This is a genomic window from Trebonia kvetii, assembly GCF_007827045.1.
GTDB lineage: Bacteria > Actinomycetota > Actinomycetes > Streptosporangiales > Streptosporangiaceae > Trebonia > Trebonia kvetii.
This window is the reverse complement of record NZ_RPFW01000004.1, coordinates 1034380-1092050: the sequence shown is the minus strand read 5'-3', so window position 1 is coordinate 1092050 and position 57671 is coordinate 1034380. Positions and strand designations below refer to the sequence as shown.

Here is a 57671-nt window from a genome sequence, read left to right as displayed (position 1 = left end):
CCGACCGTGACTGCACAGCCGGCGGGCACCGTGGATCGCGTGATTCCCAGCGAAGGAAGGGGACGCTGCGATGCTTGGAAGCCAGACGCCGCTGCTCGATCCGGTCAGTGCCGCGTGGAACACCGTCGCGCGGTTCGACGACTACCCAAGCGCGCAGCGCGCGGTCGACCAGCTCTCCGACGACGGCTTCCCCGTCGAAAAGCTCGACATTGTCGGATCTGACGTGCGGCTCGTGGAACGGGTGACGGGCCGCCTCACCACGGGGCGCGCTACCGGCGCGGGCGCGCTGAGCGGGCTGTGGGCGGGCCTGCTGCTCGGCATCCTGCTCGGGCTGTTCACCTCGGGACATTCCTTCCTCGCGGCCGCCGCGACTGGCGCCGCGCTGGGCACGCTCTGGGGAGCCGTCTTCGGTTACGTGACGCACGCGCGGACCAGGGGCCAGCGCGACTTCAGCTCGCAGCGGCAACTGGTCGCCACCAGGTATGACCTGATCGCGCGCGGCGGCACCGTCGAGGCGGCCAAGTCCATGCTGGCGGCGGCGGGCCTGCTGCCGCAGACCGAGGCGGCCAGCTGACGGCCCCGGCCTGGGCCTGGGCCGCGTTCGCCGCCTTCGTGGTGGCGATGCTGGTCCTCGACCTGTTCGTGCTGCACCGCCGGGCCCGAGCGGTGTCGCTGCGCGAAGCCTTCGTGTGGAGCGCGGTGTGGATCGCGGCGGGGCTCGGATTCGGGGGGCTGGTGTGGGCCTGGGCGGGCGGGGGTGCCGCCCAGGCCTACCTGGCCGGGTACCTGATCGAGAAAAGCCTCTCTGTCGACAACATCTTCCTGTTCGCCGCCATCTTCTCCGCGTTCGTCATCCCCGCTCGCTACCAGCACCGGGTGCTGATGTACGGCATCATCGGCGCGCTTGTCATGCGGGCCGCGTTCATCGCCGCGGGCATCACGCTGCTTGACGCGATCCACCCGGTCATCTACGTGTTCGGCGCGGTGCTTATCGTCGCGGCGATCAACATGCTGCGCGGCGGGGCTCATGCCGTGCCGTCGCCGGAGAGCTCGCGCGTGCTGCGGCTGCTGCGGCGGGTGCTGCCGGTCACCGACCAGATCGTCGGCCAGCGGTTCGTGGTGCGCACCGACTCCCGCCTGGTCGCCACGCCGCTGCTCGTCGCACTGGTGGTGGTGGAGTTCACCGACGTCATCTTCGCCGTCGACTCGATCCCCGCGGTGCTCGCGGTGACCACCGATCCGTTCGTGGTCTACACATCGAATGTGTTCGCCCTGCTCGGGATGCGGGCGCTGTATTTCCTGCTGGCCGGCGCGGCCGCGCGGCTGCGCTACCTGCGGCCAGGGCTGGCCGTGATCCTGTTCGCGGTGGCGGTGAAGCTGCTGCTCGCGGACGTGGTTTCGTTCCCGGCGTGGTCGGCGCCGGCGTTCATCACGCTGGTGCTCACGGTGGTGGGGGTGGCGTCCGCGCGCGACGGGCGCCGAGAGCCGCGCTCCGCGACGGCGCCCGAAAATCACGCGTCTGACTTGGTTGGCTGATTGCCCAGCGGGACGGCCATCGAAGACCCGATGCTAGGAATGTGACCACTTCAGAGTTGGCCGCGTCGGGGATGGCCGGGGCCGCACTAAGTTGCCCGGCGTTCACAGATGCCGTCAAACTTGCCGCGTGGGTCGGCCCCAGCCGTGAGCTCACCACCAGCGGCGTGCTGCGCCCAGCGATCGCTGTCCAGGCGTGCCAGGTGCTCGGCATTCCGCTGGCTTCCGGCAAGCTGCGCAGCGCGATGGACGTCCCAGAATTGCAGCTTGCGTGGGAGGCGGCGCTGGCCGCTGACCTGGTCCTGGTGGTGTCGAACCGGGCCAGCACCGCCCCTATCGCGGCCGAGATCGCGGCGGTGGCTGCCGACGCCGAGCAACTTGATACAGGGCTTGCCGACCAGGTGGTACTCGCCTGGCTGCGTGCCGTGGGCGGACAGTTCGGGTTCCCGAACGATGTCTGCGGGCAGTGCCTGACAATGCTGGTCGAGCTAGGCAAGGCGGACGGCCCGGTCGAGATCGCCGTGGCCGTGCTCGGCGAGTCCGCCGACGACCCGAACCGCACGGGAACGTACGTCTGTCCGGACTGCGGGCAGCCGCACGAGTGGTCGCTGCCCGACGTCCCCGGCCTCGACGTCACCGTCGCGTTGCGCGACGAAGACCTGGTCGAGCACGCCCTCACCACCATTGACGTCTTGACAGACTTTGGCGCCGTCTCCACTGGCCCGGGTCAGGCGCCAGAAGGCACGGTGGCGCTGACCGCGCTGGGCCGGCTGTTCGCCGGGTGGGCGCTTGAGTCGATCTCCCCGGCGGCGGACGAGGCTGCCGGGGAACTGGTGGGGATCGTCGCTGACTACCCGCCCCCGGTCGCGCTCGCCGCGTCAGCCCGGTGGCTGGCGGCCCGCACGCCGCCGACCGCAGCCCGTGAGCTGCTGGGCTTCGCCGAAAGCGCCGATGTCCCGCTGGTGCGGACGGTCGCCCTCACGCTCGCCAGGCAGCTCGGCTCCGAGGCGCTTCCAGCCTGGCGGGAGTACGCAGTCCGCGCCGGCTTCGGCGCCTACGCCCGGCAGCACCTGGCGTCCCAAGGTGAGGACGTCGAGTCAGACGGCCGGGACGAGGCGTGGCTGCTTGTGGACTCCATCGTGGCGGCCAGCGGCGAGCTCCCCTGGCTGGCCGAGCTGACGTTCGCTGGCGTCTTCCGCGCGATGGGCGGCGAGGCCACCCCGGAACTGCTCGCCGACCTGAAGTCCTGCGGACATCCGAACGCGGCCCAGGTGGCAGACCTATTCGCACCCGAACCAAGGACTGCGGCGGTGCCCCGCAGCCCGGCCGGCGTCCCGGCGAGGCGCGGTCCCACTGCCGCCAACGGCAAGCTGTGCCAGCTCCTGATCACGATGCGCTACGTGGACGACCCGCCGGTCTGGCGGCGGGTCGTCGTACCCGCCGGGATCACCCTCGGCGAGTTGCACTACGTGATCCAGGATGCCATGGGCTGGGAGGACTGTCACCTGCACATGTTCACCGCTGGGAAGGTCACCTACGGGGTGCCGGACGGCGACTTCATGTCTGACGACCAAGACGAGGACGCCGTGCGGCTGTCCGACCTGCTGTCCCGGAAGGGCCAGAAGCTCAGCTACACCTACGACTTCGGCGACGACTGGGACCACCTCGTCAAGCTAGAAAAGACCCTGCGGCCCGGCTCCACGGAGGCGCTCGCGGCCGGCCCGGTCCCGGTCTGCCTGGCCGGCGAAGGCGCCTGCCCGCCGGAGGACTGCGGCGGCGCGTCGGGCTACTGGAACCTGAAGGAAGCGCTCGCCAACCCAGATCACGATGATCACGAGGACATGCTGGAGTGGCTCGGCCTCGACCGCCCCGGCGATTTCAACCCTGCCGCATTCCACCTGGCCGAAGTCAACCAACGCCTGCGCGCTTAACGCTTTTGAGCCTCCCCCGAGGACCGTCGAACACCCCGGCCAGCGGCGTGCCGCAGGTCATGCACCCGCCGTCGCCGGTGAGCCGCCAGTCGCTACCGCGCTCCCACCGTCGAACCGTCCATGTCCGCCGCGCTTCCCGCTACCCTAGCGTGCTACCAGCGATTCGGGTTCTTGAACGGGCTTGACAGCGGGTAAAGCGATGTTTAGACCGCAGTGGCGGACGCTCTCTTCGCCCGTTCCCACCTGAGGGGAATCCCGATGGCGCTCTTCATGTACCAGGCCTCCTATACCGCAAAGTCACTGGCGGCCCAGCTCAAGGAGCCACAAGACCCCGTGGACGTGATCAGGCCGACGCTGGAGGAGGTGGGGGCCAAGATGCTGGTGGCTGGTTTTCCGTTCGGCGAGTACGACTTGCTCATCGTGTATGAGGCACCCGATGAGATGACCGCCGCCAGCGTCGCGATGGCCGTCGGCGCGGCGGGCGAGGTCAGGGCGGGCAAGACAACGCGACTGCTCAGCGGGCAGGAATGGCTCGATTCTCTGCGCAAGCGCAAGATCATCAAGCCCCGGAAAGCCCGCTAGCCGGGAAACGCATGGATGGCCGGCCGGGGCGTTGCGGGCTACGGTCGGCGCGTGGGTTATCTACACGGTGATGGTCCGTCGTGTCCGCCTCCGGGCGGTCGGGCCGGCGCGCTAACGCGCTGCTCATGACGCCGCCTGGGATCGCTGCCATCAAGGACTTCCCGGAGAAGATGGAGAAGAACTATGGCTGACAAAATCACCTATTACGCCATCATCGACGACTCCAGCAGCCTGGAGCACCCCGCGGGAGTCATCCGTCGGATCGAGAACGACGAGCGAGAGATCGATGAGGTGTTCTCCCGGAACCTCACGTGGGAGTTCTCCTCGCTGCTCTATTCAGCCGAGCACGGAGACCTGACCAACGACTTCACCGTGATCACCGAAGACGAAGCAACGCAGGTTATCGAGAGAATCCGCGCAGAGTCTGTCGACCCCGAGTAGCAAGGCCACTTGCGCCGGATTCGGGCCGGCTCGGCCTCGACGAGCTTGTGGGGCCTGACGGGACCGCCAATCTGGTGCTCCGCTGCCACCCGAGGAGTGTCATGACGGCGCGTCCAGGGTAAGCCGAACCCGTTCTGGACAATGACTGTCGTCTTCGCCGTGCGTTAAGGCGTCACGCCGAGCCCTGCCCGTCTCGTTAGGCGCGCCGCTACGTGGTGTTCCAGCCGGTGTCGACCCGGTGCGTGCCGCGGGTGACGTAACAGCCGTGCTCCATCGTATGACGGTCTTACCTTGGCGCCCTTGGCGGGCGCACCGGCGGGGCATATACAGCGCCTGACCGCTCTTCGGCCCCGGACGGAAGGACGCTGAGAATGCCTTTGCCCTGGTCAACCGAGCTGGCAGGCCGCATTGAAGAGCACGTGATCAGCAGCGACCTGCTGCGCGGCAACCCGCTTGGCGACCCGTATGAACGGCCGCTGCTCGTCTACACGCCACCCGGCTACGACGATGCGCCGGACCGGCGCTACCCGTCGGTGTACGTGATCCAGGGGTATACCGGGCATGTGGCGATGTGGCGAGGACGATCGCCGTTCCGGCAGCCGTTCCCCGAGACCGCCGACGCCATGTTCGCCCGCGCGGAGGCACCGCCCGCGATCGTCGCGTACGTGGACGCGTGGACCGCCTATTGCGGAAGCCAGTTCGTCGACTCGCCTGGCACGGGAACTACCACTCCTACCTGTGCGACGAAGTGGTCCCTTGGGTGGACGCCAGGTACCGGGCGATCCCCGATGCGGCACACCGGGCGATCGCGGGCAAGTCGAGCGGCGGCTTCGGCGCGATGATCACGCCGATACTCCGGCCCGACCTGTTCGGTGCGCTGGCCACGCACGCCGGCGACGCCTACTACGAGTACGCCTATGTGCCTGAGTTCCCCCAGGTGGTACGAAACCTGCGTAACTACGGTGGAGACATCTTCCGCTGATGGGACGACTTCCGGTCACGGGTCGCGTTCACTAAGCCCGAGGACTCGAACCTGCTGGGGACGCTCGGCGTCGCGGCGTGCTTTTCCGCCCGGCCGGACGGCACGCCGGAACTGCCGATCGATCCCGAGACGGGCGTGCTGCGGCCGGATGTGTGGCAACGGTGGCTCGACTGGGACCCGGTGCGCATGGTTCCCAGGTACGCGGACGCGCTGCGGTCCCTGCGGGGCATTTGGATCGACGCAGGGAACAAGGACGACTTCTACCTGGATGTCGGCGCGTCGGCGTTCCGCGCTGCCCTCGCGGCGGCCGGGGTTGCCGACGAGGCGATCCACTACGAAATCTTCGACGGCACGCACGCCGCCATCGACTACCGGTATCCGCTGTCGCTTGCCTGGCTCTGCCAGCGAATGACACCGTTACCGGGCGGATGGTCGGCCGTGAGTCCGAGGGTCAAGATCCGCCGGCCAGGACATCCTTGTCGGCGTCCTGCCAGCCGACCGGGGTGCCCCTGTCGACGAGCGCGGCGAAACCGCCGGGGACCGCGCTGGGGTCGTTGTCCAGGATGGTCACCGTGTAGAGCCGCTCCGTCGACGAGGTGTTCTCGATCCGGTGGACCGACCCAGGGGGCAGCACGAGCACATCGCCCGCCCGCAGGTCGGCGGCATGCCCGTCGCTGTGCGCGCGGCCGGTCCCGCGCAGCACGACGAAGATCTCGGTGGAGTCCGGGTGTGAGTTCGGCGGCTGGCTGCCGCCCGGATCCCACACCTCGTAGAAGACGCTGATGCCGGTGCCGTCCGCGGGGCGGACCAGGGTAGCGAGCCGGACGGTGTCCGCCGGCGAGATAAGCCTGGGGACGACGTCCTCGAGATGCCGGACGATGGGCGGTTCACCGCTCACGGGTATGCTCTCCTGTTCCTGCCGATTCTCCCGCTACCGGAGTCGGGACTGCGCCGAGCGCGCCGAGCACTGAGTCGGTCTGCGTGGTGAAGCCGAAGCATTGGCGGGTGTTGTAGATCGTCGCTTCGTGGCAGTAGCTGGGCGAGGTGGTGGCCGACGCGTCGGTGAGCAGCACTACGTCGTAGCCGGCGCAGGCCGCGTCGATCAGCGTGGCATACACGCACTGGTCGGAGTTGACCCCGGCGAACAGCAGTGTGTCGGCCCGCAGGTTGCGCAGGACGCTGTCGAGTTCGGTGTCCCAGAACCCGCTCATCCGGTACTTGTCGACCTGAATGTCACCGGGCTCAGCGCGCAGCGGCGCGGTCAGCGCGGCACCCCAGCTGTCCTTGGTCAGCACGGCGGCCCCGCTGGACGGCAGCACATGCCCGATGCCCGCGCCCGTCCCTTCGGGGTCGTACACGTGCGTGACACCGGGCGGCAGGTTGGCCTGGTCCGGGCGGTTGCCCCAGTTCAGCCAGATCACCGGGACGCCGGCCGCGCGTGACGCGCGGGCAGCGGCGTCGCTGCGGCTGACCGCGGTGGCGAGCGCGGACACGTCCACGCCGATGGAGGCTAGCCAGCCGTTCGGCGCGCAGAAATCGTTTTGCAGGTCGACGATGATCAGTGCGGTGCGGGACAGGTCGACCGTGATGTCGCGCGGCGCGGCGGCGAGTGTCGCCGGACGCGACCCGGCCGGGCGGCGCAGGTCGATCGGACCGCCATCGGCTGGTATCGTCCAGCGATTGGGATGTGACGGTAGCGAGCCGCGGGGTGCATGGGTTACCTCGCTCACGGTGTCCTTTCTGGTGCGGCCGCCAGCCGGGCGGCCGCCGACAGCAGGGGCAGGTCGGTGCCGGGCGCGCCGATCAGGCACAGGCCCACGGGCGCGTCGTGGCCGGTCAGCGGCAGGCTGATGGCGGGCGCGCCGGCGATCGGTGACAGGCAGCTGATGCGCAGGGTGCGGCCGCGGACGTCGTCGATCTCGGCCGGGCCTGCGGTCCGCAGCGGGGCCGGACCCGGCACCGTGGGCAGGACCAGGATCGCTCCGTCGAGCCATTCCCGCAGCTGCTCTCTGGCGGCCGCGACGGTCGCGCGGGCGGCGGCGGCCTCCTCGCCGGTGACCGCGGCGGCCGCCGCGAACCTGGCGGCGACATCCGCGCCCAGGCTGCCGGGGTGCGCCTCGATCCAGCTGCCGTGGGTGGCCCAGGCCTCGTATGCCTGCACGGTGCGGAACGCGGCGAACCACTCGTCGAGTGTCGCCGCCGTGAGCGCGGCCTGCCGGGAGGGCGGCAGCGTCCCGGCCGCCTCGAACGCGGCGACGCGCCCCGCGAACAGGTCGCGGGTGAGCGGTTCGGCCAGCCGCTCGGCCAGCGGAAGACGGAGCACGCGGGCGGGACCGGGCGGCGTGCCACCCCGCGCCGGGAGCAGGGCGGCGGCGACCGCGGCACTGGTCGCGACGTCGCGGGTGAGCCAGCCGACGGTGTCGTAGGACGGGGCGAGCGGCAGCACGCCGTCTGACGGCACGGCCCCGTGCGTGGGGCGGAAGCCGACGAGCCCCTGGTAGGCGGCGGGCACCCGGATGGACCCAGCCGTATCGGTGCCGAGGCCGACCTGGGCCTGGCCGAGGGCGACGGCCGCGGCCGGGCCGCTCGACGAGCCGCCGCCGAGCCGGGCCGGGGCGGCCGGGTTCGGGGCGGTGCCGTAGTGCGAGTTCGACCCGGCGATACTGTAGGCGAACTCGTCGGTCTGCGCGATGCCCGTCAGGTGCGCGCCGGCCCGGCGCAGCGCAGTGACCACCGGCGCCGAGGCGGGCCGCGCTGACTGCCCGGCCAGGTAGGCAGGAACGCCGCCGCCGGTGGGGTGCCCTTCGACCGCGATCAGGTCCTTGACCGCGACGCCGATGCCGTCAAGCGGGCCGCTGCCCAAGGGCGGCAGGAGCGGTATCCCGGCCACCCGCCAGACAGCGGGATCGACGGGCGCCTGCGGCACGGCACCTGGAGCGGGCGCCGACCTGGCCGGCAGGCTGACGTGCGCGGCGGCGACCCGCCAGCCGTCGGCGGTGTGCTGCCATAGCTGGGTTTGCAGCCCGGTGGCTGCGCCGTCCGCCGTCCTCGCCATGATGAGCACGGCGTCTGGTGCGAGCACACGGACCTGAAGCTCGGCGACCTTCCTGGTGGGGATGACGGCCCGGCCGGAGCGGAACCCGGCGATCGCCTCGTGCCCGACGAGCAGGACGCGCCCGTCGCCGCGCACCGTGTCAGGCCCAGGCATGAACAGCGCGTCAAGGACGTCCCGGTCGTTGGCGAGCAACGCCGCGTCGTAGCGCCAGAACGCGTCGAGCACGCCGTCGGGCACCGGGCCCGGGCAGTGCACCGGCACTCCAGGCGCTGGCATACCGTTCGCTGTCACCAGGACCAGCCTCCTGAGCCGGGGAAGTCGGCGCGCCTGATCCGGGCGTGCACGCCCTTTACCAGGTCTACCACCTGCGAGATGTCGAAATCGGCCGCCGCGCTCAGGTACGCGTAGCCCAGCGCGGGGTCCATGCCGAACGACGCGCGCAGCAGTTCCACGGCGTTGGCGGCGCACCGTTCTACCGCGATGTCCAGGTCGGCGTCGAGACCAGTCGGGACCAGGTACTGCGGAGTCGTCACAACCGGGCCTGCGACCTCACCGAACCGTGCCTTGCCCGCTGCCGCCTCAACCAGGCCGAGGGTCAGCGTCGCAGTCAGCGGCGCCTCGAGCGCGGTGAGCGCGATCTCGCCGTTGCCCTGGGCGTAGTGCGGGTCCCCAACGTAGAACCCCGCGTCGGGGACCTCGACCGGCAGGTACAGCACGCTGCCGGGGACCAGCAGCGAGATGTCGAGGTTGCCGCCGAATTCCCCTGGCGCGATCGAGCCGCGGCGGACCGCGCCGCGCGGCGTCACACCCATGATCCCGAGGAACGGCGCCAGCGGGAAGCGCGCCACCGGCCGGTCACCGGCTCCCCGGTCCGCGGCGGGTGGGCGCAGCGGCAGGTAGCCGTGCCTGTCGTCGACACGGCAGAAGACGCTGGTGACGGATGCTCCGCCGGGCGGGAACCGGCCGGGCAGCGCGCCCCGGCCGTGCCGGCTGGAGATGACCCCGTAGTCCGCGCGGCGGACCAGCGCGTCCACCCGGACGGCGAGCCAGTCACCGGGCCGCGCGCCCCGCACGGCGATGGGTCCGGTGACCACGTGCGGGCCCGCACCCGGAAGGTGGTCGGCGTTGGCGGCGATGTCGATCGCGTCCGTGAGCACGTCGGCGGCGGCGACGCCGTGGCGGCCGAAGAATGCGACAGGGTCGCGGCCCTGGTCTTCGAGTATGCCCTCGTGGCTGACCGTGTCGATGGTGACCTGCGTGCCGGCCTCGACGCTGAGCACGGGCGCGTCGGCCTCGCTCGGCAGCCTGCCCCAGAGTGTGGTCGCGGGGCTCGCCGTCAGGTGCGGCGGGGTCATCGGGCCGCCCCAGCGGGCAGCGCGACGCCGCCGAACATGAAAACCCCGACCCGCACGCGCCCTCGCCTTCGCCGATGTTGACCTGATCAACATGATGGGGATGGCGCGTCACGGTTGTGTCAGGCGGGTGTTACCGTGCGGCTAATTGGGCGGTTCACCGTGGCTGTCCGTGGCCGGCGGGCGGTTCTGCTGGACGACGACCAGCCGCACGTCCTCGTCGCTCAGGCTGCGCCAGCGGTGCCGGAGACCGCCGGGGTAGTAGACGCCGTCCCCGGCTGACGCCGTGTGGAACCCGCCCTCGATGTCCACTTCGATCAGCCCCTGAACGACGTAAACGAACTCCTCGCCGTCATGGCGGTAGTACTCGTCGAATTCGCGCGGCGCGCCATTGAATTCCACCGGCAGCATCGCGCGCTCGCCGCGTACCAGCGGCCGGACGTAGCCGCCAGGCGAGTCGACGGGCGCGACCAGATCGGACGCACGCCGGACGACGCTCACCGGCTCGGTGTCCGGGGCCGCGGGCAGCTCGGTGTCGGCCATGAGCGCCTGCGCGGTGGTGCCGAGTGTGGCGGCGATCGCCGTCAGCGACCGCATGCTCGGCCGGGCCAGGCCGCGCTCGAGCTGGCTCAGGAACGGATGGGACAGCCCCGCGCTTGCGGCGACCTCCACCAGGGTCATCCCGAGCCGGCGGCGCCTCGCCCGGATCGCCCCGCCAAGGCGCAGCTCTTCGGTGTAGCTGGTCACGTACCACCGCCTCCGTCGGGGATCACCTTATCCGGCCCATACCAGCGGAGGCAGCCAGCGTCCATGCCGCCGTATGGCGGGTTTACCTGGCCGCCGGCGGCCGCAGCACGGTGAACTCCGCGAACTCGTGGCGCAGCGCGGGCCGCAGCAGCAGGTCGGTGCCCGGCCTGCCGGCGCTCGTCCCCGCCACGATCGCCTCGAAGGCATCGGCGGCCGCCGTGAGGAAGGCGGGACCGGCGCGGTAGCGGAGGGTGTGGGCCGGGTGGATCGCGCTCAGCTGGCCGGCCAGTTGGTCCGCGAGCTCGCGCAGCGTGGCCGCGAACACCTCGATCTCGGTATCCGGCGTATGCGCCCAGAAGTCGCCGGTGATCAGGGTGTCGCCTGCGAACAGCAGGCCGGCCCGCTCGTCGAGCAGGCAGATGGAGTCTGGCGAGTGCCCCGGGGTGTGCAGCACCGTGAGGTCCCGGCCGCCAAGGCCGATCCGCTCGCCGTCGGCGAGCGGCCTGGGTGCAGGCCCGGCCGGCACCGCCCACTGGTCGGCTGCTTCCGGTAGCGGCCGGGGCCGGCTGGCGTCGGTGAAGAGGTGGAAGAACCGGTCGTCGGCTTCCCTAGCACGCTCGTATGCGGCCAGTTGCGCGCGGGCGACATCCAGGTACCCCGCGAGGTAGTCCCCGTCGACCGGCTGGGTCAGCGTCCCGGCCGCGAGCGGATGGGCGGCCACCTCGGTGAAGCGCCAGTTGCCGCCCCGGTGGTCGCTGTGGCTATGCGTGTTGACGGCGAGCACGGGCCGGTCCGTCAGCGCGCTGACCGCCGCGGCGATGTCCGCCATGCCAAGCCCGGTGTCCACAAGAACGGCGCGCTCCGTGCCCTCGACAAGGAAGCAGTTGACGTGGCCAGGCTCACCGACCAGCCACGTCCCCCGCTCGACCTGCTCCACCGCGAACCAGCGTGACCAGTCGTCAGGACCGCCAATGTTGATCACAGTGACATTCTTGCGGCGACTCGTTACCCAGGCGTTACTCCGGCATTGCCGGCATAGGCAACGCTCCACACAACCGATTTAGCGGGGACGAAACACCGGGCTGACGTGGGCGTGACGTGACGCCCGCACGATGTTGATGAGATCAACATCACCGGAAGGCGAGGCCGTGCGCGTTGGAGTATTCATGTTCGGCGGCGTCGAGATGCCCGATGCCGGGCTGGCCGGGACGCCACCGCTCGACCGCCGGTACGGCGACGACGCCATCGGCCACGCCCACCGCGAACTGCTCGCCTGCGGAGAACTGTCCGAACGCCTCGGCTATGACAGCTTCTGGCTTACCGAGCACCATTTCCAGCACGAGGGCTACGAGGTGGTGCCGAACGGCCTGCTGTTCTCCGCGTTCCTCGCCGCCCGCACCACCAGGCTGCGGCTCGGGACGATGTTCAACGTCGTGGGGCAGTGGCATCCGCTCCGGCTCGCCGAGGACTTCGCGATGCTGCACAACCTCAGCGGCGGGCGGGGCATTCTCGGCGTTGGCCGCGGCACGGTCCCGCGCGAGATGTTGCCGCTCACGGCCGGACGGGTCTCTGTCGGCTCCTACGACAATCCGTCGGCCGCCGACGCGGACCGGGTCAACCGCGAGGTGACCGAGGAGAGCCTTGATGTCCTGCGGCTCGCCATGGAACAGGAGACCTTCAGCTACAGCGGCAAGCACTTCTGCCTCCCGCCGCCGGGGATCCCCGACCGGGGCGGCGAGGTGTCGGAGCTGACACTGGTGCCGCGCCCCGTATACCCCTACGAGACCTGGCAGGCGATAACCAGCCCGCCGACCCTGCGCGCCGTCCCCACCCGCGGACTCGGCGGCGTCTTCTGGCTCAAGGAGCGTTACCGGCTCGCCGCCGACTGGCATGCGTTCGCCGCCACCTACCAGGCCGTGCACGGCCGACCGCTGCGGCGCGGCGAAAAGCGGATCCTGGTGCTCAACATTGGCCTCGCCGACTCCACGGAGCAGGCGGTCGCGGAGGTCGGCGACGGGCACGACGAGTTCTGGCGCTTCCTCGCGCCCTACGGCTGGGGGCGCGGCTACCTCGGGCCCGACGGGCGTCCCGCGGGCGGTGATTTCGTGCCGACGCTGGCAGACTCGATGAGCCAGGGACCATGGGCGGTTGGCACGGCGGCCGACGTGGCCGCGGCGATCGGCGAACTCGACGACCTGCTCGGCCTGACCGACCTGGTGATCTTCCCCGCCATGCCGGGCGACCCGTACACGCGCGCGAAGGAGCAGCTGACCCGCTTCGCCGAGGAAGTCTTCCCGCTACTGCCAGCAGACACCGAGGTGACCCGTTGACCAGAATCTGGACCGAGCTGAGTGGCCCTGAGCTTGGCGAGCTGAGCCCGGAGACGATCGCGATCCTGCCGATCGGATCGGCCGAACAGCACGGCCCGCACCTCCCGATCAACACCGACTTCGTCGTCGCCGACTCGCTGGCCCGCGACGTGGTGGCCGGCTACGGCGAAGGGCTCGGCCTGCTGCTGCTGCCGTCGATGTCGGTCAGCAAGTCCAACGAGCACGCCTGGTCCCCCGGCACGCTTTGGCTGTCGGCCACGACCATGCTGACAGTGCTCGACGAGATCGCGCGCTGCGTGGCCACGACCCCGGTGCGCAAGCTAGTCTTCCTCAACGGCCACGGCGGCAACAGCGCGCTGCTCCAGGTCGCGAGCAGGGACGTCCGGCTGGCGCACGGTCTGCAGACGTTCGTCATGCACCCGTCCGTCCCGCCGGATCACGGCGGCACCTCGACCGCGTTTGAGCTCGGCATGGGCATTCACGCCGGGATCGAGGAGACATCGGTGATGCTGCACCTGCGCCCGGACCTGGTCAGACTGGAGCTCGGCAAGCGCGGCGTGCCCGAGCACCTCGCGTCCTTCGAGCTGGTCGGGTTCGGCAAGCCGGTGTCGTTCGGCTGGCTGAGCAACGACTTCGGTACTGACGGGACACTCGGCGACCCGACTGGATCCACCGCCGAGCACGGCAAGGAGAAGTACGAGGCGATGATCACCACGGCCGCGCGGTCGCTTGCGGAGATCGCCCGCTTCGACCCCCGCCCGCCACGGTGAGCGCGGGGCGCTGGTGATTGATCGTGCCGATATCGTCGTCGTCGGCGGCGGCCACAACGGGCTGGCCTGCGCCGCCTACCTGGCTCGAGCCGGGCGCGACGTACTGGTGCTCGAGGCCCGCAGCGAGGTCGGCGGCTGCGCATCCACCGTGGATGCCGTCGGCGCCCGGGTGAACATCTGCAACTGCGACCACACCATGGTGCTCGCCAGCGGCATCGTCGAGGATCTCGGCCTAGCCGGGCACGGGCTGCGCTATCTCGACGTCGACCCCGTTCTGGTCGGAGTGAGCTGGGACGAGTCACCGGCCTTCGTCCAGTGGCGGTCGATCGAGCGGACCATAGACGGCCTGGCCAGGACGGGTGCGGGCAACGCCTACCGTCGCTACCTGAACGAGGCACTACCCGCCGCACGGCTGATGCTCGCAGTGCAGGGCGGCCCGGCCAGCACGGCGCTGATGGTCACCGCGGCCGCGAAGCGCCGCTTGCGCGGCGGCGCGACCCTGCTGCGCTGGGCCAGGCGCAGCCTGCTCGACGTGCTTGTCGGCTTCGGCTTCCCGCCATGGCTGATCTCCTACGCCGCCACCACCGGGCCGGCCGTCTGGGGGCTGCCGCCTGACGCCCCCGGCACCGGTCTGGCGGCGCTCGGGTTCGCCACCAGGCACCTGGTCGGCGTCGGCCGCCCGGTCGGCGGCAGCGGCGCGCTGCCCACGGCGCTGGCCGCCTGCGTGCGCGGGCACGGCGGCCAGATCGTCACCGGAGTCCGGGTGAACGGCGTAGCGGTCCGCGATGGGCGCGTCCGCGGGGTCCGGCGAGCCATGGGCGGTCTTCACCGAGTACCTGCGCCGGATCGTGGCCGCGAACACCCACGGGCTGACCGTCCGCCTGGCAGGCACGTTCACCCCCAGCGCCGAGCAGTTTGAAGTCGCCGAGCGGATGCGCGCGCTCAGCACGGGGCTGTTCGAACGTGTCCGCGCCTCAGGCGAACTGCGCCCCGATGTCACCTACCTCGACATCGACTACCTACTCGAGTTCCTCGCCAGCGTCCGGCTCGGCGACGCCACGCGCAGTGCGGAACTGCGCCAGCGCCACCTCGCCGTCATCATCGACGGACTGCACGCCAGTCAGCCAACCCCGATACCCGGGCACCCCCCAACCTGGGAAGAGCAGACCGCGCGCTGGATCAACCGGTAACCCGACCGGCCGTTAATAGGCGGGCAGCCAGCGCGCGGTGATCAGATCCGTCCACATGCGGCGGATCGCCAGGGAATTGCGGTCGGCGCGGGCGTGGGCGTTCAGGTGAGGTGCGAGGGGGAACGGGACGGGCAGCGATTCGAGCATGTCGCGGTCTTCGTTCTCCACCGCAACGTCGAAGGCCAGGATGTCGGCGGCCGGCCGGTCCGCCTCGGCGTCGGTCCGCAGCACGATCTGGGCCAGCGAGCAGTGCGTGTCGTCCACGGGCGTGATCGCCTTGACCATCACGTGCCGCAGGCCGTCGGGATAGGTGATGTGGATGTGGCCGAAGAACGGCGCGTAGACCTTCGACACGGTGGTCCGCACCGTGGCACCGCTCTCCCCCGGCCTGGCATCGACGGGGACCTCCCCCGACGTCTTGATCCCGTACGGCTCGCGGGTGACCTCGGTGTCGGTCAGCTCGGGGCGGTCCGGGTTGCCGAAGGTACCCCGGTGCACGAACGCGACATGGCCCGGATCGAAGTTGTTCTCAAGCAGGTGCATCGCCGTGCAGGCAAACGGGTACTCGTACTCTGGCACCACCCGCCAGCCGGGCGCGCCATATTCCGGCACCGGCGGGATGTCCGCGATCGGGTCGTCGTCCAGGCACACCCACACCATGCCGTACCGCTCTTGCGCGGCGACCATCGTCAGGCCGCTCTTCGTCGGATGGGGGGAATCGGGAAACTGCGGGATCCGCTTAGTCCGCCCGGCGGCGTCCCATTCCCACCCGTGGTAGGCGCAGACCAGGTGGCAGTTCGCGATCCAGCCCTTCGACAGCGGCGCGTCGCGGTGCGCGCAAAGATCAAGAGCGGCACTTACGGAACGGTTGGGTGCCGCGCGCCACAGCACAAGCTTCGTCCCGAGGACGGTGCGGGCGACGGGCTCGGTGGTGACATCGACCGAGAAGCACGCCGCGTACCAGAACCGGCGCAGCATGGGATGCTCCGAGATCACCAGGTGGTCCGGCCCGCTGTGGGTGGTCAACCGCGCAGGGGTCTCCCGGACGATCACAACAGCTTGCCTGGGTTGAGGAGACCATCAGGGTCGAACTTGCGCGCGGCCTCGCGGACGCCGTCCAGGCGCAGGTGGTGCAGCACCCAGGTGTGCGGGTCGTCCACGTAGACCTCCACGTCGGCCAGCTCCTTCATCTGCCGGTAGAGCACGTCCGGGCCGTCGTAGCGCAGGAAGAGCATCGATACCCAGTCGCGGCCGTGCGCGGTGCGGAATCCCTCCAGGTGGATCAGCGACTCCGGCACGAGGTCGGCCACCTCGCCGCGTCGGCGCGTGAGGCCGGGGCCCATGCACTGCAGGTGGGTCAGCTCGGGCCGTAGCTTGCGCACCCGGTAGGTCGTGTGGTTGTAGGACATCGACGCGATCAGCGCCGCTCCCTTGGGGCGCACGGCGTCGACGCGGCCGCCGTGGCGCTCGACGATGACGGTCGCGGCCGGCACGCTCTCGACGGTGACGATGCCGCGGACGCTGGCACGGTCAGCGGGCATGGCGGGATCGACCGGACGGTAGGTCGCGACGATTCCGGCCTCGTCCAGGGAGAGCAGGCGCGGCGTGGGTTGCAGGTCGAACAGCGCTTCGCCGGCCGCGACCGCGCTCGCGGTGTCGGGGAAGGACGCGAACAGCCCGGTCCAGGTTCTGGCTGGGCGCAGCTCCACGGTGGCCTCCGCGATCACGCCGCTGACGCCGAACGCGTGTGCCATCGCGGTGTTATCAGGGAACGGCACCTCGACCGGCGTCGCGTCGTCGGTGCACGGGACGACGAGCAGCGAGCGCAGGTACCCGTCCCAGATGGCGCCGTTGGCGATCGAGCCGGTGCCGCCTGATCCGCCGGCGATGAAACCGCCGATCGTGGAACCCACCGTGGAGGGAAGGATCGACAGCTCCTGGCCCTTGGCGCGGGCGGCCTTCTCCATCATGACGAACGACGCCCCCGCCTCCGCGGTGATCTCGCCGTCGCCGACGCCGATCACGCGGTTCGCCTGGCTGGTGTCGATCACCAGACCGCCGTGCAGGGGAATGCCCTGGCCGTAGTTGCCTGTGCCCTGCCCGCGCACGGTAACGGGGACGCGGTGCCGGTGCGCCGCGCCGACCGCGGCGGCGATTCCCGCCGCGTCGCGCGGCCGCGCGACGACGTCGGCGACGCCGCCAGGCAGCATCGGCTCGAGCACCGGGCTCATGTGCGCCCAGTCGGTGCTCGCAGACAGCCGCGCAAGCTCGTCCTCAAGCACGGCCTTCGGGCCGAGCGCCGCCCTGAGATCTGCCTTGAGCGACTCCATGGTGTCGGAGGGGATCGGGGTTACTTCGGGCAGCTTGGCCCGGTCGAAGCCGGGGAGCGCGCGCTCCCCGGCCCCGCCGGGGCCTCGTGCCAGAGCGGGATCTGGCACGGTGGCTACTTCAGGCTTATCGAGGGGTCGATGAACTCGTTGGTGACGATGTCGGATGGCTTCAGGCCCTTGAGGGTCTGCTTGCCCGCCTTCGCGTAGATCGGCGTGAGGATGCCGATCAGCTGCTGCACGCGTGCGTCCTGGAACGCGCCGAGGGTGCCGTCGGGGGCGTTGCCGACGATGCCGAGCTTCTTCATGGTCGCGACGGCGTAGTCCGCGGTGCCTTGGGTGTACGTCCAGCCGTTGTTGTACGCAGTGACGAGCTGGAGGATCAGCTTCTCCACCGGTGCCGGGTTCGCCATGTAGTCCACGATGGCCTGCTGCATGATCGGCACGAGCTTCTTCAGGCACGGGGTGAGCGACGCGAGGTCGCCCTTCCGCACCCCGATCTGCTGCTGGTAGAAGTTGAAGCCGGCGTCCGCGATCAGCTCGTACTTCAGCGGCTTGTCCCAGGAGCGGACGTCATGCGACCAGATGTACGGCTCGGCGGTGGCGAAGCCTTGTACGGCGTCCTGGCCGCCGGACGCGACGAACACCGTGGGTGTCCCGTCGTAGGACCCGTTGACCTGGCTCTTCTTCAGGATGCCGTTGCCGGTCAAGTAGTCCATATACGAGGCACCCTGGAAGTACAGCACTGGGGTGCTTGTCTTGCCGATGTCCGCGATCGTCTTCCAGGCCGGGTGCGCCGCCGGCGACCACTGGATGATCTGCGGGCTGATCTCAAGGCCCGCCATCACCGCGACGGTGGGCTGCGTCGCCGACAGCGAGATCTGCTCGTCCGTTCCGAGGTACCCGAGGGTGATCGAGGAGTCCTTGTACATCTGCGACGTCACCGTCTGATAGCCGATCGCCGGGCCGCCGGCCCGGATCTGGATCTTTACCCCCGTGTCAATGCCGCCGTGCGCGACCAGTTCGCCGGTCACCGACTTGGCACCGGAGTTGATCGTCGGGTTGGCGCCGACAAGCTCGTACTGGCCGCCGTGCTCCGCCTCGGGGTTCCAGTCGGTCTGCAGGACGATCGTGGCCGGGCAGCCCGCGGCCTTCAGGTTGTCCGCGGCCGGGATGCCGGCGGCGGATGAGGTGCTCGACGCCGAGGCCGTGCTTGCCGGAGTGGTGCCGCCGCTGCTGCTGCTAGAGCAGGCCGCGGCCGTGAGCGCCAAGGCGGTGCCAACCGTCGCGGCAACGGCGATCCGCGCGGATCTACTGTGGGTCGTTAGCAAGGTGTTTCTCCACTTTGGTTGAGGCCGCACGCGGCCGGGGTGCGACTAAGGCAGGTCAGCGGATCCGGCCACGCTGCCGGCGAATGTGTCGCGGGTTGGCGGGTCAGCGGGAGCCTGGCAGATACCAGCGGCCGACCACCCGCCGCGAGAGCCAGCCGAAGAAGACGAACACGACGATGCCGAGCAGGCTCGCGGTGAGCACGTTCGCCCAGAGCTGCTCCCCCTCGGTCAGCGATGTGTAGACGGACATGTTGGTGCCGAGACCGGCCTGCCCCTGCTTGAAGAAGAACTCGCCGACGATCGCGCCGATGACCGCCAGGCCCGCCGACACCCGGAACCCGGCGAACATGGCAGGCAGTGCCGCGGGGAACTGGAGCTTCCATAGCCTGGTCCACCGTCCGGCCTTGTGCAGGGTGAAGAGGTCGTGCATGCTCCGTTCCGCCGACTTGAGGCCGAACAGGGTGTTCGACACGATCGGGAAGAACGCGATGATGACCGCGACGATGATGCGGGGGGTCAGCGCGAAGCCGAAGAAGAAGCTCAGCATCGGGGTGAGCGCCAGGATCGGCACCGTCTGGAGCACGACCGCCCACGGGTACAGGGCGTTCTCTACCCACTTGGCCTGGCTCATCGCGATCGCGGCGCCGACGCCGAGGACGATGGAGATCACCAGGCCGATGACCGTGACCTCCGCCGTCCACCGTAGCGCGCTCATCAGCGCGGTGAAGTTTGACCAGGTGAAGAAGCCGACCTCAAGCACCCGGTGCGGCGGCGGGAGCATGAACCGCTGGTACTGGTTGAGCGCGAGCTCGGAGACCAGGTACCACAGGCCGATGATCACCCCGGCGACAGCGGCAGGCAGGCCGAACTGGCTGACGAGCCCGCCGACGCGGCGCCCCGCGCGGGACAGCGGGGGTGGCGCCGGGGCAGTCGCCACCACCCGTTCGGTACCTGCCTTGTTTTCTGGTTTTTCGATCTGGGTGCTTGTCTCGGTCTCCGCGGTGCTCATCACTCGGCCCTCAGGTGCCTGGAAACCTCGCCGCACAGGCCGGCGAACTCCGGGGTGTAGCGAAGCTCGGGAATGCGGGGATAGTCGAAGGGGACGGGGATGTCGGCGAGCACCCGGCCGGGCCGCCCGCTCATCACCACCACGCGGGTGGACAGGAACACCGCCTCCGCCACCGAGTGGGTGATGAAGAGCGCCGCGAACTGGCGTAGCTCGAACATGCGCAGCAGCTCGTCGTTCAGCCGCTCGCGGGTGATCTCGTCAAGCGCGCCGAACGGCTCGTCGAACAGGAACACGTCCGGGTCGAGGACGAGCGACCTGGCCAGCGATGCCCGCATCCGCATCCCGCCGGACAGCTGGTGCGGCAGGTGCTTCTCGAAGCCGGTCAGGCCGACCAGTTCGATCGCGTCCTTGATCCTGCGGCCGCGTTCGGCCCTGTCCAGCTTCTCCAGCTCGGCGAGCAGGCCGACGTTCTGCGCGACCGTGCGCCACGGCAGCAGGGTGGCGTCCTGGAACACGTAGCCGAGCTGTTTGGCGCCGACGTCGACGGTTCCCTCGCTCACGTCGTCGAGGCCGCTGGCGATGCGCAGCAGCGTGCTCTTGCCGCACCCGGACGGCCCGACCACCGCGACAAACTCGCCGGGCGGCACCTCCAGGTTGGCGTTGGCGAGCGCCGTCGTGCCGCCGGAGAATCTCTTCGTGACGCCGGAGAAGCGCAGCGCCGGCGCGCTCGTGGCCGTCGTCATGGGGCGGCTCCTTCCATCGTGGTTGACATCGCGGGATGTGGGCGGACGCGGTCCGCGTCGCAGGCGGCCGGCGCGGCGATCTCGGTGCGGACGGTGGTCAGGGCGACGATCGTGCCCGCCCGCCAGACGGTCCGCTGCGCGCTCGCCGCGCCCAGGGCTTCAAGCGCGTCAACGGCGGGCAGCGCGACCAGATCGGCGCGGCAGCCTGGGGCGATTAGGACCGGCGGCAGGCCAAGCGCTTGGCGCGGTGCCGCCGTGACGGCATCGAGGGCGTCCTCGGGACTCAGGTGGCCGCAGGTCACCATCAGCGCGGCGACCTCGAGCGCGTCGCCACGGCCGACCGGGTGGAACGGGTCGCGCAGGTTGTCGCCGCCCGCCGCGACGGTCGCGCCCGCCTCCCGGAGCGGGCGCACGGCGGTGAGGCCGCGCGGCGTGGCCACCGGGTGGTCGCGGCCCTGCAGGAACAGGTTGGTCTGCGGCAGCGCGACCACAGCGATCCGCGCCTGCGCCACCTGCTCGGCCACCTGCTGCTGCGTTTTCGCGTCCTGGACCGCCAGGCTCACGCAGTGGCTGGCGGTCACCTGGTAGGGGAAGCCGGTTCTCAGCACCAGGTCGGCCATTGTCTTGAGGGTGAGCAGCCGCGGGTTGAGCGTCTCGTCGGTGTGCAGGTCCATCGGCACGCCCGCCTCGCCCGCCGCGTCCAGGCAGATGCCTACCGCACGGTCGGGCTCGGGGTCGAGGTGCGGGCAGCCGCCCGCGACGTCGGCACCCTCGCGCAGCGCCTGCCGCAGGTCCCGCCCGGCCTGCCCGGCAAGCGGGTTCGCCACCAGCGCCACTACCTGCACGTCGGCGAGGTCACGCCAGCGCTCGCGCACCTCGATCAACGCGGCGAGCGCCCGCATCCCCATCGGGCCGCCGACGTTCACGTGGGTGCGGATGCTTGTCGTGCCCAGCGCGAGCTGGGTGCGGATCGCCGCCTCGGCTCGCGCCACGATGTCCTCGTGTGTCAGCGTGTCGGCGATGTCCTGCATCGCCGCGATCGCCCCGAGCAGGTCCCCGGTGCGATTCGGCGCGCGCGAGGCGGTCAGCGCCTTGTCCAGGTGTGCGTGCGGCTCGACGAACGACGGCATGAGCACCTGACCAGACAGGTCAACCTCGCCCGCGGCGAGTGTTCCCGTCGCCGGCGTGACCTGCGCGATGCGGCCACCGGTGAGCTCGACATCGACCAGTTCCCCCGCGGCGGTACGCGCGGACCGCAGCCAGCTCATGAGGACACCTCGCTGGCGCTCGGAGTCCGCATTCGCGGATGCACTGTACCTGCCGATTCGCTCGCAAGCTCGCTCATGAGACTCCCCCGGCCGGCCGCGGCCGACTTGCCGCCGGCGCGCCGAGCACGCGGCGGCCGACCTCGGCCATCGCCCGTGTCACGGCGAGTTCCTGCCCCGGTCCGGCTCCCGCGGACAGGTTCACACCGTCCACGCCGGGCACCGCCAGGACGGCTTCCGCGAAGTGAACGGCCGCCGTCACGCCGGATTCTGCGGGGTCGGGCGCGCTCATGATCGCGTCGAGGTATCCGGGCGGCAGGCGATCCGCGGCGAAGGAGGCGACGACTTCGGCGGCACCCGCGCTCGTCACGACGGGAACGCAGCAGAGCACGAGGCCACTGAAGCCCGCCTCGCGTAGCGCGGCGACCGCTTCGGCGAGCGGGCCCGCGCCGCCGCAGTGGTCCACGAACACGACGTCAGCCCCGGCGTCGATCTTGGCTAGCAGCCTGGCGAGGCGCTTGCCAGCGGGCGGTGCCGCCGGCGCGTGCGCCACCGAGCACAGGGGCCGGGCAGGCAGTGCCAGGCTCATGCTGGCCAGCTCGACGAGCTCGATGCTGTCAAGGTCGAAGACGGCGGCCGCGTCGGGGCGGTGTCCGGTACCAGGATGATCGCCCGTCACGCAGTGCACTCCAGCCACTCCAGCGTCCGCGCACGCGGCGATCTCGCCTTCGATCGCGACCCGGTTCCTGTCCCGGCAGTTGATGCCCGCCCACGCGGCGACTCCCTCGCCGGCCAGCAGCCGTGCCCGGTAAGACGGCGGGAACTGCACCCGGGCGCCCGGGTGGTCGCCGGTCAGGCACGCGTCGGCGAAGCCGACGATCTCGGCCGCGCACGCGCGCACGCCGTCCGCCGACAACGCGGGCGCGACCAGGTCGGCGACCACGACCGGCCTTGTCGCCGCGGTGGCGAGGAAGCCCGCCGCAGCGGGCGAGCGCGGCCAGGCCCCGGCGACGTCGGGGATCGCCGCACCGGGGTCAGGCGCGGGAATGAGCACGTCGGCGTACGGCCAGTCGCGATCTGGCACATCCAGGTAGGAGCACCGGCCCACGCCTGGCACCTCACATGCCCCGTCCGCGCGGACTCCGGCGCACGGGCCGTGCGACATGTGCTTGGGGCACGCCGCGGCGGCGACGGCCCAGGCATCGCTCGCGACCACCCGAATGTTCGTCACACCAACACTGTGCGGCTCCACGGTCGACACGGCGTTTCGCGGCGATGAATGCTGCGTTTCGGGCCAGCCGGGTCGGGCAAGACAACGCGGCTGCTCAGCGGGCACCGCCGACCGCAGCGTCCTGGGGTTCCAGGACCGGCGAGCGGTCTCCTGCCGTGACGCCCGCATTTGCGGTCCAGGGCACGAATCTTCGCCCGCCGCCCTTAGCAGTCGTATCTGGTGGCGGTGGTCACGTGGGTCCGGCCGGAGGGCAGCGTCCAGCGGGTGAGACCCGGAACCGGCTGCTCGACCCGCCAGTCCGGGGCCTGCTTGGCGCGGTGGTGGGTCCTGCACCGGGGAGCGAGGTTGCACTGCTCGGTTGGACCGTCGGGCCAGGGCAGCGTCTGGTCAAGGTCGGCACAGACCGCCTGCGCCTGGCAGCCCGGGGCGTCGCAGGTGGCGCTGCGCGCGCGGACCAGGTGCTTCAGCCTACGGCTCGGGGCGTACTGGTCCTCGGCTTGGGCGTGGTCGCAGGCGTCGCTGGCGATGAGGGTGAAGGTGGGGCTGAGACGGCGGAGAAGTGCGGCGAGCCGGGCGGGCGGCGGCTGCGGTTCCAGGTCGCTGAGCAGCCGGGGATGCTGGCCGCGGGCGCAGGCGTGGGCGAGCGCGGTGCCGTCTGTGGCGGTGAGCGTGACGCACCAGCGGGTGCGCGGGTGGCTGGCCGCGGCGCTGACCGTGGTGCGGGTCTCGTCGGCCTCAAGCAGGCTCCAGGCGCCGGCCATGGCCGGGACGTTGGACCAGCCGAGCAGGGTGCCGGCCGGCACGATCAGGTTGATGAGCGCGGGCATGGGCTGCGGCACGCGGCCCGGCGCCGACGGCGGATCCGCAGGGCGGGCGGAGCCGGCAGGCGCGTCGGCGGAATCGTCCCCGTCGATGTCCTCGGGGTCGTCGCATCCGCCGCCCCACCCGGGCCAGCCATCGGGGTCGGGCGCATCGGCCGACTCGGGCGGCGCGGAATCTCGGGCGGTGAGCCGGTCGAGCGGGTCGCGTCCTTGGGTGAGGTCGGCGAGGGCGAGCACGCGCAGCGTGCCGAGCGGCCCGGGCAGGCCGCCGGCTCGGAGTTTCATGGCGAGGGCGTCGATGTGCGCCTTGGACGCCATCACGTCGGCGGTGTCCATCTCCCGGCCGGACAGCGACGCGTTGCCCGACGGCTCGCGGCGCGCCTCGACGCGCTGCCCCGTTCTCTTCGCGCGTTCGCTGCGGGCCCTGACCGCCTCGGGAGCGAGCTTCATCTCCATGGCGGCGGCCTTGCGGGCCAGCTGGTCCGCGCGCAGGTCCGGCGCGTCGGCGGCGAGGATCTCCTCCGCCCGGGCGGCGTCGGCCTCGCAGAGCTCGCGGGTGTACAGCGCGATCCAGCCTGCCCGGTCCTCGTCGATCTGGCCCGCCGCCATCCCGGCCAGGGTCTGCGGCAGGCGGCTGGTCAGGTCGAGCGCGTCGTCGATCCGCCGGCCCGCCTCGGCCCGGGTGGTGACCAGCTCCATCGCCAGTTCCTCACCGGGGAACCCGCCCGGCGCGCAGCCGGCCGGCACGCCGCGGTTGAGCGCGTCCTGGAACGCATCGCGGCGGCGGCGGCCGTACTCGGCGGTGACAAGCACCTGCTTGTACTGCTCACGGGCGATTTGCCGGCGGGTCGCCTGGAGCACCCCGATCAGCTCGCTGTCCGCGAGACGGCCGAGATCGCGCACCGCTTGGTCGGTGAGCCCGGCCAGCAAGGCACCTGGCGGCAGCACGTCCGCCTCTTCACCCTGATCGAAGGACGGCAGGGTCGGCCACGCGGATTCCGCCTCATCCTGTTCCCCCGCCCAGATCATAGGTTCGGGATCACGGCCGGCGGCGCTCTCGCGGTCCAGCCACGCCACGTACTCGGCCCACTCCGGATCTGGATCAGGCAGGACGGCGGGCGGCCACTCGAGGCGCGATGGCGGGCGCTCGTTCATGTGTCGTCCCTCCTTCCGAAGCCTATGACACCCAAATCTAGGTACACGAACATCGTAGCGAGTAGGACCGACATTCCACCGTGCCGCGGCGAGGGCGCGCCATCCCATCCATGGCCATGACAGACAGGACCAGACTGAACCGGACGCAGACGCATCCGTTGCCAATGGCGATAGCCGAGTTTGGCAATCACGATCAGTCCCTTACGGCCGAGACAGAAGGTCTGGCGGTGAGCAGTGTCCGTTGACCGGGACGACCCCGGCCTGCCCGCCCCCCGCGCCGGGCATCCCGGACGTCAAGTCCGGCACCTCGAGCGCAGCGCTGGCGGCGAAGCCGACACACCGGAAGGGGCCGAGGTCTGGGCGCGGCAGGCAAGGTCACCGGCGGCTCGTGAGCGGGGAGCCGATGTCGTGGGTGCGCACGGGTTGCGAGAGCAACAACTCGCCGAAAGCACTGCGTTATGCGGCGGGCTGGCACTGTTCCCCGTGCTGCTCAAGCGCGGGCGGTGGCGAGGTGCTTGGCGCGGTCGGCGAGGCGGTCGGGGAGGGTGGTGAGCAGGGCGATGAGGAACCGTGCGGCCCCTGGGACGACGTAGCGCGGGCGCGGGTTCGGGTGCTCGGCAGCGGCGACGATGGCGGCGGCAACCTGGCCGGGGGCGATGCCCTTGGCGATCTGGGCGGCCAGGTAGCGGTCACCGCGCGCGATCATTTCTGTGTAGGCGGCCGGGACTTCCGCGGCCGTGGCCGACTGGGCGTCCGCGGCCTCGCCCAGGCTGGTAGTCACGAAGCCAGGCTCGATGATGACGACCTTGACGCCGAAGTCGGCCACTTCCTGACGCAGCGCGTCAGAGATCGCCTCGACGGCGTACTTGGTGGCGCCGTACACGCCCATGCCTGCGAATGTGGTGCGGCCCACCAGCGAGCTTATGTTCACGATCAGGCCGGAACCGCGCTCGCGCATAGCGGGCAGCACCGTCCGGGTCATGGCGAGCACGCCGAACACGTTGGTGTCGAACTGGCGCTTGACGTCGGCGTCGGAGAGGGTCTCGACCGGCCCGGCGAGGGCGAACCCGGCGTTGTTGACGAGCACGTCGACGCCCGCGCCGCCGGTGGCCGCCACTATCGTGGCCCAGGCTTGCCTGATGGCGGCGGCGTCCGTCACGTCGAGGCTGACCGCCGTGATGTTCGGCGTGCCGGCGGCCAGGTCGGCGAGGGCCTCCACGCGCCTGGCGCCCGCGAACACCTGATGGCCGCGACGGGCGAATTCGGCCGCGGCCGCACGTCCGATTCCCGAGCTCGCTCCGGTTACGAAAACTTTGAGCCGTGCCGTCTGCCGTCTCGCGCCTGCCATGTTGTCCCCCTGCCACCGCGCGGTGCCGCTCTCCGGACGCTTCCCGGAAACAGATCGGTTTCCTAACTACGGTACACCGATCTGTTTCCTGGTGCCAGGGTGGGAAGTAGGGTAGGTGCGCTGATGCGACTGTGCCCGATGCGACCGGGCCTGGGACGGCTGGCATGACACCCCGGGAGCGGGTGATCGACGCTGCGGCCGACCTGTTCTACCGGCAAGGTGTCGGCACGGTCGGTGTCGACCTGGCGACCAGCTGCGCTCCGCAGACGCGGTGCTGTTGGCGGTCCCGCTCTACAACTTCGGTGTCCCGCAGCACGTCAAGGCATGGATCGATGTGGTCATTGCGGGTGCCAAGTCCGCCGATGAGACGCTGCTCGCCGGCAAGCCCGTCGTCCTCGTCGTGGCCCGCGGCGGCGCGTACGGCCCTGGCACCCCGCGCGAGGGCTGGGACCACTCCATCGACTACCAAAGCCGCATCCTGGCCGACGTCTGGGGTGGCGAGCTCACCGTCATCGAGCGCGAGTTCACCCTGGTTGGCGTCAACCCGGCCCTTGACCAGTTCAAGGATATCGCCGCTACCTTCAAGGACGCCGCCCACGCCGCGGCCGCCGAGGCGGGCAAGGCCCTGGGATAGGCCGCGGACTTCTTTCCTACCGTTCCCGCTTGAGTACCTCTCCGAGGCTCGTTATGAAAGAGCGGCGTCTCGCCGCGCTGATGGCGCGTGCTTTGTCGGTGGCATGCGGCACCATGGACACGTGGCTGGCGACGTCCCCCCATCGGCGCGCGGCCGGGAGAAGCCGCACAGCAAGATTCCCGGCGAGGCGCAGCCGTTCACGCATCTCAGCGTCCCCAACGCCGATCAGTACCGGCACCTGCTCCTGACGTTCGCGCGGGCGAAGGAGCGCTTCATCGTGCACCTGCGTCCAGAAGACGTCGCTGTGGAACTGCGGATGGATGCCGATGACCAGCTCACCGAAGCTCTAGATCAGCTAGTCCGATGGGGCAACCTGCGGGCGGACGTGGACACGAGCCGAGTCACCTCGGTGGAGGACTTCCACCGCAAGCGCTCCCTTTACCAGCTCACGCCGGCCGGGCAGGCGGCCGAGCAGGCGATCGCGTTCTACGAGGAGGCGATCGGGCGGCGCGGCCAGCTCCAGTCGGTTGCCCTGGCCGACATCGCTGGCCAGCTCCAGGCGCTGCTGGCGCTGGCCAGGGAGGGCGATCCCGACCCGGCCAAGGTCCATCTGCTGCTGCTGTCGGTGGCGGAACGGTTCTCCTCCCTGGCCGACAACGCGCAGGCGTTCATGTCGGCGCTGCGGCGCGCGATCGACTTCTCGGACGGGGACGTCGACGGCTTCATCGCGTACAAGGAACGGCTGATCGACTACATCAACCGGTTCATCGCCGACCTCGCCAACTCCGGCGCCCAGATCGCGCTGCTGCTGAGCGACCTGGAGGCTGCCGGGCACGAGCGGCTGCTCGCGGTGGCCGCCAGGCGCGAGGCCGCCGACGCGGTCCCCGAGGGTGCGGACGCAGCCGCGGCGCTGGCCAGGGCGGAAGAGCAGGCACTGGACGCGTGGCGGAACCGGTGGCGCGGCCTTGACGACTGGTTCACCTCCCGGGATACCGGGCACCAATCGCAGGCCAGGCTGCTGCGACAGGCCGCGGTGACCGCGATCAAGCAGCTCATCGACGCGGTCGGCCTGCTCAACGAGCGGCGCACCGGCCGGTCGGACCGGTCGGCTGACTTCGCCGCGCTCGCCCGGTGGTTCGCCGAGGCGCCGGACGACGCGGCGGCGCACCAGCTGTGGCGGGCGGCGTTCGGGCTGTCCCCCGCGAGGCACCTGTCGGTCACCAGTGACACCGCCGATGAGTGGGCGGCCCTGCCCGCAGGGACGCCGTGGGGTGATGCGCCGCCGATCCGGATCTCACCGCAGCTGCACAAGACCGGCGCGTACGAGCGGCGCGGCAAGCCCAGCCAGGTGCGGGACCGTTCCGCGGAAAGGGAGCTGCTGCGCATCCGGGCGGAGCAGGAGGCCGCGCAGACCGCCGAGGCACGACGGCGGCTGCGCACCAGCGGGCCGACCCTGCTGTCTGACCTGGATGTGCTCGACCCGAGGGTGTTCCGCCTCTTTCTCGGCCTGCTCGGCGACGCGCTCGCGGCCCGGGCGCCAGGCGACACCGAAGTAAAGACCGTCACAAGCGACGGCAGCCTTGAGGTGCGGCTGTGCCTGGTCCCCGACGGCGGCGCGGTAGCGATCAACACCGAGGACGGCGTGCTCACCGGCCCCGAGCACGTCATCGAGATCACGGACCTGGTGCCATGATCCCCGCCGAGGAGCAGGCGCAGCGCCGGGCCGCGCTGCGTGCCCTGCTCGCCAGACCGCTGCTCATCGCCCCCGACGACGCCGAGTCGTTGATGCTTGTCCGTAGGCACCTGACTGCCCTGTCCGACTGGCTGCGCAGGGAGACCGGCTGGCGGCTTGTCGCAGACGCGGAAACGGCCCGGCTGTTCAAGACCGCACCGCTGACGGACGACGCCACCCACCCCGCTCGCGGGCACAACAAAGAGCCGTTCAGCCGTCGCCGCTACGTCACCCTTTGCCTCGCGCTATCCGCGCTCGCCCGCGCCGACGCGCAGACCACGCTCGGCAGCCTTGCCGACGACGTGCTCACCGCCGCCGCCGAACCCAGCCTCGCGGCCACCGGGTTCACGCTGACGCTAGAGAACAGGAGCGATCGCACCGACCTCGTGGCGGTGGTCCGGCTACTGCTCGGCTGGGGCGTGCTCAGCCGGGTCGCCGGAGACGAGGACGCGTACCTGTCAGCCGGCACCGACGTCCTGTACGACGTGCGGCGGCCGGTGCTCGGCGTGCTGCTGACCGGCAGCCGCGGCCCGTCCACCATCACCGCGAGCGGTTTCCAGGCGCGGCTCGCGGAGCTGACCGCCGAGCCGGTCGCCGAGACCGACGAGCTGCGCAACCAGGCGCTGCGCAGAATCCTCACCCGCCGGCTGCTCGATGACCCGGTCCTCTACTACGACGAGCTCACCGACGACGAGCGTGCCTACCTGGTCGCCCAGCGGCATAACATCACTGGGCGGATCGCCGAGGCCACCGGGCTGCTGCCGGAACTGCGCGCCGAGGGCATCGCCATGGTGGACCCGGACGACGAGCTCACCGACGTGCGGATGCCCGAGCAGCGGACCGACGGTCACGTCACGCTGCTGGTCGCCGAATACCTGGCGGGCCGGGCACGGGCACCGCGGGCCGAGCTGCTGGCGTTCGTCCGGCGGACAGCGCAGGCGCACGCGGGCTACTGGCGCAAGGGCGTCACCGAGCCCGGCGCGGAAGTCGAGCTGCTCGATGTCGCGCTTGACAAGCTCACCGCCCTGCGCCTAGTCGACATCGACATCGAGGTCACCCGAGACGGCACCGGCACCGTGATCCGCGGCCGCCCGGCCATCGCCCGGTTCGCGCTCGCCGACCCCACCATCCGCGAGCCCGGCTCTCCCGCCGCGAGCCACACCAGAACGCGCCAGACACGAAAGGCGACGGCCGATGCTGCCAGCACCATCTTCTGAGCGGTGGAAGCCGCTGCGGGCGGGCCTTGTCGACATGTTCTACTACGACCAGGAGGAATTCTGGTTCCACGACGGCCGCCTGCTGCTGCGCGGCAACAACGGAACAGGCAAGTCCAAGGTGCTCGCCCTTACCCTTCCGTTCCTGCTCGACGGCGAACTCGCGCCGCACCGGGTGGAGCCGGACGGCGACCGGCAGAAGCGGATGGAGTGGAACCTGCTGCTCGGCGGCAAGCACCCTAGCCCGGAACGTCTCGGATACACCTGGCTAGAGTTCGGCCGCCGGGCCGCCGACGGAACTCAGGAGTTCTGCACGATCGGCTGCGGGCTGAAGGCCGTCGCCGGGCGGGGCATCGCCCGGCACTGGTTCTTCGTCACCACCCAGCGTCCCGGCGCGGAGCTGCGGCTGCTGCCCGACAGCCGTGTCCCGCTCACCAGGGAGAAGCTGCGCGAGGAGATCGGCTCGCACGGATTCGTTTACGACCGGGCGGCCGACTACCGGCGGGCGGTCGACGAGCACCTGTTCGGCCTCGGCGAGCACCGCTATGAGGCCCTGGTCAACCTACTGATCCAGCTGCGCCAGCCGCAGCTGTCGAAAAAGCCAGACGAGAAGCTGCTGTCCCGGGCGCTCACCGAGGCGCTGCCGCCGCTCAGCCCCGGCCTGGTGACCACCGTCGCCGAGGCGTTCCGCGGTCTCGATGAGGAGCGCGACGCGCTGCGCTCTCTCGCCGAGGCGCAGCAGGCGGCGGCCGACTTCCTCGGCCACTACCGTCGGTACGCGCGGGTCGCGGCCAAGCGCAAGGCCTCCGGCCCGAGGGCGACGCAGAGCCACTACGAACAGCTCGGCAGAGACCTCGCCGCCGCCGAGGAGGCCTTCACGGCCGCCAGACAGCAGCTGGCCGAGGCGCAGGACGAACTCCTGGCGCTTGAGGAGCAGCGCGCTGAACTGGAAGCGCGAGGCGACGCGCTGCAGGCCGATCCCGCGATGCGGGACGCGGAACGGCTCGAGCAGCTGCGTGAGGACGCCGACCGCAGGGAGAAATCGGCGCAGGACCGGGAGGAACACCGGGACCGGCTGGCCAGCCAGGTACGGAAGTACGCCGACCGGGCGACTCAAACGGCGCATCAGGCCGGGACCGGGCGCGACAAGCTCGCCAGGGCGCTGGGCGAGGCCGCGACCGCGTCGGCTGACGCGTTCTGCGCCAACCAGCACCGGACGGCCGTCGTCGCGCTCGATCCCGCAGACTTGGACGTCGTCTCGGCGGGCGGGGCGCACCATGCGGCCGGCGCCTACCTGGATGCCGCCGAGGCACCGGCGGCCGACATGCTCGCCCAGACCAGGCGTGCTGCCCTGGCCATCGCCGACCGGCAGGAACAGGCGGTCACGCGGCTTGGCACGCTGCTCGGGGAGTCCGCGGAATGCGAGCGGAGGCTCCAGGCAGCGCAGGCTGACGAGGGCAGGCTGTCGGCTGAGGTCCAGGCCGCGGCCGACCGGGTCACGGCCGCGGATGAAGCAGCAGCGGAACGGATGCGGCTGCTTCTTGACGCCTACCGCTCCTACCTGAACGGGCTGGCGGAACTGCGGATAGCCGACCCCGACGAGCTGATGGACGCGCTTGAGGGCTGGGGGCTGACCGGGGAGGGCGCGAACCCGGCGGCCGCGATCATCGACGACGCCGCCCGCGCCGCCGGCGCGGAGCTCGGCCGGCTCGCCGGTCAGCTCAGCGGCAGCCGGTCGGCTCACGTCAGGCAGGCAGGAGAGCTGGCCGACGAGATCGGCCGACTGCGCCTTGGCGGCCACGACGCCCCGCAGGCTCCGCACACGCGGGCCGCCGGCGTGCGCGACGGCCGGGCCGGGGCACCGCTGTGGAAGGTGACCGACTTCGTGCCTGGCCTGTCCGACGACGAGCACGCCGGGCTGGAGGCGGCGCTTGAGGCGGCGGGGATCCTCGACGCGTGGGTGACGCCGGAGGGCAACCTCGTCGACGGGGACGTGATCGTGGTGTCCGGGCTTGCCCCGGCAGCCGGGGCGTCATGCGCCGGCCTGCTCGTGCCCGCGATTGATCCGGACGACCCCCAGGCGGGAGTGCTACGGGACGAGTCGGTGGCATCCGTTCTGAGTGCTATCGGACGCGGGCCAGGGACCGCCGACACCGTTGGGACCTGGGTGACCACGGACGGGCGCTGGTCCAACGGGATGCTGCGCGGCGCCTGGCACAAGGACCGGGCCCGCTACATCGGCGAGGGGGCCCGGGAGGCCGCGCGGCGGGCGCGGATCGAGTCCCTTGAGCGGGAGCTTGGCACCGAGCGCGCCGCGATCGACGCGATCGACGCGGAGCTGGCCGGCCTCGCGGCGCGGCAGGAACTGCTCGCCGCGGAGCACCGGACGGTGCCACCGGACGGCAAGGTTCGCGAGGCGCACACCGGGGCCGCAGTGGAGCGCCGCGGGCTTGCCCGCGCGCGGGAGGACCACGCGTCGGCCGGGGCCGTGCGTGAGCGGCGGCAGCGGGAGCTGACGGACGCCCGGTCGCGCGCCGAGGAATTCGCCCAGGATGTCGCCCTGCCCGTGGACCCGGACGAGCTGGCCGGCGTGCGGGCGGGGGTTGGGGCGTACCGGGTGGCGCTCGCCGGGCTCTGGCCGGCCGCCGAGGCGGCGCGCGCCGCGATCCGCGCCGCGGCCGACGCGGAGTCCGAGCTCGCAGAAGGCCGGCAGCTGCTCGTGGAGGCGAGCGAGCGAGCCGCCGAGGCACGGGAGGGGGCCGGAGCGGCGGCGACGACATACCAGGAGCTGCTTGCCACCGTCGGCACGGCGGTCGAGGAACTGCAGCGCCGGCTCGCCGAGGTGACCGGCGGTCTCGGCAGGAACACGGCGGCCCAGCGGTCCGCCCGCGACCGGGAACGTGACGCAATCGGGGCGAGCGGCAAGGCGGACGGGGAACGCGGCCGACTGCGGACGGACGTCGAGGAGGCGGCACGCCAGCGGGACGACGCGGTCCGCGAGTTCCAGGCGTTCGCCGCCACCGGGCTGCTGCGGGTCGCGGTGACCTCGGTGGAGGTCCCCGACGTGGAACAGCCATGGGCGGCGACGCCGACCGTGATCCTCGCCCGCGCGGTGAACGCCGAACTCGATTCCGTGGACGACGGGGACGTTCCATGGGACCGGATCCAGAAGCGGGTCACCGAGGAGCACAAGCTGCTCGCGGACGCGATGGCCAGGCACGGGCACTCGGCGGGGCTGACGCTGAGCGAGGGCGTCATCGTGATCGACGTGCTGTTCCAGGGCCGCAGCCACGACCTGCCCGGGCTTGCCGAGGCGCTGGCGGCGGAGGTGGCGCAGCGAACCGCGCTGCTGTCCGCGCGTGAGCGGGAGATCCTGGAGAATCACCTGCTCAACGAGGTGGCGGGAACGCTGCACGAGCTGATCTCCGCGGCCGAGGCCGAGGTCAGGCAGATGAACGACGAACTACAGGCGCGGCCGACGTCGACGGGCATGAGGCTGCGGCTGATCTGGCAGCAGGCAAGGAACGCTCCCGAGGGACTCGACCGGGTCAGGCTCAAGCTCCGGCAGACGATCGACGCGTGGTCCGCCGCCGACCGGGCTCTGGTGGGCGCGTTCCTGCAGCAGCGGATCGCGGCCGAGCACGCGGACAATCCGGCGGCCGGCTGGGCCGAGGCGCTGACGTCGGCGCTTGACTACCGGGGCTGGCATGAGTTCGTGATCCAGCGCTATCAGGACGGGCAGTGGCGGCCCGCCACCGGCCCCGCATCCGGTGGCGAGCGCGCGCTCGTGGTGTCGGTTCCGCTGTTCGCGGCGGCCTCGTCGCACTACAAGTCGGCAGGGAACCCGTACGCACCGCGGCTGATCGCGCTCGACGAGGCGTTCGCCGGCGTCGATGACGACTCGCGCGCGAAGTGCCTGGGCCTGCTCGCCACCTTCGACATGGACGTGGTCATGACCAGCGAGCGGGAGTGGGGCTGCTACCCGCAGGTGCCCGGTCTTGGCATCTGCCAGCTTGCCCGGCAGGAAGGCATCGACGCGGTCCTGGTCACGCCGTGGCGGTGGGATGGGCGGGAACGGCGCAGGGCCGAGCGGGCTCTAGCGTGACTGACAGTGCGACCGGCGCCACGGAGGCCGACGCCAGGCTGCACCGGCTGCTCGGCGGCGATGACGTCGCGTGGCTGGTCCGGCGGGCGCGGGACCGGCTGGAGACCGGACGCTCACTGAGCGGGACTGTGACCCTCGCCGATGCGACCGCCAGGCAGCGGCGGGCGGTGGAGCGGCTGACCGGCAGGCCGGCCCGTTCCGGCGTGTCCTTGTCGGTGTCGCTGCCGGAGCTGGACCGCATCGTGCGGGAGAGCGGGGCCGCAGCCGACGGCCTTGCCGAGGCCGTGACGCGCCTGACCGGTCCGCTGCGGGACCTCAACCGCGACCGCGCGGATACCGCGGCCGCCTGGGCGGCCGCGGTCGGGCCGCTAGACGACGCCGTGGCGGGCAGGGCCGAGCTGGCGGCGTGGCGGGTGTGGCTCGATACGACCGGCACGGTCCGCCGGCTGGCATCATCACCCGATGTGGCACTGGCGCTGCTTGAGCAGGTGGCGGCGGTGCTGCGGCGGCTGCCGTCGCGCGGCACGCCCATCGGCAGGCTCGCCGCCGAATGCTGCGGCGACGCGCACGCCCTCGACGACGGCCGTCCGGTAGGAACGCTCGCCCTGTCGGCGTCCCGCGCGCTGGCTGGCCGGCCGTTCGCGGGCGACGGCGGCGCCGACTCCCGTCGCGCGGCATGGGCAGCCGTGGGCGTCCACTGTGACGACCTCTCGTCGCTTGTGCTCTGCCATGGTTTGGCCGGTGACGGCCGCACCGCCCTCGGCAGGGTCCTCGCGCTGCAGCGGGAGGCCGGGCAGCCGGCCGTGCTCACGCTCAGGCAGCTGCGCTGCCATGACGAGCCGCTGCGCGCGGCGGGACCGGTGCGGGTCTGCGAGAACCCGGTGGTGGTCGCCGCCGCCGCCGACGAGCTCGGCGCCAGTTGCCAGCCGCTGCTGTGCGTCGGGGGCCAGCCGTCGGCGGCCGGGTGGCGGCTGCTTGACCTGCTGGCGGCGGGCGGCGCGGAGTTTCGCTATCACGGTGACTTCGACTGGGGCGGCATCCGGATCGCCGAGGCGGTGCGGACGCGGATCAGCGGCCGAGGAGCTCGCTGGCACTCCTGGCATTACGACCGAGACGCCTATGAAGCCCTCGCGGCCGCGCTGACGACCGCACATCCACTTGCGCGACTCCCCCAGTCGCCCGGCGAGCCAGTCGGGACACCATGGGATCCGGCCTTGGCCACCGCCATGGCGCGGCACGGCGTTCGCATCGAAGAGGAGCTCACCCTGGACACTCTGCTAGCGGACCTAGCAGAGTTACGAGGGAATCGATGGCGGCGGCGACCTGACGCGGCGAGGCGATCATCGGCGTCACGGAGGTGATCCCGTGACGCATGCCGAACAGGTCACCACGATCACTGTCGACTGGGACGACCCCGGCGGCCTACCGTGCCAGGACCGCCAAGCTGATGCTCCGTCGCGACCACCGAGGAGCGTCATGACGGCGCGTCCAGGGTCAGCCGAACCCGTTCGGGATGATGACTGTTGTCTTCGCGGTGCATTAAGGCGTCATGACGTTGGTCGGATGCACCTAGTTGATCCGGATCCTGTCGGCCGCCAGCTCCATGGCCAGCACCGTCCGCCAACCGCCGGCCGGGCTCCACCGCGTGACGGTCTTGCCTTGGCGGCCTTGGCGGCCTTGGCGGGCGCGCCGGCGGGGCATATGACACCGTTACCGGGTATGCCGCGGGCCGCCGCTCACCGGGAAGTCGGACTTCACCACTAGGGTCCTGCCTAGGTGGTCACCGATTCGCTGCCTGTCGCGCGAGCACAGGATGACGATGAAGCCGATAAGACCAGTGAACGGCCAGGTGTAGGGGATGGCGTCCAGGATCAGGCAGACCCAGCGGATGGTCAGCTGCGTCATGTTCGCCGGACCGCCGCCCTTGCTGATGACTCGCAGCCCGAGCAGCTTCATGCCCAGCGTCTGGCCCTCTTGCCGGTGCGTGAAAAAAACCCAGTACATGAAGCCGATGAACGCAAAGACGACGAAGGCGATGATTCCGCCGAGAATGTGCATGAACGTGCTGTCGCTTCTGTCGAACGGTATCGACACCAGTGAGGGGATAAGCCCCACGAGGAAAGCGTCGATCAGGTACTGCACGACCCGGCGCCCCGTCACCCGGGTCGCTCCCCTCATTACCGGCGGCGCCATTCCCTGCTGGTATGCGGGGTATGCGGCATCACCGCCATCACCGCCCGGCGCCTGGCCGCGCGTCCGCGCGGGGACAGGTTGTCCGTAGGCCGTGGTGGGGTCCTGCTCCTGGGTGAAACCCGTGTCCTGTTCCTGGCTTGGAACGCCACCCTGTGGCGGCGCTCCGGGATGAGTACCGTGCTGGGTTCCGCCCTGCTGCCCAGCAGCGTCCCCCTCTGGCATCGTGCTCATAGTTGTGGTCCCCCGATCCACGCCGGCGTGCCGGCGCTTCGCCCCTCCTACCCACGACAAACACACAGAACACATCGGTTCACATCCAAATCAGACATGCGCTGCCGCGCCTGGCCACCGTCCTCGCGGCAGTTGTTCCGTTGTCGTCCGGTGAGCCCCCGATGTCTAATGGAGCGAATGATTTCTAGAATCTGTTGCCCACGGAGGGACACTGATGACCGAGCCGGTCGCAGGCGGCAAGATCACGGAGACGGAAATCGGCCGCTACCGCTCCACGCGCGGCCTCGATTACGAGTCGGTCCCGTGGAAACTGTGGGAGAAGTCCAAGAAGCTGTTCTGGGACCCCGCCGATATCGACTTCTCGCAGGACGCCATCGACTGGCAGGAGATGACGGACGAGGAACGGACGCTCGTCGCCATGTCCGCCCGCGGCTTCATGGTCGGCGAGGAGGCGGTCACGCTCGACATCGTGCCGTTGCTGCGCTGCATGTCCGACCTGGGCCGGCTCGAGGACACGATGTACCTGGCCATGTTCACCATGGAAGAGGCCAAGCACACCGAGATGTTCCGTCGCTGGTTCGACGCCGTGGGCATGGACCCTGCCTCGCTCGACGACCTGGTCCGCGCGCAGCAGGCCGCCCTCGGTGACCGTCGCACCGGCATCTTCGACGGAGCGCTCACCAGGGTGATGCGGCGGCTGGACACCGACCGGTCACCGCAGGCCATCCTCGACGCGTCGATCATCTACAACCAGTTCGTCGAGGGCGTCCTGGCGATTGCCGGCTACCAGCGCTGGGAGGAGACCTTCCGCAGGCTCGGCAAGCTGCCCGGCCTCGAGGCGGGCCTGAAACTCACCCAGCGCGACGAGCGGCGGCACATCGCTTACGGCACCTACCTCGGACGGCGACTCCTCGCAGAGAACCCCGACCTGTGGGAGTGGTTCGAGCAGCGCTGGGCCAAGCTGTCCGCCAGCCTCACCGGCGGCTACAGCCCGGACGTGACCGACGAACAGTCGCCGGAAATGGCGATCCTGGCGGAGCGGTACCGGCGGCTGAGCAAGCGCCGGCTCGAGGCGCTCGCCGTCGCCCGCACGATGAGCACCGCCGAGGTGGACACCAGCGCCGTGGAATCCTTCGAACCCGAGGAGCTTCAGCACGTGAGCTGAGCGGCATCGCCTACGCGCCGCCGTCGCTTGCGCCCCGGGTGTAGGCCATCTCCCAGAAGGCCAGCTCGTACCCGGTCGCTGCGTCGAAGGCGGCCTCTGCTGCCCTCTGGTCCGCGTCGGCCGCGCAGGAGTCGAGCAGGCCGGTCGAGGCCCGCACCAGGTCGTCGTACCCGTCGTCGGCGAACATGGCGATCCAGTCCGCGTATACCGGGTCGGGCGGCGCGCCTCCGGCGGCCAGCCGCTGGCCGATCTCGCCGTAGCTCCACTGGCAGGGCAGCAGCGCGGCAAGCGCCACAGGAAGACTCCCCGAGCCGGCGGCGGCCAGCAGGTGCCCGGCGTAGCCGCGGGTCGTCGGCAGCTGGGCAGGCAGCCGGTCAGGCGAACCGCCGAGCCGGGTGAGGAACGTGAGGTTCGCCGGGATCTCGACGTCGGTGATCTGGATCAGGAAGCGGGCAAGAGTCGCCTGCGACGCGCGGTCCGGTGCGGCGGCGATGGCCAGCGCGATCCCCTGAACGTAGCAGTGCAGGTACTGGATGTTCTGCTCGAAGTAGAAGCGGAACGTCTCGTGTGGCAGGGTGCCCGCGCCGATCTCGGCGACCATGGGGTGGCTGGTCGCCGCGGCCCAGGTCGCCGCGCCGCGCTCGCGCAGCAGTGTTGACAGGCCAGGGGCGGACAAGCTTTCGTGCTCCGGGGAGCCAGCGTGCTGGCTCACTCCAGCCACCCCATCATCCGCGCGTAGTTGTCGCCCATGATCCCGTCCAGTTTCGCCTGCGGGATCGGGTCGGTGCCGAGCCGCTGCGCGTGCTCGTTCACCGACAGCAGCTTGGCGCGCAGCTTCACCGGGTCATACAGGAACCCGGGATAGTCCGTGCCGAAGAACAGCTTGCCGAGCGGCACGAAGAACTGCTCCGCATGCACCAGGAACCGGTACAGCTCCTCCCCCGTGCAGGTGGCGATGTAGTAGCTGAGCTCGGCGAAGAAGTTCGGGTGCTTGGTCAGCATGAAGAGCGCCTCGTCGACCCAGGGCAGGCCGAGGTGCGCGATGGTGAGCCGTAGCGAACGGAAGTGCCGTCCCGCGGCGTCGAGCAGTGCGGGACGGGCGTACTCCATGCGGGCGTCGATCCGGGTGGAGCCCGCCTGGTGCACCATGACCGGGATGCCCCGTTCCTCGGCCTTCTCGAACACCGGGAAGGCGAGGACCGGGTCGGCCGGCGACCAGTCCTGGTACATCGGGTAGAGCTTGACGCCCTGCAGCCCGAGTTCGGTGACCGCCCGTTCCAGTTCGCGGACGGCCGCCTTCGGCCCGCGGTAGTTCGGGTTCACCGAGGCGTAGCCGACGATCTTGTCCGGGTCCTGGCGCTGCAGCGCGGCGATGTAGTCGTTGCACTTCTCCGGGCTCGGCGGCCCCGGCACGCCAGTGATGCCGTAGCTGTCCACCGTGCCGATGAGCTCGCCGTCCAGGAACTGCGGTGAGACCGCCAGGATCACGATCTTGTCGAAGCCGGGATGGTCCCTGATCATCTCAGGGACGCCGATGACCGGAAACCCTTTACGGCTGAAGCCGCTGGTCTCCCACTCCTGCTCGGTCGGCATCCGGTGCGCGGGGAGCTTGCCCTCGCTGCGGTAGATGCACAGCGATCCCTCGCGCCCGTATTCGGTGGTGAACTCGGGGTCTTCCGCCAGGCTAAGGATGTGGGTGTGCGCGTCGACCTGCATCGGCTACTTCCCCCATCCGATCATGCCGGCCACCCGCTTCAGGGCCTTGTTAGCCTCGGCGAGCACCTGCCGCTCGTCGACCGTGGTGACCTGGCGGCCGCGCATGACGATGTTTCCGTCGATGATCGTGGTGTCGACCGCGGAGCCGTTGGCGGCGAACACCAGGTGGGAGTAGATCTGCGCGGGATTCTCGTCCGCCAGCGGGGTGAACATGACGTTGCCGGTGTCGACGAGGATCACGTCGGCCTTGCGCCCGGCCGCCAGGAACCCGGTCTCGTGGCCGAGCGCGGCGGCCCCGTTGCGGGTCGCCATCGCCAGCACATCCGGGGCCTGCTGGAGGCTCGCATCTGTCCTGGCGGCGCGGTGCACCAGGGACGCGAACTTCATCACCTGGAACAGGTCGCATGTGTTCGACGACTCGGCGGCGTCGTGGCCGAGTCCGACGTTGATGCCGGCGGCGAGCATTTCCGGGACGCGGGCGATGCCGTTGCCGAGCTTGGCGTTGGAGGACGGGTTGTGCGAGATGTGCGTGCCGGTCTCCCGCATCAGGGCGATCTCGGTGTCCGACAGCCACACGCAGTGCGCGGCGACGCAGTCCGTGCCGAGCAGGCCCGCGTCGTAGGCGACCTCGGTCGGGCGCCGGCCGAACCGCCTCTTCGAATCCTCGACCTCGGTGAGCGACTCGTTGAGGTGCACGTGGATGCCGGTGTTCAGCTCGTCGGCTAGCAGGCGCGCGTCGCGCAGCAGTTCCGGTGAGGCCAGCGGCAGCCATTCGATGCCGACGTAGACCTGGATCCGGCCGTCGCCGGCGCCGTGCACGGCGTCGTAGGCGTCCTTGTTGTCCTGCAGGGTGTCCAGGTTGTGCTCGGGCAGCGCCACGTCGTTGGACAGCACCGCGCGGATGCCGATGTCCACCGCGGCCCTGCCCAGGGCCGGTAGCCGCCGGTACATGTCGTTCACCGTCGTCACGCCCGCCTTGACCGACTCCAGGTAGGAGGCGGCGGCCGCCCAGTATGCGCTTTCCGCGTCGAGCGCACGGATGGAGGGATACCAGAACTCCTCAAGCGACTCCCACAGCGGCAGGTGGTCGCAGAGGCCCTTGCCGACCGCCGTGTGGTAGTGCAGGTCGATCATGCCCGGCAGCACGATCATGCCGGCCGCGTCGATGACCTGCGCGCCGGCTGTGTCCCCGGCGTAACGTCCTGGCCCGACCGCGGTGATGCGGTCACCGTCGATCACCACATGGCCGCCGAAGTGGACGGACCGCTGGTCGTCCATCGTCAGTACGGTGCCGTTGTTGATCACGAGAGTTGGCATCTGCACCTCGTCAGTTCGCGGGGTCAGCGGGCAGCGCCCGCGCGACGCAGTCGGTGAACGCCGCGGCCGTCTTCATCCGGGTCGGGCCGAGGGGGAACACAGTCAGGCTGTCGATGCCGAGCACGGTGATCTCGCGGATGTGCCCGATGGCCTCCGCCGACCCGCCCGCCAGCGCCATCCGGTGCACGAATTCGGCGGGCAGCAACGCGGCGGCCCTGGCGGCCTCCTGGAACTCGCCGCCGGCGTAACTGCGCCGTACGTCCGCTACCAGCGAGGCGGGCAGCCCGGCGATCTCGCAGTACACCGGCGAGGTCTGCGGGAACCACGCCGCGATCGTCATGGCGGCGGCGAAGGCGGCATCGGGGTCGTCATCGTCGATGGCGCCATAGGCGAACACGGTGACCTCGGGCCGGGCATCGCGGCCCGCCTGCTCGGCGCCCCGGTCGATGTGCTCAAGCGCGTACTTGAGGCCGTCTGGGTGCAGCCCGGCGAGCAGGATGACGCCGTCGGCGACCCGGCCGGCGAGTTCGAGCGTCTTCGGTCCGGTCGCCGAGATCCAGACCGGGATCTCGGGCGCGGGCGCGAACCGGTAGTGCGCGTCGTCGAACGCGAACCCGTCCGCTCGCATGCTCACGTGCTCCCCGGCCCACAGCCGCCTGATGGCGTCGATGGACGCCTCGAGGTCGGCGAGCTTCGCCGGCTGGTGGCCGACCGCGAGCAGCGGCCGGTCACCGGCGCCGATGCCCAGGGTGAACCGTCCGCCGGACACCTCGGCGATGGTCGCCGCGGCGGCGGCGGTGACGCCGGGGTGCCGGGTGACCGGGTTGGTCACCGCGGTGCCGAGCTTGAGCGTGCTCGTCGCACGGGACGCGAGCGTGAGGTAGGACCAGCAGTTCCTGGTGTGCAAGGAGGAGTCGGTGAGCCACAGGGTGTCGTACCCGAGGCGCTCGATCTCGGCGACGTTCCGCTCGAACACGTCGGGGCTGTCCACGCCCTGCAGGCAGATCGAGGTCCGCATTGGGTTAGCTCTCCTTCGCTGTCGGAGCCGGCTGAGCCGGCTGAGCCGGGGATGCCGAGGTCGGCGGCGCGGTCCTGGCGGTCACCAGGCCGGCCAGCGCGCGCTCGCACCGCTCGGCGAAATCGAGGACCCGCTCGTCGTGTCCCCACGGCCCGACGACCTGGAGCCCGACCGGCAGGCTCGCGGAATCGAAGCCGCACGGGATGGTGATCGCGGGCTGCCCGGTGATGTTGAACGGATAGGTGTACGGGGTCCAGGTGATCCACGGCAGTTTCGCGTCCGCCTCGCCCCCCGCGGGAACCTCGGCGTCGGCGGCGAACGCGGTCCGCGGCATCGTCGGCATCACCAGCAGGTCAAGCCGCTCGAACAGCGCGAACACCGCGGCGCTGAACGCGCGCCGCGCGTCGATAGCCGCATAGTAGTCGGCGAGCGAGTACCGCTCGGCAAGCCCGAGCAGCCGGACCAGGCCCGGGTCCATGATGTCGCCCTGGGCGCGGATTAGGTCGGCGAAACCAAGGCCGCGGCCGGTGACCCACAGCGCCTCGAAGACCTCGCGCGGCACAGGCATCGCCAGCTCGGCATCGACGAGGTCGCAGGTACCCGCTGCGCGCAGCTCGCCGATCGCGGTCGCGACGACCCGCCCCACGTCATCTACTGGTCTTATCCCGAACGGGTTCGTGATGACCCCGGCCCGCAACCGCTTCCCCTGGTCGTCGCGGAGCGGCGCGGGATACGCCGACTGCGGGTCACGGGGGTCCGCGCCCCGGGTCAGCCGCAGCACGGCCCGTGCGTCCGCGACCGAGCGGGTGAGCGGCCCGGCGTGCGAGAGCGACTCGTTGACAGTGCCCGGCCACACCGGGATGGCGCTCAGCGTCGGCTTGAGCCCGACCACGCCGCAGAACGAAGCGGGGATCCTGATCGAGCCGCCGGCGTCGCTGCCAAGCGCGACAGGGACCGCGCCGGCCCCGACCGTCGCGCCCGAGCCCGCGCTCGAGCCGCCGGAATTCCGCGCGGGGTTCCACGGGTTGCGGGTCACCCCGGTGCGCGGCGAGATGCCGGTGCCCTTCCATCCGAACTCGGGTGTGGTGGTCTTGCCGATCACGACCGCGCCCGCCCGCACGAGACGGCCGACCATCGGCGCGGACACCGCGGCAGGAGTCGCGTCGCTGGTCCGCGACCCCTTGAAGGTCGCCTCGCCGGCCAGGTACATGTTGTCCTTCACGGCGATCGGCACGCCGTGCAGCTCGCTGCGCAGCCGCCCGGCCCGCGCCTCGGCTTCGAGCTCGGCGGCCTCGCGCAGCGCCGCCTCCCGCCGGAAGAACACGTAGGCGTTGATGGACGGCTCCGCCTCCGCGGCCAGCTCAAGGGCGAGCTCAGCGAGCGCGACGGGTGACAGGCTGCCGTCGGCGACGCCGCGCGCCAGGTCCAGCGCCGTCGCGGCGCGGTACTCCCCCGCACCGAGATCCCGGTACGTCATCGCGGCGCCTCGCCGGCCACCGCGGACCACGCGGACGCGAACCGCTGCGCCCACTCCGCCGGGACCGAGGTGCTCACCTTGACGAACCGCGTCCCGAACAGCGGCGACTGGTAGCTGCCCGGCCTGATGAACACGTCATGGTCGAGCATCGCCCCGCACAGCGCCTCGGCGGTCCAGCCACTGCCGCTCACGTCGACGGCCAGGAAGTTGCCGTGGGAGGGGCGCACGAGCACCTGACCGAGGCCGCTGGCTTCGACGGCCGCGCAGACGGTCTCCTGGTTCGCGCCGTTGACCGCCCGCAGCCGCTCCAGCCAGGGACCCTTCACCTCCAGGCCGGCCATCGCGGCGCGCTGCGCCTGAATGCTCGCGCCGAGGGGGTTGGCGGGCACCGACGTCAGCGTCCGCATGAGAGCCGGCGGCCCGACGACCGCGCCGACTCGCAGACCGGCCAGGCCGAGCCACTTGGAGAAGCTGTAGGTGGTGATGGTCCCCTCGGGGTACAGCTCCGCGACCAGGCTGTGCCCGGTCGCGAAGTGCCGGTACGTGCAGTCGTGCACGATCAGCGAGCCGGTCTCCCTGGCCAGCGCGGCGATCGCCGTGAGCTCGTCGCGGCCGTAGGAACTGCCGAGCGGGTTCAGCGGGTCGATCAGGTAGATCAGTGAGCCCGGCTCGATGGCCCCGGCGAGCTGCGACGCGCGCAGCCGGTAGCCCTGCTCGGCCGCGTAGACCGGCAGTTCCGTCACCGGGATGCCAGACAGCCCGACGAACCGGCCCGGCCACGGCCAGCCGGGATCGGTGGTGATCAGCCGGGATATCCGGGAAGCCAGCGCGGTGCACACGTGGTACAGGCCGCCGACCGCACCGTCGGTGATCATCGCGACGGAGCCGGTACCGGTCAGCCCAAGGTCGCCGACGATCAGCTCGCGCAGCCGCTCGAAGCCCAGGGCCGGCGCGTACAGCTGGAACTCGCGGCGGCTAGTGCTCTCGGCAAGCGCGGCGATCACCTCGGGCGGCGGCTCGAGGTGGGTGGTGTTCTGCCCCATCCACGCCAGCCCCGACCGGTCGAGGAGCGCCTCGAAGGACGGCGCCGCCGTGGCTGAGCCTGTCACGCGGTCGTCCCGTCGTTCCCCGCGGCAAGCGCGTTCGCGCCGAAGGCGGCGTACACCTGGGTTGCCTCGATGATGTCGTCGACGGACAGGTGCTCGTCCGGGCAGTACACCGGCTCACCGCCGGGGCCGAAGATCACCGTCGGCACCTTGGCGCCGAAGCTCGCCGTGTCGCCCAGCCAGCCGGCCACCTGGTGCACCGGCTCGGTACCGCGGACGCTGCGCACCGCGTCGGTCATCAGCGTCACGACCGGGTCTCCTGCCGCGGCGAGGTAGCCGCTCTTGACGTCGGCCAGCTCGACCGAGGCGCGGAAGCGCGGGTCGCGGCGCGCCGCCGCCGCCAGGCAGCGGTCGATCTCCGCCCGGACCTGCTCGGTAGTGATGCCGGGCTGCGGGCGGCAGTCGACACGGATCACGCACTCGTCCGGGATCATCGACGGGCCGCCCGGCGGCAGCCCGCCGTACACGCGTCCTGGCGACATGAACGTCTCGGGACCGAACAGCGCCGCGACCTGCGGGTCAAGCTCGGGCATGAGCCTGGAGCCGTCAAGCTCGATGATCGCGTGCGCGGCGAGCAGGTTGGCGTTGACCGCCAGCGGCTTGTGGCACGTGTGCGCCGAGGTGCCGAGCACCGTGATGTCGAAGTAGTAGCGCCCGCGATGGCCGAGGAAGATCTCGTTGTCCGACAGCTCGCCGAGCACCGCCATGTCGGCGTCGTGGGTGTCGAAGTACACGATCGAGCCGGTCTGGTCGCCCATGTGATCGGAGACCGCCGCCATCGCGAGCGTGCCCGACAGTGGCAGCCCAGAGTCGCGCAGCGCCTCCATGGCGACGATCTGGCAGACCAGCGCCGCCTTCATGTCCATGATCCCGTGTCCGTACACCTTGCCGTCGATGAGCTCGCCGGAGAACGGCTGCGCCGCCGTCCAGCCGTGCGAGACGGGCTTGGTGTCCATGTGGCCGGTGAACACCACGCGCGGCCCCGCGCCGAAGCTCAGCTCGCCGATCGCGTTGGGCCGATCTCCCATCACCGGCTGCAGTTCGGTGGCCTCGAACCCCGACTCGCGCATCACGTCGTGCAGGAAAGCCGCGAGCGGTCCCTCCTCGCCGAGCACGCTCGGGATGCGGCATACCTCCTGGACGAGCTCGATCAGGCGGCCGGCATCGATCTTGGCCAGCACGGCCGGGACGTCGGTCATAGACGTACACCACTCCCTGTCAAACACATGAGATCTCAGATCTTGATGCAGACGATAAGACACCGATGCCGTCGTGGAACACCCCTTGACAAGTAGAAACTTTCACGGACATGCTCTTTTTACAAGCCAGAAATCCGCTAGAAACGTCCCACCTGTGCATTAGAGAACGCAGAAGTGCCAAGCTTGAGATCTTAGATATAGGGAGCAGCCTCGCAGTGATCGTGATCGAGAACGGCACCGTCCTGACGATGGACGACGAGCGGTCCGTCCACTTCGGCGGGCACGTGGTGATCGACGGCGACCGCATCGCTGCCGTCGGCGAGGGACGCTACGCGGGCGACACAGCCGGCGCCGAGGTCATCGACGCCGCGGGCATGATCGTCATGCCCGGGCTTGTCGACCTGCACTTCCACACGGCGATCGGCAAAGGTTACAGCGACCACCTGCCGCTGTGGGAGTACCTCGACGAGTGCTGGTACCCGCTCATCCGCAACCTGGACGCCGAGTCCGCCTACTGGGCGGCCGCCGCGTCGTATCTCGAGGGCATCAAGTCCGGCGTGACGACGGTGAACGACATGTACCGGCGGCTACCGGACCTGGGCAGGGCCGCGGTGGACATCGGCATCCGCGCGGTGCTGTCCAACGACGTGGCGCTGCCCGAGCACAACCTGGACACCCTGCAGGACAACAAGGACGCCTACGACGCCGTGCACGGCGCCGGCGACGGCCGGATCCAGGTCTACGTCGGCATCGAATGGCTGCCGCTGGCCTCACCGGAACTGCTGCGCGACGCGCGCCTGCTAGCCGACGAGCTGAACACCGGCATCCACGTGCACCTCAACGAGTCGCTCACCGAGGTCGAGGATTCGAAGAGGCGGTTCGGCCGGCGCCCGACCGAGGTCGCCTACGACGCGGGCCTGCTCGGCACGGACTGCGTCGCCGCGCACTGCGTGTGGCTGTCGGACACCGAGATCGCCCTGATGCGGGAGACCGGCACGCACATCTCGCACAACCCGTCCTCCAACGCCAAGCTCGGCAACGGCATCGCCCGCGTCCCGGAAATGCTCGCCGCCGGCATCAACGTCGGACTCGGCCACGACGCGGTGGAGTGCAACAACAGCGGCGACATGTTCGAGGTGATGAAGTTCGCCTCGCTGATGCACCGCGCCGCACGGGTGGACGCCAGCCTGCAGCAGGCGCCGGACGTGCTGACGATGGCGACGCGGAACGGCGCCGCCGCGCTCGGGCACGAGACCGGGTACCTGGCGGCGGGGCGCAAGGCCGACGTGATCCTCGTCGACACCCGCAACGTCATGTTCACCCCCCTCGCCGACCGCAACGCCGCCCAGCTCTACTCCCACCTGGTGTTCGCCGCCAACGGCTCCGCCGTCGACACCACCATCATCGACGGAAACATCGTCATGCGCGGCCGCCAGGTCACCACGCTCGACGAGGCCACCATCCTCCGCGAGGCCAACGCCGGGTTCCGGCGCGTGCTCGCGCGGATCTCCTAACCAACGGGGACGACACCATGGCACAGGAGCAGGCAGAGCTCCAGCACAGGCAGCTGAAGGATGCCGTGTACGCGCAGATCCTTGAGAGGATCGTCGACGGCACGCTGCCCGCGGGGTACGCGCTGCGCGAGGGGGAACTCGCGGCGCGCTTCGGGGTGAGCAAGACGCCGCTGCGCGACGCCCTGGTCCGGCTGCAGGCGGACGGTCTTGTCTCCATCCCGCCGTACCGCAGCGCGGTCGTCGTCGGCTACAGCCGCCAGGACCTGCGCGAGATCTACGAGGTCAGGGAGCTGCTCGAGGGCGCGTGCGCCCGCGAGGCGGCGCTGCGCATCAGCGCGGACGACCTCGCGGAACTGTCGGCGGTGATGCGGGACAGCTCAGCCTGCATCCGCGACGGGCTAGTCACCGACGGGCAAGCCGACGACCTCGCCGTGCTGATCGACCGCTTCGACACGATCATGTACCGGCAGTCCGGCAACCAGCGGATCAACGAGATGGTCGGGAACATCCGCATCCACATCCTGCGGATCGGCCGGCTCACCACACGCATCCCTGGCCGCATGGTCAAGTCGGTCGGCGAGCATCAGGCGATCTACGAGGCAATCGTGCAGCGCGACGGCGCCGCGGCCGAGGCGGCGATGCGGCGCCACATCCTGTCCGTGATGGCGGACCAGCTGGTCAACATCGGCGACGCTGTAGAGGAGGGAGCTAGGTGACGACTGTGACCGACACCCTGGTCATCGGGGGCGGCTCTGCCGGGCTGTTCGCCGCGCTGCGCGCCGCCGCGCACGGCTCGGTGATCGTCCTCGAGGCCGGCCGGGACGGGGGCGACCCGCCGCCGCACTGGGCACTGTACGAATACGCGCTGCCCGATGCGTACTACCACCGATACACCGACCTGGCCAGCGGGCAGGTGATGCCGCAGGGCCGCGGTCTCGGCGGCGGTTCCACGGTGAACTCCGCGGCGGCGCTGCGCGGCCAGCCCTGGTGCTACGACTCGTGGGGCGTGCCCGGCTGGGGCTGGGACGACGTGCTGCCCGCGCTGAACGCCATCGAGTCCGACCAGCAGTTCGGCGGCCGGCCGTATCACGGCGACGCCGGACTGATCCCGATCACCAGGCTCGCGCCAGGACCGCTCGACGAGGCCGTGTTCGCCTGGTGTGACGCCGCGGGCTACCCCGCGATCGCGGATCACAATGAGCCTGGAGCCCTCGGGCACGCCGTGTGGACCACCAACCGCCGCGACGGCGGCCGCTGGGGAACCTGGGCCGGGGTGGCGCCCGCGGCACGGGCGGCCGGGGCGGAGATCCGGCCGGACACCACGGCGACCCGGCTCATCTTCGACGGCACCCGGTGCACTGGAGCCGAGGCGACAAGCGCTGGGGAGACCGAGGTGATCACGGCCGGACGCGTCATCGTCTGCGCCGGCGCGTACGGCACGCCGGAGCTGCTGCTCCGCTCGGGCGTCGGGCCGCGGGACGTTCTTGGCGCGCTCGGCGTCGCGCCAGTGTCCGTGCTGGCAGGCGTCGGTGCCAACGTGATGGATCACCCCTGGTGCCTGCTCAACGTCGACGTCCGGGATGCCGGAATGATCGAGGCGCGCCCGGTCAGCGGTGCCCTGCTCCGCTACGAGCTTGACGACCCGGCGGCCGGCCACGTCGAGGCGGAGATCTTCCCCTGGCAGCTGCGCCCCTACGACCTGACCTCGCCGCCGACGACCATCGCGTTCACCGCGGCGCTGATGGCGCCGCGCAGCCGTGGCAGCTTCACGCTCACCCCGGACGGGCGGGAGCTGCGCGTCGGGCTGCTCACCGACGACGCGGACGCCGCGCACATGGTCACGATCGTCCGTGAGACAGCCGCCATGATCGACGGCCTGGCCAAGGACGGCGTGGTCACCGTGCCGGACGGCGCATGGTGGCAGGCCGGCGAGGACGCGGAGCTGACGGCGGCCTGCCGGAGGGTCGTCGGCACATACAACCATCACAGCGGCACCTGCCGGATGGGTGACCCCGGCGCCGCGGACACGGTCGTCGCGCCCGACCTGAGCGTGCTCGGCACCACCGGCCTGTACGTCGCGGATTCGTCGGTCCTGCCGGTGATTCCCCGGGCGAATACCAACTTGATCTCCATGGCCATTGGCTACCGGGCACCTAGCCTGGCAATCTAAGATCTCGGACCCGGCGCAACGAGATGGGGGGCGAGGTAATGCAAGCCTCCGTTCAGATCGCAAAGATGAAAATGCTTTTTCCTGGTAGTCGCCACGCAATCGCAGACAGTGAGGATGCTTGGCCGCCAGGAAACCTGGAAGTTACGCATCGGCCCCGCCGAAGAAACGACCACCCAAGAAGATTTGAGATCTCAGATCTCATCCTGTCGCCCGTCAAGAGAGGTGGGGCAGCATGACAAGCAGCGGCAGCCCGGACCGCGCCGGCGGCCGACCGGCCCCAGAAGCGCCTGCCATCTCCGAACTGGGTGCGGGCATCCAGCTCACGGACGTGGGACGAGCGTTCGGGCCGACGGTGGCCGTGCAGGGCGTGTCACTGACGGTGCCGCAGCACGGCCACCTCGCGATCATCGGCCCGAGCGGCTGCGGCAAGTCCACCCTGCTCAACCTGATCAGCGGGCTTGACGATCCGGACGAGGGCAGCATCGACGTGCTTGGCGCGACCGGCTCCGCCGACCGGCTGCGCCGGTGCGCTTGGATGCCGCAGCGCGACCTGCTGCTGCCCTGGCGCGACGTGCTCGGTAACGCCGCGCTCGCGCTTGAGAACCAGGGCATGCGGCGCAAGGCCGCGCGGATCCAGGTCTCTGGGCTTGTGGAGCGGTTCGGCCTGGGCAGTTTCGAGCGCAAGCTCCCCCATCAGCTGTCCGGCGGCATGCGGCAGCGGGTCTCCTTCCTGCGCACACTGGTGGCCGGCAAGGAGGTGCTGCTGCTCGACGAGCCATTCGGCGCGCTTGACTCGATCACCCGGGCCGACCTCCAGCAGTGGCTGCGGTCCGCGCTGCAGAGCGAGCCGCGCACCACCGTGCTCGTCACCCACGACGTCGAGGAGGCGCTGCTGCTCGGCAGCCAGGTGATCGTCATGTCGGCACGCCCCGGGCGCGTCGCCGCGCACTACGACACCGACTTCCCCGCCGGAGCGAGCCGGCGCGAACTGCTGCGGCTGCCCGAGTTCACCGAACTCCGCGACGAACTGCTCGCCCGGCTTGAGGAGGCGTCATGACACCCGCGCAGGGCAGCCCGCCGCGCACCGAACGCCAGGCGGCGGCCGAGCCCGCCACGAGGGCGGGCCGGGCGGATGCGCAGCGGGGCACGCCGGCCTGGCGGCGCATCCTGCCGCCCGCGCTGGTGCTCATCCTCGTGGCGGCCACCTGGGACCTGGTGGTCCACCTCGCGCACGTACAGGACTACATCTTCCCGTCGGTCGAGAACGTCTTCCGCAGCCTGTACAAGAACTGGTCGAGCGTGCTGGGCAGCGCCACCTGGATCACCTTCCAGGAGATGCTGTTCGGCTTCCTCATTTCGATCGCGGTCGCGGTGATCATCGCGCTGTCGCTGCACAGCTCGGCCACCCTGCGCGGCGCGATCTACCCGCTGCTCATCGGCTCGCAGGCGGTTCCGATCGTGGTGATCGGCCCGATCCTGGCGATCATCTTCGGCTACGGCATCACGCCCAAGCTCATCATCGTCGCGATCTCCTGCTTCTTCCCGATCGTGGTGAACCTGGTCGACGGGCTCGCCTCGGTCGATCCCGACCTCATCAAGGTCATGCGCACGCTCGACGGCAGCAGGCTGGCGACCCTGTTCCGGGTCGAGGTGCCGAGCGCGCTGCCGTCGTTCTTCTCCGGATTGCGGATCGCCGCGGTGTACGCGCCGATCGGCGCGGTCTTCGGTGAGTACGCCGGGTCGCAGAACGGGCTGGGCTACGTCCTCATCCAGGCCACGCCGCAGCTCAACAGCGACCTCGTCTTCGCGGCAGTGCTGCTGCTGACCGTCATGTCCATCCTGCTGTTCATGCTCCTGTCCTTCCTCGAAAAAATCTGCTGCCCGTGGGCTGGAAAGGGAAAGAAATGAGATTCTCCGCGATGACGGGCCAGCGCCCGAAGCGCCGGCGCGCGACGGCGATCGGCATGGCCTCGGCCGGGGTGGCTGCGACGCTCGCGCTCGCGGCCTGCAGCTCGTCAAGCTCCACGCCGGCCAGCTCCCCCTCGTCCAGTTCCGCACCGTCTAGTTCTGCACCGTCCGGCTCCTCGTCACCGTCCAGCTCCGCTGCAACCTCGGCCAGCGCCGTCGCGGCCAACCCCGCCAAGCCCACCGTGCTGCTCGACTGGTTCCCGAACCCGGACCATGCCTCGCTCTACCTGGCGCAGTCCGACGGCGACTTCACCAGCGCCGGACTCCAGGGCGTCACGCTGCAGGCGCCGTCGGGGAGCCAGGACGCGCTCAAGCTGGTGAGCACCGGCGCGATGCCACTCGGCATCTCCTACGAGCCGAACGTGGTCACCGCCGCCAGCCAGGGCCTCGACGTGGAGGCGGTGGCCGCCCTCATCCCCACGCCGCTGAACACCCTGCTCATCTCCAGCCAGTCCGGCATCAAGACCATCAAGGGCCTGGCGGGGAAGAAGATCGGCACCAACGGTGACCCGGTCGAGACCGCGACCCTCAACACGATCCTGCGGAGGAACGGCGTCAACCCGTCGTCCACCCAGCAGATCGCCGTGAGTGAGGGCCTCATCCCCGCCATGCTCAGCGGCAACGTGCAGGCGATCATCAGCGGCTACCGAAACGTCGAGGAGATCCAGCTGAAGCTGAAGGGCCAGCCGCCGGTGGCGTTCAACGTCGAGAACGAGGGCATGCCGACCTACGACGAGCTCGTCATCGTCGCGCAGAAGTCGAAGCTGGCCAGCGACCCCGGCTACGCGGCGATGGTCCGCGACTTCCTCGCCGGTCTTGCCAAGGGCGACGCGGCCGCGCAGGCCCGCTCGTCCGCGGCGATCGCCGCGCTCAAGCCGGTCGTCGGCGCGGGCGGTTACACCGACGCGGACATCAACGCGATGGTCCCGGTCACCGTGGCCGACTACAAGAACCCGCTCGGCTTCGGCGAGATGAGCACAGCCAAGTGGCAGGCGTACGCCGACTGGATGCTGGCCAACAAGCTCATCACCAAGGCGGTCACCGCGTCCGACGCGGAGACCGACGCGTTCCTGCCCGGAAAGGGGTAACAGGCCATGACCCAGGCCGCCGACGCTCCCCCCGGCGCTCGCCCTGGCTGGACCGGACAGCTGTGGGCGGAGATCGAGCCGGTCTACGACGCAATCCTGACCCACCCGTTCATCAAGGGGCTCACCACCGGCGAGCTGAGCACCGACAGCTTCGTGCAGTTCATCTCGCAGGACACGCACTACCTGCAGGAGTACGTGCGCGTGCTGCTCACCCTGGCGGCCAAGGCACCGGACTTCGCGGCCACCAAGATGCTGACCACGCACGCGGCGGCGGCTGCGGCGGCGGAGACCGGGCTGCACGCCGAGCTGATGACCGGGCTCGACCGCGACCCCGCCGAACTGCTGGCCTTCGACATGCGCCCGACCACCCGCGCGTACACGACTTACCTGGTGGCAACGGCGTTCAGCGGCAGCTTCGCCGACGGCCTGGCCGCGGTCATGCCATGCTTCTGGATCTACGCCGAGGTCGGCAAGCAGCTGCAGCAGGCCGGCTCGCCCAACCCGGTGTACCAGCGGTGGATCGACTCCTACGGCAGCGAGGAGTACCTGAGCGAGGTGCTGCTCGCACTCGACCTGACCGACAAGATCGGCGCGGACCTGGGCGCGGAGGATGAGGCGCGGGCGCGGCGGCACTTCGCGATGGCGGCCCGTTACGAGTGGATGTTCTGGGACGCGGCGCACCGGCTGGAATCGTGGCCGGTGTGACGGTCCCGGTCTTCGTTGTGTCAGAGAACCGGGCGCCGGTGGCGGTCGACACGATCGTCACCGGCGCCTGGGTCATCACGCTCAATCGCGGGCGGCACATCTATCGCGATGGGGCGATCGCCATCTCCGGCGGCGTGATCGTCGAGGTCGGCAAGCGGGCGGCGATCCTCGCCGCCTACCGTGCGGCCACGCTGATCGACGAGCCCGAGGCCATCGTCATCCCCGGCATGACCAACGGGCACCGTCACCTGCTGTGCTGCGCCAAGGGCGCGATGCCGGAGGGCGGCACCACCCTCCAGGCGCTGCGCCGGTTCATCTACCCCTCGTTCGCGGCGCTGACCGAGCAGGACATGCACGTCCTGGCCAGGCACGCGGCGGCGGAGATGATCCGCTTCGGCACGACGCTGTTCGAGGAGCCCGGCTGCAACCACCTGCCCGCAGTCCTCGAGGCGCTTGACGAGGCGCGCATCCGCGCCCGCATCGGGCCGTGGACCTGGGACCAGGCGGGTGCCGCCGGGCGCGCCGACCTGCCTGACTGGCTAGCGGTGGACGCGGACGCCGCGCTGGCGCGGCTGTCGGACGGCATCGAGGTGGTGCGCAAGTTCGGCAGCCCGCGGCTGCGGGACGCGGTCACTATCGAGGGCGTCGGCACCTGCTCCGACGCGCTGAACAAGGGCGCCGCCGACCTGGCGCTCGCCCACCGGAGCCTGTTCGTACTGCACAAGTCGACCAGCGAGAACGAGGTCGCCCTCGAGCTGGCGGCGTTCGGCGAGCGGCCCGTCGCCCACATGGCGTCGATCGGCGCGCTCAACGAGCGCACCCTGCTTAACCACATGACCAGCCTCGACGACTGCGACGTGCAGGCCGTCGTGGACAGCGGCGCGCGCGTCTCGCAGAACCCGACCTCCGCGCTCAAGCTAGCCAAGGGCACCACGCAGACCGGCAAGTGGAAGGCGCTCGCCGACGCCGGCGTGCCGATGGCGCTTGGCACCGACGCGGAGAACGTGTCCAACCACACCGACATCTGCCGCGCGATGCAGCTGGCCGCCCTGCTCCCCCGCGACATGCTCCGCGACCCGAACGCGGTCAGCGCTGAGCAGGCGCTCGAGATGGCGACACTCGGCGGCGCCACGGCCCTGTGCTGGGACGACGCCGTTGGCTCGCTCGAGCCGGGCAAGCAGGCCGACCTGGTGGTCTTCGACACCGACAACTTCGACCTGCGGCCGCTGCACAACCCGGTGGCCAACCTGGTCTACGGCTCCACCGGGCACAGCGTCGATACCGTGCTGATCGGCGGCGAGGTCGTACTGCGCCATGGCAAGCTCACCGGCCTGGACGAGCATGCCCTGCGGGCCGAGGTGGAGCGGATCAACCGCCGCGTCCTCGGCCAGATCGGCATCTCGCCGCTCCCCCGTTGGCCGGTCCTGTGACTGCCCTCAGCCCTTGACGCTGCCCGCGGCTTCATGGTCGACGAAGGCGAGCTGAGCGCACCGGTCACGGGCTGCCGCCCATCTGGCTGATGAGCATGTCCTTGGTAAGGCCGTACCGGTCGCCCCATATCTCGCAATCTTCAAGGGACACCGGGTCGGGCAGTTCCGCCATGGCCTTGTCGGCGGCCTCGGAGAGCCCTGCCCTGCGCAGCATGTCGGCTATTTCCTGCCTGCTGAACTGCACGAAGACAACCCCCTTGGTGAGGATGAACGGGTGCGGCTGACTCTTGACAGGTCACGAATCCCCGCTGGCGGCGAGGGCAAACGGCCCGCGCAGCCCGATCCCCACGTGCAGGATGGTCCCGGCCCCGGTCCTGACTGCCCTCAGCCCTTGACGCTGCCGGCGAGCAGCCCGCGGGTGAAGTAGCGCTGGAAGGCAAGGAACACGATCAGCGGGATGATGATCGCGAGGAACCCGGCGGGCGCAAGCAGTTCCTGGTGCGCACCAAAGTTGCCGCCCAGGTTGACGATCCGGGCCGTCACGGGCTGGCCTGAGGCATCCGAGCCGCCGAAGATCGTGGCGACGAGCAAGTCGTTCCACACCCAGAGGAACTGGAAGATCGCGAAGGACGCGATCGCCGGCCTGGCGAGCGGGAGCACGATCGACCGGTAGATCTGCAGGTAGCTCGCCCCGTCCACCCGTGCCGCCTCGATCAGGGAACTCGGCAGCTGGGCGATGAAGTTGTGCAGCAGGAACACGGCAAGCGGCAACGAGAACATCGTGTGCGAGATCCAGATCTCGGCCAGCGAGCCCTCCAGGTGCAGCCCAGGGAAGACCGTGAACGAGCCGAGGTGCGCCCCCGTGCTGTAGAAGCGCTGGAGCGGCACCAGGGCCATCTGCAACGGGACGACCTGCAGCGCGAACAGCCCGAAGAAGATGAAGTCGCTGCCGCGGAAGCGAACCCAGGCAAGCGCGTAGGCCGCCATCGAGGCGATGAAAATCGGGATGATGGTCGCCGGGATCGTGATCGCCAGCGAGTTGACCAGCGGGAGCACCTCGCCGCCGTTGGAAAACAGCACGGCGTTGTAGTTGCTCAGATCGAAGCTGGGATGCGCGAACCAGGTCCACCAGCCCGAGCCGTAGACCGCCGACTTGGTGCGCAAGGAGTTGAGGAAGAAGCCCAGTGTCGGGATCGTCCACAATATTGTCAGGATGACGACGACGAACGACGCGACCGGGCTACTGAAGGCGGACCGGATGGCCTTACGGGCCTCGCTGCCGCGCAGCACCGTGTTAACGGGCAGTTCTTGCCCGCCGGGCAGTGGGGCGTCGAGGATGGGTGGGGTTGACGAGGTCATCCGATGGCCCTTTGCCTGCGAAGCTGCCTGATGTTGTAAGCGACCAACGGTACGACGCAGGCGAAGAGGATGACGGCCAGCGCCGCCCCCCGGCCGGACTGGAACGTCACGAACAGGTCGTCGTACATCTGCCTGGCGAGAACGTCGGTGTTGAAGTCGCCGTTGGTCACGGTGCGAACAATGTCGAAGATCTTCAGCGACATGATGGTCACCGTCGTCAGGACGACGACGAGCGTGTTGCGGATCATGGGGATCTGGACCCTGATGAACAGCCGGTAGCCCGTCGCGCCGTCTACCTGCGCCGCCTCGATGACCTCGTCAGGTATGGCCTTGAGTGCCGCCGCGATGACCACCATGGCGAAACCGACTTCAATCCAGACCAAGATCGCCATGAGCAGGAACGTGTTGCCCGGCGGGGTCTGAATCCAGGCAGGCGGGTGCTTAAAGCCCAGCGACATCACGAGCTGGGAGAGCAGTCCTGTCTGGCTGCCGGGGCTGCCGTTCGGCAGGTAGACCGGCGCGTTGTAGATCAGCTCCCAGATCAGCGAGGCACCGACGAACGAGATGGCGTTCGGCATGAAGATCATCGTCTTGAAGAACGAGGTGTACTTCATCCGGTCCATCAGCAGCGCGACCAGCAGCCCGACACCCACGGTCAGCACCGGCACGATCACGATCCACAGCACCGTCCTGATGAGCGTCCCGCGGGTGTAGGGGTCGGTGAAAGCGAACGCGTAATTGGAGCCGCCGACGAACTTCGCGGTGAGCGGAACCAGCTTGCCGTTGACGAGCTGGAACTTCTGCCCGGTCGCGGCGGTGTTGGTCAGGCTCAGCCAGAACGTGTTGATGGCCGGGATGACGAGCCCGGCCATGGCGAGCACGATGGCCGGGCCGACGCAGACGACGATCGCTATGGGCCGCTGGAGGCGGCCCCTGGCCCGCTCGGCAACGAGGAAGATGATCAGCAGGATGGCGATGAATCCGCCGACGACGCCGAGGACGTCGCCCAGCTTCGTCGCAGCCTGGCCTGCGGTGCTCGCGAGAACGATGCCGGATGCATCGCCTGATGCTGTCATGTGAGAGCCCCGATTCTCGGTCGGCCGGCCAGGAAAGGCCCGCCGACATGTCTGCTGAGGGCGGTCCGCGGGCACAACTGCCGCGGACCGCCCCCGTTACTGGCGTCGGTCACCCGCCGGGTCAGATCAGCTGCTTGGCCAGGCCGCGTCGATCTGCTTGGCAATGGTGGCGACCGGCGTGTTCGGGCTGCTGAACCAGTTGACCATCGACTTCCACTCCTGGCCCGCGCCGACCGCGGCCGGCATCGCGTCGGAGGCGTCGAACGCGAAGGTCGCGGTCGGGTCGGCCAGGAACTTCGCCGACAGCTGGTCGATCGGGTCGGTGTAGAGGGCCTGGTCCACCTTCTCGTTCGCCGAGACCCAGCCCGGGGCGACCTTGATCCGGCTGTCCGCCCAGGCCGCGCTCGACAGGTAGTTCTGCACGGCCTGAGTCGCCGGGTCAGAGGAGAACGCGGTGATGAACTCGCCGCCGCCCTCAACCGGGGTGGGGATCGCCGGGTTGACCGCGGGCAGCTTGAAGGCGAAGATGTCGCCGGTCGGGCTGACCTTCGTGCCAGCCGGCCACTGCGCCTCGTAGAACGACGCCTGCTGCAGCATCGCGCACTGGTTCTTCTGGATCGGGAAGCCAGCGTTCTGGAACGTCGTGGTGGCGATCGACTGGACGCTGCCGTATCCGCCGTTGACCCACGCCGGGTTCTGCATCCAGTTGTGCACGACCGTCATCGCGTCCATGATCTGCGGGCTGTCGAACTTGATCTTGTGGGAGATCCAGTCCGCGTAGACCTTGGCGCCGTACTTGCCGAGCACGACCTCCTCAAGCCAGTCGGTGGCCGGCCAGCCGCTCGCCGTACCCGAGCTGATCCCGCCGCACCACGGCTTGGTGGTGCCGCTATTGGCGATCTTGGCGGACAGGGACATCAGGGCCGCCCACGTGGTCGGCACCTGGTAGTTGTGCGCCTTGAAGTACTTCGGCGAGTACCACACAAGCGACTTCATGTTGGCGCTCATGGGGGCGGCGTAGAACGTGCCGCCGACAGAACCGTAGTCCTTCCAGTACTGGCTCCAGTTCGCCTCGTTGGCGACCGTCTGGGCCGGCGGCTGCTTGACCGAT

The 57671-nt window shown here is 70.2% G+C and carries 52 protein-coding genes (1 of these 52 running past the window's edge); 25 read left to right on the top strand and 27 right to left on the bottom strand.

Going from position 1 to position 57671, the window contains the following annotated elements:
- Positions 1 to 70 precede the first annotated feature (70 nt).
- From EAS64_RS24905 to EAS64_RS46100, 7 genes are all read left to right on the top strand, one after another.
- Positions 71 to 574, top strand: a complete 504-nt coding sequence (locus EAS64_RS24905) for a YflT domain-containing protein (protein ID WP_145856535.1) — start codon at positions 71 to 73, stop codon at positions 572 to 574.
- Positions 571 to 1536 carry a TerC/Alx family metal homeostasis membrane protein gene (locus EAS64_RS24900; RefSeq protein ID WP_281283316.1) on the top strand — a complete coding sequence of 322 codons (966 nt, stop codon included), beginning with the start codon at positions 571 to 573 and terminating at the stop codon, positions 1534 to 1536. The genes EAS64_RS24905 and EAS64_RS24900 overlap by 4 nt, the downstream gene beginning before the upstream one ends.
- 41 nt (positions 1537 to 1577) lie before the next feature.
- Positions 1578 to 3464 carry a plasmid pRiA4b ORF-3 family protein gene (locus EAS64_RS45000; protein ID WP_222849557.1) on the top strand — a complete coding sequence of 629 codons (1887 nt, stop codon included), beginning with the start codon at positions 1578 to 1580 and terminating at the stop codon, positions 3462 to 3464.
- A 258-nt stretch (positions 3465 to 3722) separates the two neighbouring features.
- A complete protein-coding gene (locus tag EAS64_RS24890; protein WP_145856530.1) occupies positions 3723 to 4046 on the top strand; it encodes a GYD domain-containing protein in 324 nt (107 codons plus the stop codon).
- Between the two features lie 183 nt (positions 4047 to 4229).
- Positions 4230 to 4487, top strand: a complete 258-nt coding sequence (locus tag EAS64_RS24885; RefSeq protein ID WP_145856528.1) for a hypothetical protein — start codon at positions 4230 to 4232, stop codon at positions 4485 to 4487.
- A gap of 371 nt (positions 4488 to 4858) precedes the next feature.
- The gene (locus tag EAS64_RS46105) at positions 4859 to 5329 is read left to right on the top strand and encodes an alpha/beta hydrolase (RefSeq protein ID WP_246115859.1); all 471 of its coding nucleotides are present in this window, start codon (positions 4859 to 4861) and stop codon (positions 5327 to 5329) included.
- Positions 5224 to 5469, top strand: a complete 246-nt coding sequence (locus EAS64_RS46100; RefSeq protein WP_246115856.1) for an alpha/beta hydrolase-fold protein — start codon at positions 5224 to 5226, stop codon at positions 5467 to 5469. Before EAS64_RS46105 ends, EAS64_RS46100 begins: the two co-directional genes overlap by 106 nt.
- Before the next feature lie 451 nt (positions 5470 to 5920).
- On the opposite strand, the gene EAS64_RS24875 is transcribed toward EAS64_RS46100, so the two are convergent.
- From EAS64_RS24875 to EAS64_RS24850, 6 genes are all read right to left on the bottom strand, one after another.
- Complete coding sequence (locus EAS64_RS24875) at positions 5921 to 6367, bottom strand: cupin domain-containing protein (protein WP_145856526.1); 447 nt, start codon at positions 6365 to 6367, stop codon at positions 5921 to 5923.
- Entirely contained in the window at positions 6357 to 7199 is an 843-nt protein-coding gene (locus EAS64_RS24870) for a cysteine hydrolase family protein (protein ID WP_222849556.1), read from the bottom strand. The genes EAS64_RS24875 and EAS64_RS24870 overlap by 11 nt, the downstream gene beginning before the upstream one ends.
- Positions 7196 to 8815 carry an AtzH-like domain-containing protein gene (locus EAS64_RS24865; RefSeq protein ID WP_222849555.1) on the bottom strand — a complete coding sequence of 540 codons (1620 nt, stop codon included), beginning with the start codon at positions 8813 to 8815 and terminating at the stop codon, positions 7196 to 7198. The genes EAS64_RS24870 and EAS64_RS24865 overlap by 4 nt, the downstream gene beginning before the upstream one ends.
- Positions 8812 to 9879 carry an acetamidase/formamidase family protein gene (locus tag EAS64_RS24860; protein WP_145856524.1) on the bottom strand — a complete coding sequence of 356 codons (1068 nt, stop codon included), beginning with the start codon at positions 9877 to 9879 and terminating at the stop codon, positions 8812 to 8814. Before EAS64_RS24860 ends, EAS64_RS24865 begins: the two co-directional genes overlap by 4 nt.
- Before the next feature lie 141 nt (positions 9880 to 10020).
- Entirely contained in the window at positions 10021 to 10623 is a 603-nt protein-coding gene (locus EAS64_RS24855; protein WP_145856522.1) for a helix-turn-helix domain-containing protein, read from the bottom strand.
- A gap of 82 nt (positions 10624 to 10705) precedes the next feature.
- Complete coding sequence (locus EAS64_RS24850; protein WP_145856520.1) at positions 10706 to 11605, bottom strand: MBL fold metallo-hydrolase; 900 nt, start codon at positions 11603 to 11605, stop codon at positions 10706 to 10708.
- Positions 11606 to 11771: 166 nt separating this feature from the next.
- Here EAS64_RS24850 and EAS64_RS24845 point away from each other — a divergent pair, with 166 nt between their 5' ends.
- From EAS64_RS24845 to EAS64_RS43795, 4 genes are read left to right on the top strand one after another with little or no spacing between them, the layout of a single operon-like run.
- On the top strand, positions 11772 to 12953 hold the full coding sequence (locus EAS64_RS24845) for an LLM class flavin-dependent oxidoreductase (RefSeq protein ID WP_222849554.1): 1182 nt from the start codon (positions 11772 to 11774) through the stop codon (positions 12951 to 12953).
- Complete coding sequence (locus EAS64_RS24840) at positions 12950 to 13723, top strand: creatininase family protein (RefSeq protein ID WP_145856516.1); 774 nt, start codon at positions 12950 to 12952, stop codon at positions 13721 to 13723. Before EAS64_RS24845 ends, EAS64_RS24840 begins: the two co-directional genes overlap by 4 nt.
- Positions 13724 to 13736: 13 nt before the next feature.
- Positions 13737 to 14642 (top strand): phytoene desaturase family protein, encoded by a 906-nt coding sequence (locus tag EAS64_RS46860; RefSeq protein WP_281283309.1) that lies wholly within the window; start codon positions 13737 to 13739, stop codon positions 14640 to 14642.
- Positions 14572 to 14913, top strand: a complete 342-nt coding sequence (locus EAS64_RS43795) for an SbtR family transcriptional regulator (protein WP_187366150.1) — start codon at positions 14572 to 14574, stop codon at positions 14911 to 14913. The genes EAS64_RS46860 and EAS64_RS43795 overlap by 71 nt, the downstream gene beginning before the upstream one ends.
- Positions 14914 to 14925: 12 nt before the next feature.
- Here the strand turns inward: EAS64_RS43795 and EAS64_RS24830 are convergent, their stop codons facing one another.
- The 9 genes from EAS64_RS24830 to EAS64_RS24790 form a co-directional block, all read right to left on the bottom strand.
- Complete coding sequence (locus EAS64_RS24830) at positions 14926 to 15939, bottom strand: Rieske 2Fe-2S domain-containing protein (RefSeq protein ID WP_222849553.1); 1014 nt, start codon at positions 15937 to 15939, stop codon at positions 14926 to 14928.
- A gap of 23 nt (positions 15940 to 15962) precedes the next feature.
- Positions 15963 to 17351 (bottom strand): FAD-binding oxidoreductase, encoded by a 1389-nt coding sequence (locus EAS64_RS24825; RefSeq protein WP_145856513.1) that lies wholly within the window; start codon positions 17349 to 17351, stop codon positions 15963 to 15965.
- Positions 17352 to 17356: 5 nt separating this feature from the next.
- Positions 17357 to 18571, bottom strand: a complete 1215-nt coding sequence (locus EAS64_RS24820; RefSeq protein ID WP_145856511.1) for an ABC transporter substrate-binding protein — start codon at positions 18569 to 18571, stop codon at positions 17357 to 17359.
- A gap of 103 nt (positions 18572 to 18674) precedes the next feature.
- Positions 18675 to 19580: an ABC transporter permease gene (locus EAS64_RS24815; protein WP_145856509.1), complete on the bottom strand. Its 906-nt coding sequence runs from the start codon at positions 19578 to 19580 to the stop codon at positions 18675 to 18677.
- Positions 19580 to 20323, bottom strand: coding sequence for an ABC transporter ATP-binding protein (locus tag EAS64_RS24810; protein ID WP_145856506.1), 744 nt, complete (start codon positions 20321 to 20323; stop codon positions 19580 to 19582). Before EAS64_RS24810 ends, EAS64_RS24815 begins: the two co-directional genes overlap by 1 nt.
- Entirely contained in the window at positions 20320 to 21591 is a 1272-nt protein-coding gene (locus tag EAS64_RS24805; protein ID WP_145856504.1) for an amidohydrolase family protein, read from the bottom strand. The genes EAS64_RS24810 and EAS64_RS24805 overlap by 4 nt, the downstream gene beginning before the upstream one ends.
- 73 nt (positions 21592 to 21664) lie before the next feature.
- Positions 21665 to 22819 carry a methylenetetrahydrofolate reductase gene (locus EAS64_RS24800; RefSeq protein ID WP_222849552.1) on the bottom strand — a complete coding sequence of 385 codons (1155 nt, stop codon included), beginning with the start codon at positions 22817 to 22819 and terminating at the stop codon, positions 21665 to 21667.
- Positions 22820 to 23022: 203 nt separating this feature from the next.
- On the bottom strand, positions 23023 to 24795 hold the full coding sequence (locus EAS64_RS24795) for an HNH endonuclease signature motif containing protein (RefSeq protein WP_187366149.1): 1773 nt from the start codon (positions 24793 to 24795) through the stop codon (positions 23023 to 23025).
- Between the two features lie 490 nt (positions 24796 to 25285).
- Complete coding sequence (locus tag EAS64_RS24790) at positions 25286 to 26143, bottom strand: SDR family NAD(P)-dependent oxidoreductase (RefSeq protein ID WP_145856498.1); 858 nt, start codon at positions 26141 to 26143, stop codon at positions 25286 to 25288.
- A 253-nt stretch (positions 26144 to 26396) separates the two neighbouring features.
- On the opposite strand from EAS64_RS24790, the gene EAS64_RS24785 reads away from it, so the two are divergent.
- The 5 genes from EAS64_RS24785 (at position 26397) to EAS64_RS24765 (ending at position 35189) form a co-directional block, all read left to right on the top strand.
- On the top strand, positions 26397 to 26777 hold the full coding sequence (locus tag EAS64_RS24785) for an NAD(P)H-dependent oxidoreductase (RefSeq protein ID WP_145856496.1): 381 nt from the start codon (positions 26397 to 26399) through the stop codon (positions 26775 to 26777).
- A gap of 121 nt (positions 26778 to 26898) precedes the next feature.
- A complete protein-coding gene (locus EAS64_RS24780) occupies positions 26899 to 28470 on the top strand; it encodes a TIGR02677 family protein (protein WP_246115838.1) in 1572 nt (523 codons plus the stop codon).
- Positions 28467 to 29726, top strand: coding sequence for a TIGR02678 family protein (locus EAS64_RS24775; RefSeq protein WP_145856492.1), 1260 nt, complete (start codon positions 28467 to 28469; stop codon positions 29724 to 29726). Before EAS64_RS24780 ends, EAS64_RS24775 begins: the two co-directional genes overlap by 4 nt.
- Positions 29704 to 33828 carry a TIGR02680 family protein gene (locus EAS64_RS24770; protein ID WP_145856489.1) on the top strand — a complete coding sequence of 1375 codons (4125 nt, stop codon included), beginning with the start codon at positions 29704 to 29706 and terminating at the stop codon, positions 33826 to 33828. Before EAS64_RS24775 ends, EAS64_RS24770 begins: the two co-directional genes overlap by 23 nt.
- Entirely contained in the window at positions 33825 to 35189 is a 1365-nt protein-coding gene (locus tag EAS64_RS24765) for a TIGR02679 family protein (RefSeq protein ID WP_145856487.1), read from the top strand. The genes EAS64_RS24770 and EAS64_RS24765 overlap by 4 nt, the downstream gene beginning before the upstream one ends.
- A gap of 349 nt (positions 35190 to 35538) precedes the next feature.
- On the opposite strand, the gene EAS64_RS24760 is transcribed toward EAS64_RS24765, so the two are convergent.
- Positions 35539 to 36021 carry an RDD family protein gene (locus tag EAS64_RS24760; protein WP_222849550.1) on the bottom strand — a complete coding sequence of 161 codons (483 nt, stop codon included), beginning with the start codon at positions 36019 to 36021 and terminating at the stop codon, positions 35539 to 35541.
- 445 nt (positions 36022 to 36466) lie between these two features.
- Here EAS64_RS24760 and EAS64_RS24755 point away from each other — a divergent pair, with 445 nt between their 5' ends.
- The gene (locus EAS64_RS24755) at positions 36467 to 37417 is read left to right on the top strand and encodes a R2-like ligand-binding oxidase (protein WP_145856483.1); all 951 of its coding nucleotides are present in this window, start codon (positions 36467 to 36469) and stop codon (positions 37415 to 37417) included.
- A gap of 10 nt (positions 37418 to 37427) precedes the next feature.
- On the opposite strand, the gene EAS64_RS24750 is transcribed toward EAS64_RS24755, so the two are convergent.
- Genes EAS64_RS24750 through EAS64_RS24720 form a run of 7 tightly spaced genes read right to left on the bottom strand, consistent with a single transcriptional unit; the run spans position 37428 to position 45250 of the window.
- Positions 37428 to 38129, bottom strand: coding sequence for a TenA family protein (locus tag EAS64_RS24750; protein ID WP_145856481.1), 702 nt, complete (start codon positions 38127 to 38129; stop codon positions 37428 to 37430).
- A complete protein-coding gene (locus EAS64_RS24745; RefSeq protein ID WP_145856479.1) occupies positions 38126 to 39133 on the bottom strand; it encodes an amidohydrolase family protein in 1008 nt (335 codons plus the stop codon). Before EAS64_RS24745 ends, EAS64_RS24750 begins: the two co-directional genes overlap by 4 nt.
- Positions 39134 to 39136: 3 nt before the next feature.
- The gene (locus EAS64_RS24740) at positions 39137 to 40450 is read right to left on the bottom strand and encodes an amidohydrolase family protein (RefSeq protein WP_145856477.1); all 1314 of its coding nucleotides are present in this window, start codon (positions 40448 to 40450) and stop codon (positions 39137 to 39139) included.
- Positions 40451 to 40460: 10 nt separating this feature from the next.
- Positions 40461 to 41468 (bottom strand): LLM class flavin-dependent oxidoreductase, encoded by a 1008-nt coding sequence (locus EAS64_RS24735; protein ID WP_145856475.1) that lies wholly within the window; start codon positions 41466 to 41468, stop codon positions 40461 to 40463.
- A 4-nt stretch (positions 41469 to 41472) separates the two neighbouring features.
- Positions 41473 to 42945, bottom strand: coding sequence for an amidase (locus EAS64_RS24730; protein WP_145856474.1), 1473 nt, complete (start codon positions 42943 to 42945; stop codon positions 41473 to 41475).
- Entirely contained in the window at positions 42942 to 44054 is a 1113-nt protein-coding gene (locus EAS64_RS24725) for a pyridoxal phosphate-dependent aminotransferase (protein ID WP_187366147.1), read from the bottom strand. Before EAS64_RS24725 ends, EAS64_RS24730 begins: the two co-directional genes overlap by 4 nt.
- Positions 44051 to 45250 carry a M20 family metallopeptidase gene (locus EAS64_RS24720; protein ID WP_145856471.1) on the bottom strand — a complete coding sequence of 400 codons (1200 nt, stop codon included), beginning with the start codon at positions 45248 to 45250 and terminating at the stop codon, positions 44051 to 44053. The genes EAS64_RS24725 and EAS64_RS24720 overlap by 4 nt, the downstream gene beginning before the upstream one ends.
- Positions 45251 to 45465: 215 nt before the next feature.
- Here EAS64_RS24720 and EAS64_RS24715 point away from each other — a divergent pair, with 215 nt between their 5' ends.
- From EAS64_RS24715 to EAS64_RS24680, 8 genes are all read left to right on the top strand, one after another.
- The gene (locus EAS64_RS24715; protein ID WP_222849549.1) at positions 45466 to 46764 is read left to right on the top strand and encodes an amidohydrolase family protein; all 1299 of its coding nucleotides are present in this window, start codon (positions 45466 to 45468) and stop codon (positions 46762 to 46764) included.
- A 17-nt stretch (positions 46765 to 46781) separates the two neighbouring features.
- Positions 46782 to 47480, top strand: a complete 699-nt coding sequence (locus EAS64_RS24710) for a GntR family transcriptional regulator (protein ID WP_145856469.1) — start codon at positions 46782 to 46784, stop codon at positions 47478 to 47480.
- Positions 47477 to 48934, top strand: a complete 1458-nt coding sequence (locus EAS64_RS24705; protein WP_145856467.1) for a GMC family oxidoreductase — start codon at positions 47477 to 47479, stop codon at positions 48932 to 48934. Before EAS64_RS24710 ends, EAS64_RS24705 begins: the two co-directional genes overlap by 4 nt.
- 232 nt (positions 48935 to 49166) lie before the next feature.
- Positions 49167 to 49991 (top strand): ABC transporter ATP-binding protein, encoded by an 825-nt coding sequence (locus EAS64_RS24700; RefSeq protein ID WP_145856465.1) that lies wholly within the window; start codon positions 49167 to 49169, stop codon positions 49989 to 49991.
- Positions 49988 to 50842, top strand: coding sequence for an ABC transporter permease (locus EAS64_RS24695; RefSeq protein WP_222849548.1), 855 nt, complete (start codon positions 49988 to 49990; stop codon positions 50840 to 50842). The genes EAS64_RS24700 and EAS64_RS24695 overlap by 4 nt, the downstream gene beginning before the upstream one ends.
- Complete coding sequence (locus EAS64_RS24690) at positions 50839 to 51990, top strand: ABC transporter substrate-binding protein (RefSeq protein WP_145856463.1); 1152 nt, start codon at positions 50839 to 50841, stop codon at positions 51988 to 51990. The genes EAS64_RS24695 and EAS64_RS24690 overlap by 4 nt, the downstream gene beginning before the upstream one ends.
- 6 nt (positions 51991 to 51996) lie before the next feature.
- A complete protein-coding gene (tenA, locus tag EAS64_RS24685) occupies positions 51997 to 52695 on the top strand; it encodes a thiaminase II (protein WP_145856461.1) in 699 nt (232 codons plus the stop codon).
- Positions 52692 to 54125 carry an amidohydrolase family protein gene (locus EAS64_RS24680; protein ID WP_145856459.1) on the top strand — a complete coding sequence of 478 codons (1434 nt, stop codon included), beginning with the start codon at positions 52692 to 52694 and terminating at the stop codon, positions 54123 to 54125. The genes tenA and EAS64_RS24680 overlap by 4 nt, the downstream gene beginning before the upstream one ends.
- A 64-nt stretch (positions 54126 to 54189) precedes the next feature.
- On the opposite strand, the gene EAS64_RS24675 is transcribed toward EAS64_RS24680, so the two are convergent.
- The 4 genes from EAS64_RS24675 to EAS64_RS24660 all read right to left on the bottom strand — a co-directional run.
- Entirely contained in the window at positions 54190 to 54369 is a 180-nt protein-coding gene (locus EAS64_RS24675) for a hypothetical protein (protein ID WP_145856457.1), read from the bottom strand.
- 140 nt (positions 54370 to 54509) lie between these two features.
- The gene (locus tag EAS64_RS24670) at positions 54510 to 55484 is read right to left on the bottom strand and encodes a carbohydrate ABC transporter permease (protein ID WP_145856455.1); all 975 of its coding nucleotides are present in this window, start codon (positions 55482 to 55484) and stop codon (positions 54510 to 54512) included.
- Positions 55481 to 56560 carry a carbohydrate ABC transporter permease gene (locus tag EAS64_RS24665; protein WP_145856453.1) on the bottom strand — a complete coding sequence of 360 codons (1080 nt, stop codon included), beginning with the start codon at positions 56558 to 56560 and terminating at the stop codon, positions 55481 to 55483. Before EAS64_RS24665 ends, EAS64_RS24670 begins: the two co-directional genes overlap by 4 nt.
- A gap of 126 nt (positions 56561 to 56686) precedes the next feature.
- Positions 56687 to 57671: the 3' portion of an ABC transporter substrate-binding protein gene (locus EAS64_RS24660; RefSeq protein WP_222849547.1), read on the bottom strand. 380 nt of this gene lie beyond the right edge of the window; the window shows 985 of its 1365 coding nt (coding positions 381-1365); its start codon lies off the right edge, out of view — the gene reads right to left on this strand; its stop codon occupies positions 56687 to 56689.

Bases quoted from the DNA above. Each gene is read 5' to 3' on its own strand.
- EAS64_RS24665 (WP_145856453.1), bottom strand. From the start codon at position 56,560: ATGACAGCATCAGGCGATGCATCCGGCATCGTTCTCGCGAGCACCGCA.
- EAS64_RS24805 (WP_145856504.1), bottom strand. From the start codon at position 21,591: ATGAGCTGGCTGCGGTCCGCGCGTACCGCCGCGGGGGAACTGGTCGAT.
- EAS64_RS24735 (WP_145856475.1), bottom strand. From the start codon at position 41,468: ATGCGGACCTCGATCTGCCTGCAGGGCGTGGACAGCCCCGACGTGTTC.
- EAS64_RS24755 (WP_145856483.1), top strand. From the start codon at position 36,467: ATGACCGAGCCGGTCGCAGGCGGCAAGATCACGGAGACGGAAATCGGC.
- EAS64_RS24885 (WP_145856528.1), top strand. From the start codon at position 4,230: ATGGCTGACAAAATCACCTATTACGCCATCATCGACGACTCCAGCAGC.
- EAS64_RS46105 (WP_246115859.1), top strand. From the start codon at position 4,859: ATGCCTTTGCCCTGGTCAACCGAGCTGGCAGGCCGCATTGAAGAGCAC.
- EAS64_RS24710 (WP_145856469.1), top strand. From the start codon at position 46,782: ATGGCACAGGAGCAGGCAGAGCTCCAGCACAGGCAGCTGAAGGATGCC.
- EAS64_RS24810 (WP_145856506.1), bottom strand. From the start codon at position 20,323: ATGACGACGGCCACGAGCGCGCCGGCGCTGCGCTTCTCCGGCGTCACG.
- tenA (WP_145856461.1), top strand. From the start codon at position 51,997: ATGACCCAGGCCGCCGACGCTCCCCCCGGCGCTCGCCCTGGCTGGACC.
- EAS64_RS24770 (WP_145856489.1), top strand. From the start codon at position 29,704: ATGCTGCCAGCACCATCTTCTGAGCGGTGGAAGCCGCTGCGGGCGGGC.
- EAS64_RS24720 (WP_145856471.1), bottom strand. From the start codon at position 45,250: ATGACCGACGTCCCGGCCGTGCTGGCCAAGATCGATGCCGGCCGCCTG.
- EAS64_RS24775 (WP_145856492.1), top strand. From the start codon at position 28,467: ATGATCCCCGCCGAGGAGCAGGCGCAGCGCCGGGCCGCGCTGCGTGCC.
- EAS64_RS24890 (WP_145856530.1), top strand. From the start codon at position 3,723: ATGGCGCTCTTCATGTACCAGGCCTCCTATACCGCAAAGTCACTGGCG.
- EAS64_RS24700 (WP_145856465.1), top strand. From the start codon at position 49,167: ATGACAAGCAGCGGCAGCCCGGACCGCGCCGGCGGCCGACCGGCCCCA.
- EAS64_RS24740 (WP_145856477.1), bottom strand. From the start codon at position 40,450: ATGCCAACTCTCGTGATCAACAACGGCACCGTACTGACGATGGACGAC.
- EAS64_RS24695 (WP_222849548.1), top strand. From the start codon at position 49,988: ATGACACCCGCGCAGGGCAGCCCGCCGCGCACCGAACGCCAGGCGGCG.
- EAS64_RS24690 (WP_145856463.1), top strand. From the start codon at position 50,839: ATGAGATTCTCCGCGATGACGGGCCAGCGCCCGAAGCGCCGGCGCGCG.
- EAS64_RS24760 (WP_222849550.1), bottom strand. From the start codon at position 36,021: ATGGCGCCGCCGGTAATGAGGGGAGCGACCCGGGTGACGGGGCGCCGG.
- EAS64_RS24745 (WP_145856479.1), bottom strand. From the start codon at position 39,133: ATGCAGGTCGACGCGCACACCCACATCCTTAGCCTGGCGGAAGACCCC.
- EAS64_RS24795 (WP_187366149.1), bottom strand. From the start codon at position 24,795: ATGAACGAGCGCCCGCCATCGCGCCTCGAGTGGCCGCCCGCCGTCCTG.
- EAS64_RS24730 (WP_145856474.1), bottom strand. From the start codon at position 42,945: ATGACGTACCGGGATCTCGGTGCGGGGGAGTACCGCGCCGCGACGGCG.
- EAS64_RS24860 (WP_145856524.1), bottom strand. From the start codon at position 9,879: ATGACCCCGCCGCACCTGACGGCGAGCCCCGCGACCACACTCTGGGGC.
- EAS64_RS24815 (WP_145856509.1), bottom strand. From the start codon at position 19,580: ATGAGCACCGCGGAGACCGAGACAAGCACCCAGATCGAAAAACCAGAA.
- EAS64_RS24670 (WP_145856455.1), bottom strand. From the start codon at position 55,484: ATGACCTCGTCAACCCCACCCATCCTCGACGCCCCACTGCCCGGCGGG.
- EAS64_RS24790 (WP_145856498.1), bottom strand. From the start codon at position 26,143: ATGGCAGGCGCGAGACGGCAGACGGCACGGCTCAAAGTTTTCGTAACC.
- EAS64_RS24905 (WP_145856535.1), top strand. From the start codon at position 71: ATGCTTGGAAGCCAGACGCCGCTGCTCGATCCGGTCAGTGCCGCGTGG.